Below are 57,671 nucleotides of genomic sequence, written 5' to 3' on the forward strand. Positions count from 1 at the left end.
AAAGAGAATAATATATTGTTCCCTATCTGCGCAGTGAATTTTACAGTCGAAGAATGGTATGGAATCTATGAAGATGCCAAAGACTATGCATTAGTGTATGGCATTGAGAATAGATGGGAAGAAGCAGAAAAATATGTGCAGGATAAAAAGAATCGTCATAAGGCGGCTATAAATGAAGGTGAAATAGTAATGGGAGGTGGACATATGAGTGTAGCACAGCTGGAAGCTATGCTTAATACATTGCCAATAGAGATTACATTTATCGATGATAATAATATAAATCGTTTCTTTAACGAAGGAGCGAAAGTGTTCAAACGACCTGGCATGGCAATTGACAGAGAAGTATTCTCTTGTCATCCGCCTAAGATAGAGCCAATGGTTCGTTCCATTATAGAAAGTTTTAAAAATCATACTAGGGATAGCGTTCCGGTCTGGATGGAAAAGCAAGGAAAACCATTTTTAGTAACTTATTATGCAGTGAGAGACAAAAAAGGTATTTATCTTGGAACTGTAGAAGTGGTACAGGATATGCAGTTTGCAAAAGAGCACTTTACAAGCATTTGAGGCTAAGTATATTATCAAAAATAATGTTATTCCAATGTATATATTGTATGTAGAGAAGACTAATATGATGTAACGCTTTCCTTGACCTTATATAGATTATTAGGTATAATTTATAAGTATATTTTAAAAAAGGGAAGGTTATGAAATGAACGAAAATCGTAATTCATTCAAGGGCTCTATAGGGTTCGTCCTTGCGGCAGCGGGTAGTGCTGTAGGACTTGGTAACATATGGAGATTTCCTTACTTGGCAGCTAAAGATGGAGGAGGATTATTCCTCGTTATTTACATTGTTTTAGCATTAACATTTGGTTTTACTCTACTCACAACAGAAATTGCTATTGGACGAAAGACAAAGCAGAGTCCGCTTACAGCTTACAGCAAGTTAAAGAGTAAGTGGAAGCCACTGGGTATTATTGCGTGTATTGTACCTATTATGATATTACCATACTATGTAACAATCGGTGGATGGGTACTTAAGTATCTTCTTGTTTATATTACAGGTAATGGACATGCAGCAGCACAGGACGGATACTTCTCAGGATTTATCGGTCAGACAGCAGAGCCAATCATAATGATGCTTGTGTTTACAATAATTGTTGCATTTATTATATTCCGTGGTGTTAACAGCGGTATTGAATCATCATCAAAGATAATCATGCCATTACTTATTGTGCTTGTTCTTGGTGTATCTGTATATTCACTTACAATTTCATATACAGACATTGATGGCACAACAAGAACAGGTTTACAGGGATTAGGTGCTTATGTAATTCCTAACATGAAAGGAATTACTGTTAAGCAGTTCTGTACAGTTCTTATGGATGCAATGGGACAGCTTTTCTACAGTTTAAGTGTTGCTATGGGTATTATGATTGCATATGGTTCATATGTAAGTGATGATGCTAATCTTGGAAAGTCAATTAACCAGATTGAGCTATTTGATACATTAGTTGCATTTCTTGCAGGTGTAATGATTATTCCTGCTGTATTTGTATTCATGGGAAGAGATGGAATGACAGCATCAGGTCCAAGTCTTATGTTTGTTTCGCTTCCTAAAGTATTTGATTCTATGGGATTTGCAGGAAATGTAATTGGTGCAATATTCTTTGCAATGGTATTCTTTGCAGCCCTTACAAGTGCAGTTTCAATTATGGAGCTATTGTTTCAAGCTTTATGGATGAATTTAAGTTAAACAGAAACAAGGCTACAGCAATAGAAACTGTAATTTGTATAGCTGTTGCAGTTATCGTATGCTTAGGATATAATAAGCTGCTCTTTGATATTAAGCTTCCTAACGGAGTACATGCACAGGTGCTTGATATTATGGATTATGTCAGCAATAATGTACTTATGCCAATAGTTTCTATAGGAACATGTATACTTATTGGATGGATACTTAAGCCAAAGACTGTTATAGATGAAGTTGAGAAAACAGGAATTAAGATGGGAAGAAAGGGCCTTTATACAGTTATGGTAAAGTGGGTTGCTCCAATTCTTTTATTCCTTCTTCTTCTTAAATCACTTGGAATTCTTACTATAATCTGATACAGGTAAGGTTTACAGATTACTAATGTTTCTGCAAGAGGTTAATAAATGATTAATAAAAAGTTTTGTATAACAATGTCTGGTTTTATGATTGCATCCTTAATGTTGACAGGGTGCAGTTCAATGTTTGGTAATCCAATGAAATATGTTATAAGTCAGGATGAGACAAGGCAGGAACAGACTGAATCACAGAATGATACAGGGAATAATGATACTTCTTCTGATGAACAGATTTCATCAGAAGAAGATAATGATAATCAGGGAATATATATACTTGGTACAGATAAGATGTCCGATTATTCAGTATCGGGTATGTTAAAGGCTGTTAAAGAAATTAATGAAAATATTGAGGATGATAAGACAAAAGGAATAATACTTATCGGAGAAGAACAGTATATTAATTATGTTTCATATTTTATATCATTGACTGTTGAGGATAAAAAGCCGTTGGTTATAATTAAGAATCTTAATGATGATACAAAGCAGGCAGCACTAATATCACAGGTTAAGTCATATATTAATGGAGAGGCAGAATCACTGCCACAGGATTGTATGGTTAACAAGAATGTATCTGATGTATTTGACATTTCTTCTGTAAAAACATTGCCTGATGTAGATATTTTCTATGATTATATAGGTGCTAACATGGATGAATTATCCAAGAAAATTTATATCAGCAATGGAATGGTAATAATACCATCAACAGCTGGTGCTGATATATCAAGTGAAACTTATGAAATTATATCACAGAAGAATATTGCGCCGGTGGTTATCACATGCAGTAAAGATGTTTTGGATACCAAGATTAAAGACAACTCAGCGGATAATATTTATTATACAGATTTAGAACCATATAAGGCACGTTTAATGCTTATGTTTTTACTGAATAAAAATAGCGATTCTGATTCTATAAAAAATGCTTTGATTAAGGCAGATTAAAACATCATTTATTGAAAGAATATCAATATTGTGGTATTCTGTCAGTATAAGATTTAGCTAGTAAAAGATTGGAGAATATAATGGACTCAACAAAGGCACAGGATATTACAAGACATATTTTTAAAGATGAGGATAAGGGCTGTGAATATATTAAGAACCTTGCTTTATCTGACAGTGTTGAAGTACTTACAAAAATTATTCCTGCATTAATTAATGAAGCGGAAGAAAAGAAGAATGTTAATGATGCTGGTTACTTTAGCTGGCTTAATGACATTTACCGTAAAATTGTTATTGAAAAGCTTATGAATGCAGAACATTTATGGACTATATACTGCGATAATACAGGCTATCCATATGTTGTAGATAATGATATTGTTGTACTTTATGATTATGCTAATCATCTTAAAGTTGAAGAAAGACTTAAAAAATATGGCTTCAATATTTCATTTGGCGTAGAAGATGGTCAGGGTATTATGTCTGAAGTTGGACATATGTACAGAAATGGCATTAAGAATATCAGATTTATAGATGGCAGGGACAATATGCTTACTATATCAAGAGAAGAAATTGCAACATATGATATGTTCTTTAAGGATGAATATGTTACTAACCCTGCATTACAGAATGCACTTATTTCTTTCTTTCAGGAATTCAGAAAAGATAAAGTTGATGATAATTCACCAGTTCTTGCATCTAAAGAGACAGATTTAAAGGTAGCACTCCGCAATGCAGATTTAATGGTTCCTTGTACTAAGGAAGAAAAAGATGATTATGTTTCGATTGCACATCCTTATGTGGATATAACTGATAAGGTAGAGCATAAAGAAGGCGAGCAGGTATTGGCGCTTCCTGTATTTACAGATGGTATAGAGCTTGATAAATGCTATTTTGATAAGCATGAGAATATGTTATATACATATATGGAGCTGTTAAAGTCAGTGAAGGAGATTGGTGCATCGGGAATAGTTATTAATCCATTAGGTGTGAGTTATTATGTTCCACTTGATATTATGAAAAAGATAATAGCTGATTAGATATATCAGGGCATGTGGCGAAAGAGGAAGTTCTATGGCAGATATGAATGTTAATTATATCAATCCATTTTTAGAGGCTGCGATTGCAATAGTAAGAGACGCCTGTCAGGTGGAATTAAAAACAGGAAGCCATATGCTAAAATGGTTTAACTGACAGAGGGTACGGTGGTAATCCTTATAGGTGTAACCGGAGAGATGAGAGGTCAGGTTGTATTATCCATAGATGAAAAGAAAGCGTGTGAGATTGCTTCGCGTATGATGATGGGCATGCCTGTTCCAGAATTAGACGATATGGCTATAAGTGCAATAAGCGAGCTTGGTAATATGATAATGGGTAATGCTGCAACAGTATTTTCAGTTAGAAATATAGGCATTGATATTACTCCTCCAACTGTTGGACGGGGAACTGGAAAGATAGATACGATGTATACCAAGAACATTGCAATACCATTACTTACAGATGATTCGGAAGTATTCATGGAAATGAATATTGCAATGAAAATTGGCTAGAATTATTATGAAACTACAAGACACACTAGTATATGCTGGTGTGTCTTTTTCTAGGATTAAGTATAGGAGGATGTAATGGAAAGAGTATATATTGCAATTGATCTAAAATCATTCTATGCAAGTGTTGAGTGTGTTGAACGAGAGTCAGACCCGCTTACCACTAATCTCGTTGTAGCTGATGAATCAAGAACAGCCAAAACAATATGTCTTGCAGTTACTCCTTCTCTTAAGAAATATGGACTTTCCGGACGAAGCAGGCTTTTTGAGGTAGAACAGAAGGCAAAAGAAATAGAGGAACGCACAGGAAAGAAGCTTGAATATATAGTAGCAGTTCCAAGAATGGCACTTTATATAGAATATTCGTCAAAGATATATTCTATATACCTTAAATATTTCAGTAAGGATGACATAACCGTATACAGTATTGATGAAGTATTTATTGATGCAACGGATTATATGAAGCTGTATAATATGACGGCAAGACAGCTTACCGCAAAAGTTATTGAGGATGTGTATGATACGACAGGAATAACGGCTACTGCAGGAATTGCACCGAATCTGTATCTATGCAAGATAGCAATGGATATAGTTGCAAAGCATATACAGGCAGACAGCAAGGGTGTGCGTATCGCAGAATTAAGTGTTAATGATTACAGAAAAATGTTATGGAGTCATACGCCTCTTACAGACTTCTGGAGAGTTGGACCAGGTATATCAAGACAGCTTGAAAAACACGGAATAAAGACTATGGGGGATATTGCGAGAATGTCCCTTGAAGATGAGGACTGGCTGTATAAGCAGTTTGGTGTAGATGCGGAGATTCTTATAGATCACGCATGGGGATATGAACCATGTACAATTGCAGATATTAAGAAATATAAGCCCAAGGCGAGCAGCCTGTGTTCAGGACAGGTGTTAAAAGAACCATACACATTTGAAGATGCAAGGATTGTAGTTGGAGAGATGGCAGATGAGCTTGCACTTGATTTAGTAGATAAAGGCTTTGTGACGGATTCAATTGTGTTAAATGTAACTTATGACAGGGTAAATGTTGATAAAGGAACCTACAAGGGTGAAATCCATGTAGACAGATATGGAAGAGAAGTTCCACAGGGACTTAACAAATCTGTTTCACTTACGACATGTACATCTTCATCAAAACAGTTAAGAGAAGCTTTTCTTGATATATATGATAAATACACTGACAGAAAGCTGTATATCAGAAAGTTAAATCTTACAGTTGCCAATCTTACTAATGAGGGCTTTCAGCAGTTTGACATGTTTACAGACCAGACTCAGCTTGAACGCGAAAAGAAGATGCAGCACGCAATGCTAGATATTAAGAAAAAATATGGTAAGAATGCGGTAATGAAAGCTAATAACCTGCAGAGCAAGGCAACCGCAATTGAAAGAAACGGTCAGATTGGAGGTCACAGGGCATAGCTTATGGGAAAATATGATGATATAATCAATATGAAATGGCCGGTACCGAGTAAAAGACCAAGAATGGATATGGAAAGCAGAGCTAAGATATTCCTGCCTTTCTCAGCATTGAAGGGGCTTGGCAATGCTATTGATGAGCAGAATAAAACCAAAGATAATATGAGAGAATACGAATATTTTGACGAGGAAAATAAGGGAGAAGAATTTTATGAGTAATACAATGAAAGAAAATAAAATGGGTACAATGCCTGTTAATAAATTGCTTATTAATATGGCTCTGCCAATGATGATATCAATGCTTGTACAGGCATTGTATAATATTGTTGACAGTATATTTGTTGCAAGAATAAGTGAGGAAGCACTTACAGCGGTTTCAATGGCATTTCCAATGCAGAATCTTATGATTGGTGTTGCAGGCGGCGTGGGTGTAGGTACTAATGCGCTGCTTTCAAGGGCATTAGGAGAAGGAAGGCATGAAGAAGCTGATAAGATGGCTGTACAGGGTATATTCATAACAGCCTGCAGCTATATAATATTTCTTGCTATAGGACTTTTCTTTGCCAGAGAGTTTTTTGTTATTCAGGGTGCAAATGAAGTGATAGCTGACTATGGTTATGATTATCTTTCGGTTATTCTCATAATCAGTTTTGGCTGTCTGTTCCAGATGATATTTGAGAGATTATTACAGGCTACAGGAAGAACATTTTACAGCATGATTACACAGGGTACAGGTGCAATAATTAATATTATTCTTGACCCGATACTTATATTTGGTCTGTTTGGTGCACCAAAGCTTGGTATTGTAGGTGCAGCAGTAGCTACGGTTGCGGGCCAGATTGTTGCAGCCGTTATGGCAGTGATATTTAATATTAAGGTTAATAAAGAGATACATATTACTTTTAAGGGATTCAGACCATCAGGAAAAAGAATTTGCAATATCTTATTCATAGGAATTCCATCAGTTATTATGATGGCAATTGGTTCTATTATGACATTCTGCATGAATAAGATTCTGGTTGTATTTACATCAACAGCGGTTGCTGTATTTGGTGTGTATTTTAAGTTGCAGAGCTTTGCATTTATGCCAATATTTGGTATGAACAGTGGAATGGTTCCTATAATAGCTTTTAATTATGGGGCCAAGAGAGAAGACAGAGTTATACAGACACTTAAGCTTGCAGTAATGTATGCAGAGATAATAATGATACTTTTTATGATTGCAGTTCAGATATTCCCGGTTCCAATGCTGTCAATATTTAGTGCATCGTCAGATATGATACGAATGGGAGTTCCTGCTTTAAGGACTATATCAATAAGTTTTATATTTGCAGGAATATGTATTATATGCAGTTCGTTCTTTCAGGCACTTGGAAGCAGCATATACAGCATGCTTGTATCATTTGTAAGACAGATTATATTCCTTGTGCCATGTGCTTATATTTTTTCGAAAACAGGGAATGTTAATCTTGTATGGTGGGCATGGCCTATTGCAGAGCTTGCTTCAGTCGCGTTAAGTGTATTCTTCTTTATCAGGGTAAGAAAGAAGAAGTTCGCATTTATGGAACAGTAACGGATATAATTCAGAAAGATGAGGATAAGATATGAACAGACATATAGAAAAAGCTAAAGAACTCCGTTCACCTGAAAAATGTTATAACTGTGCAGAAACTATTATGATGGCTTATGCTGATGATCTGGGATTGAGTGAGACACAGGCAGAATGTCTTGGATGTAATTTCGGCGGAGGTATGAAATGTGGTGGAACATGTGGTGCAATTACCGGAGGGCTTATGGTGCTTGGAGCATTGGGAGTAAGCAGTCCGGCTGTTGTTGGTGCATTTCAGAGAACTATCAGGGATAACCACGATGGAATGACTAACTGTGCGGACCTTTTAAGAGATAATGCTTTAAAGGGTGGCGAAAAAAAGGCGCATTGTGACAGTATGATTATGGAATCAATAAGGCTTATTGATGAGCTGGCTGATAAAGATAAATAAAACGCAGTTAAATTATTGATAATATTTATCAATAACAAATAGTGAATTATATAGTAAAATGTGATAAAGTAAGCATGGTTAGGGCATTCTAACCGATGCTTGCTTTTTTTGTGCCGTAAAACGATAAAATATCATATATTGACACAAAATTTTGAAGTGGTAATATAATGAATATATGAACGATTGTTCATATAATGATATGAGAGGGCGTGCCCGAAGGAGGTAAATATGTTTTTAGAGATTAATGGAATCAAAAAGCATTATGGAGAAGGCGAAAGCCGGGTGGAAGTACTGAATGGTATAGACATAGAGGTTAATAAGGGGGAAATAGTTGTACTGCTTGGTCCATCAGGTTCTGGTAAATCAACACTGCTTAATATTATCGGTGGTATTGATGATGCAGACGAGGGTTACATATCTATAGATGGTGAGAAAACAGCGGATATGAATGAGAAGTGTCTTACACAGTACAGAAGAAAGCATCTTGGATATGTTTTTCAGATGTATAATCTTATACCTAACCTTACTGTAAGGGAAAATATTGAGGTTGGTGCTTACTTAAGTGATAAGGCACTTGATACTGACGAGATACTTAACACACTTGGACTTTCAGACCATGCTGACAAGAAGCCTAACCAGTTATCAGGTGGTCAGCAGCAGAGAACTTCAATAGGAAGAGCACTTATCAAGAATCCTGATATCCTGTTGTGTGATGAACCTACAGGAGCGCTTGATTACAACACATCTAAGGATATATTAAAGCTTATTGAAGATGTTAATAAGAAGTACGGTAATACTATAATAATAGTTACACATAATGACGCTATCAAGAATATGGCAGACAGAGTTATTACATTAAGAGATGGCAGAATCCGTAAGAACTATGTTAATGATAACAAGATACCGGCAGCAGACCTTGAATGGTAGGAGGAAATGATTATGAGAAATCCTTTAAATAAGCGTCTGCCAAGAGAATTAAAGCATGATTTTGGTAAATATCTTGTGATATTCCTGTTTATGGTTATGATGATTTCGTTAGTCAGCGGATTCCTTGTTGCAGACAACAGCGTTAAGCACTCATATGATGAGGGCTTTGAAAATATAATCTTGAAGATGGACATTTTGCATTAGATAAAGAGCCTGACAGTTCGTTTATAAAAGATATTGAGAATAAGACTGACAGCAAGCTTTACGACTTAAGATATTTTGAGGAAGATGAGGCTGACAGCGGTGATACAATCAGAGTGTATAAAGACAGGACAAAGGTTAATCTTGAGTGTGTTATGGAAGGCGAAATGCCTGCTGCTGATAATGAAATAGCACTTGACCGTATGTATGCACAGAATGCAAAGATTAAGATTGGCGACACAATTAAGCTCGCAGGAAAAGAATTAAAGGTTACCGGTTTTGTTGCAGTTCCTGATTACAGCTGTCTTTTTGAGAATAATTCAGACATGATGTTTGACTCAACTAATTTTTCTATTGCTGTTATGACTGATAAGGGCTTTGAAAATGTTGCAAGCAATCATGTCAAATATAATTATGCATGGAAATATAACAAAGAGGTTTCAGGAGATAAAGCAGAAAAAGAGGCTTCTGAAGATTTTCTTGAAAATCTTGGCGATGTTATCAAAGACTATGATACAAAGCTCATGATGAGTGGTAATACGGATATTATCAGTGTTTCTGATTATCTGCCAAGATATACTAACAAGGCTGTTAATTTCACAGGAGATGATATGGGTTCAGATAAGGCAACAATTATGCTTTTTGACTATATTGTAGTGGTTGTAATTGCATTTGTATTCGCTGTTACAACATTTAACACAATCAGTCAGGAGGCTGGTGTTATCGGAACTCTCCGCGCATCAGGCTATAAGAGAGGTGAGATTGTAAGACATTACATGGTCCTTCCGGTTGCTGTAACACTGGTTGCTGCTGTTGCTGGTAATATACTTGGTTACACTCTTCTGGAGAAGTTTTTTGTAAATGTGTATTATAACAGCTACAGTCTGTGTACTTACACGACACTGCTTAATGCAGAAGCATTTGTTGATACAACAGTTGTTCCGATTATTATTATGTTTGTTGTTAATCTTATTGTGCTTGATAAGAAGCTCCGGCTTTCACCGCTTAAGTTCTTAAGGCATGAGCTTACCAACAGAAAGAAAAAGAAGCTTGTAAAGTTAAGCCACAAGCTTCCATTCATGACAAGATTCAGATTGAGGATAATGTTCCAGAATATACCTAATTATCTGACATTGTTCTTAGGAATACTGATTGCAGGTGCACTTGTTGTATTCAGTATCATGTTTGAACCGCTTATTAATGATTATGCTGATGTTGTTAAGAAGTCACAGATATGTGATTATCAGTATGTGTTAAAGAGTCAGGCAGAGACTGATATTTCCGGTGCAGAAAAGTACTGTGTGACATCGCTTGATACAACTGATGAAAAATACATGACAGATGATATTATGATATATGGTATTCAGGATAACAGCAGGTATGTTGATGTGGATATCAAGGATGATGAGATACTTGTATCTAATGGTGTAATGGTCAAATACGGACTTAAAAAGGGTGATACATTTAAACTGAAAGATCCGTATTCAGATAATGAGTATGAATTCACAATAGCAGGAAGTTATAAATATGATGCTGCACTTGCAGTATTCATGACAAGAAAAAACTTTATTGATACATTTGACAAGGCTGATGATTACTTTACAGGATATTTCACAGACAAGAAGCTGACAGATATTGATGATAAATATGTTGCTTCAATAGTTACATATGAAGACCTTATCAAAGTGTCTAACCAGATGAAGGTTTCAATGGGCGAGATGATGTATATACTGAAGTATTTTGGAATTATAATGTTCGTGCTTCTTATGTATCTGTTATCTAAACAGATTATTGAGAAAAATGCACAGTCAATATCTATGACTAAGATTCTTGGCTTCAAGAATGGAGAGATTGGAGGATTGTATATAATGGCAACTTCGATTATGGTCGTTATATCACTTGTTGTTTCAGTTCCTTTAATCAATGTCATGCTTAAGTGGGCATTCTCATCATATCTTTACACTATGATGACAGGATATATCCCATACATGATAAGAAAAAGCTGCTTTGTTGAGATGGTTATTCTTGGAATTGTATGCTATGCAGTTGTTGCTGTGCTTCAGCTTGTGAAGATTTCTAAGATTCCTAAGACGGATGCATTGAAAAATGTAGAGTAAGGGTTTTATGGTGTATTGCACTTTAGACACGCTCCCGCTCGTGGAAGTGCGCAGCGGTACTAAGTTCACTGCTCCCTTCGGGAGTGCGTTCACTAAGTGCCGGCGCACTTCCAACGGTCTGAAGCTGCAACACACCATAAAACAGGCCTGCCTGTGCGTGGACTCAAGCTTGTTTCCCTTTGGAAAACATCGCTTCCTTGTTGACCGGAAGGTTTTGTTGTGGGATGGGCTCGTTCCCCTTTGGGGAACATCGCTTCCTTGATGTGATACCTATAGGTAGTTGTATTATCGATGGATTTATAGGTGAAAATATGGAAAAATCTTGTATTATTATGTTTTTTCTGTAGAAACCTATAAGACAGTTAATAGTGGACCGTCTTATAGGTGTTTTTTGCTGGAAATTATTGGAATGAGTGAAAAAGTACCTATATGTGCTTATGAAAAATGATATTTATAGGAACGGTAATTCCTCATGAATAAATCTATACGAAAATAAAAATCACATAAAAGAATCCACATGAAAATAAAAGCAGCATAAACCAAGACGTTACTAGGAGATACAGAGACGGTTACATGAAAATGCAAATAGAGCTATATTGAAAGGAAAATAGAGGATTACAAGCAAAATCAAACCAGTTTCACAACGATAAGCAGGAATCTACATAGAAATCAGGTTGACACTACAGGAATATACATATATAATTACCTGCGATAATTAACAAGGGTAATTAAATCTATGACCATATAATTTAAGGAGTTGAATTTGTTATGAAACCAGACAAGATTAAGAGAATGCTGGATGCCTGCTATCTGGCTAAGAGGATTAGGGAATTGCTGCCGGAGCTGCCAGATGGGGTTGCGCCTGCTTATATCCAGTATATTGATGTGATTCATCATCTGTTAGAGACTAATGATTGTGTTAAGGTTTCGGATATCAGTGACTGGCTTAATCTGCCAAGACCAGGGGTTACCCGTACTGTCAAGGAGATGGAAGCTAAGGGATATCTTAAGAAGACTACTTCACAGGAAGATGCAAGGATAACTTATATTACGGTTACGGATAAGGGAGAAGAGTTGTCTAAGAAGTATGATGCGGATTATTACAGCCGTCTTAGCGGATATCTTACGGATATTAGTGATGAAGAGGCTGATTCTATGATTGAGACTATTAACAAATTCTACAAGGTGATGAGCGAAAGGAGAGTTGACATTGAATAATTCAGAATCAGATTTTACACAGGGAAGTATATTAGGAAAACTGATTCCTTTTATGATGCCTATACTTGGGGCGTTAATATTACAGGCAGCGTATGGTGCAGTTGACTTGCTTGTTGTTGGAAGATTCGGAACTACTGAAGGCCTTTCAGCCGTATCTACAGGAAGCCAGGTGCTTAATTTAGTTACATTTGTTATAACACAGTTTGCAATGGGTGTTACAGTGCTTATTGCAAGATATATTGGTGAGAAGAAGCCGGAACAGATAGGTGCTTTAATTGGTGGCGCAATTGTTGTTTTTGCAATGATTTCGGTTGCTCTTTTTATCGTTATGATTGTTTTTTCAAGACAGATTGCAGTTATAATGCAGGCACCGAAAGAAGCAGTAGGTCTTACATCTTTATATGTAAAAATTTGTGGCTCAGGAATATTCTTTATAGTTGCATATAATCTTCTTTCAGCAGTATTCAGGGGACTTGGAGACAGCAAATCACCTCTTATATTCGTGGCAGTTGCATGTGTTATTAATATTGTGGGTGACCTTGTCCTTGTTGCAGGGTTTAATATGAATGCTGCCGGAGCTGCTATTGCGACAGTTGCAGCACAGGCGGTAAGTGTTGTATTTGCACTTGTATTACTTTTTAAGAGAAAACTTCCGTTTAAGATAACTAAGAAGGATTTCTCAATTAACAGACATTGCAGGAGAGCGTTAAAAGTTGGGCTTCCTCTTGCATTACAGGAATTTCTTACACAGATTTCATTCCTTGCCTTATGTGCATTCGTTAACAGACTGGGATTACAGGCTTCGTCAGGATATGGCGTTGCATGTAAAATAGTTAATTTCGCAATGCTTATTCCAAGCTCTCTTATGCAGTCAATGGCGTCATTTGTTTCACAGAATGTCGGCGCAGGCAACGAAAAGAGAGCAAAGAAGACGATGTTTGTCGGTATTGGAGTCGGACTGGTTATAGGATGCATAGTATTCTTATTCGTGATGTTTAAGGGTGACCTTCTCACAGCAATATTTACAACCGATGAGGCAGTTATTCAGAATGGTTATGACTACCTTAAGGGATTTGCGTTAGAGACAATTGTTACAGCAATTTTATTCAGCATGATTGGTTACTTTAATGGACATGACAAGACGGTATGGGTAATGATTCAGGGGCTTGTACAGACGCTGCTTGTCCGTCTGCCATTTGCGTATTATATGAGTATACAGCCTGATGCGAGCCTTACTAAGATTGGTCTGGCCGCTCCGGTTGCAACTATTTTTGGAATTGTGTTAAATGTGGTATTCTATATCTTGTGTAACAGAAAAGATAAGAAATATATGTAATATTTGTAGAATATTTGCTACATTTCATCAGGCATGTTATAATAACTGACATTAATATAAAGGAATATTTCTGAAAAAGAAATAAGGTCAGATTATGTTGACATACTCGTTTGAAAACATTGGAAAAGAATCAATATATGAATATTTATACAAATGTATCAAAAAAGATATAATAGAAGGCAGACTTGTTAAGGGTGAGCATCTTCCTTCAAAGAGAACGCTTGCTGTCAATCTTGGAATAAGCACCATAACAGTAGAGAATTCATATGGACAGCTTATGAGTGAAGGATATATATATTCTGTTCCTAAGAAGGGCTATTATGTATCGGATATTTCAGGTGTTGCAAGGATAAAGCCGGTAAAATATGAAGTTCCTGAAATAACCGCAAAGAAGAAGACCGGATATAAATCAGATTTATCATCAAACAGGACAGATCCTGGAAGCTTTCCATTTGCAACATGGGCTAAGCTTATGAGACGTGTTATAACAGACAGGCAGGATGATCTTATGAAAATTTCTCCGGGAGAAGGAACATGGGAGTTAAGAAAAGCAATTGCTATGCATCTGGCTTCATTTCGTGATATGCAGGTAACACCCGGACAGATAATCATTGGCGCCGGAACGGAATATATGTATAGTCTTCTTATACAGCTTTTGGGAAGAGATAAAGTGTATTGTGTTGAAGATCCGGGATATTCTAAGATTGCCAGGATATATGCAAGTAATAATGTTAAATTCTGTTATGCAGGTATGGATGATGAAGGAATGAAACCGGAAGCGGTAAGAGAATGTATGGCAGATATTGTTCATATAAGTCCTACACATCATTATCCGACAGGTATAACAATGCCGGTAAGCCGGCGATTTGAACTGCTTGCATGGGCTAATGAAAAGCCGGACAGATATATAATAGAAGATGATTATGATTCAGAATTCCGTATGACAGGAAAGACAATTCCGACTATGAAAAGCATAGATATAAGCGAAAAGGTTATATATATGAATACATTTTCAAGAACACTGACACCGACAATCCGAATCAGTTATATGGTTCTGCCACCACACCTTGCAGCAACATATCAGGAAAAACTTGATTTTTATGCATGTACTGTATCTAATTTCGAGCAGTATGCACTTGCTGCATTTATAGAAGAAGGGTATTTTGAGAAACATTTAAACAGAATGAGACTGTATTATACGAAACAGAGAGAGGCTGTTCTTTCAGTACTTAAAGAGGAGCCGTTCAAATGTGTTGGAAGAGTAAGAGAGGCTGATTCAGGACTGCATTTTATTCTTGAACTTAATACATTACTTTCTGATAATGAGGTAAAAAGAAGACTTGAGAAAGATGGCATCCATATAAATGCGTTATCTGAGTACTATCATAATAATACAGATGAATACAGCCACAGCTTTGTAATCAGTTATTCTGATATGAAGATAGAAAACTTTAGGATTGCATGCAGTAAAATGTCAGAACTGACACCTTTATGATGATTATTTGTGATTAATTGTGAATGAATATAACAGTTGCAAAGAATGTAATAAAGCGGTAGAATTTTTAATGTTGTTTATAAATAATGTGAGAGGGTTTTGACGAAAATATGGTAGACTATAGCATTTTTCCACTTGAAGAAGAGATTAAAGATAAGCTTGTAAAGTTAGAAATAAGTTATGCATTTCAGCCTATTTTCTTTCCGGATGGTAAGGAGATATATGCACATGAAGCTTTAATGAGGCCAAAGAATATATCAGTAATTAATCTGATTGAAGAATTCCGCAAAAAAGGTGATTTGCATACACTTGAGGTTGCTACGATATTTGGTGCAGTCCAGTGTTATGAGAGAAGAGGTTATAATTCATATATTGCAATTAATTCATTTCCTGCGGAATCATTTACTGCAGAGGAGCAGGCTGTTTTTGATGAATTCTATGCAGATGTTCTGGGAGATAAGGGAATAATAGAGATTCTGGAATACACTGCGTTAGACATTGACAAATGGCAGTCTAAGAAGAATTCAATTAATAGAAGCAGATTCAATATTGCACTTGATGATTTTGGAACAGGCAATAATAATATGATGGCAGTGGATATATTTGCACCGCATATCGTAAAGCTGGACAGAAGTCTGATAACAGATATTGAGAATGATATTGATAAGCAGGAGTATTATTATTATTATAGAGACAGCTTCCATAAAAGAGGCATCAAGGTGCTTGCTGAGGGTGTTGAATCAAGAGAAGAGTATGAATTCTTAAGAGATAATGGTATTGATTTAGTGCAGGGATTTTATCTTGGACGACCGGAATAAGTTGAATGCCATTTTATACTTTTTTTAGAAATGCTTTATACAATATATATTAACATATCACAAAGTATGTTGTATTATGATGGAGTAAAGAAAACATTTTTTCTCCCTCATATTTTTTAAAAGGAGCGATGGCAGAGTTAATTTGCCGTCGCTCTTTTTTTGCGCGGACAGCGATGAGAATGTACAAGAAGAAGTGACAGCCATGCTTGCATGGGCTGGGGCTTGTTCTTGTATATTCGAGGAGCGTCGCGACAATGCCAGAATGCAGTTCTGGCATATGAGCTGTCCGTGCGGACAGCGATGAGAATGTACAAGAAGAAGTGACAGCGATGAGTATTTCAAATTATATATGGCAAACACTGCCATATTAGTGATATAATAATTAATATTTTCAGTATTTCAGGTTCAGTGATATCTAAGGCAATGATGCTGGAATAATATATAACACAGAATAGGGAGAAAATTATGGGAAAGAAAATTGCCAGAATTATAGGCAGGGTGTTACTGGTGGTACTTGTTACTATAGTAATGCTGGTAGGAACTTTATTCATTATGATTAAGAGAATATGTAGCGATTCAGCACCTGCTGCCAGAAATCTTTTTATATCAACAGTTCTTGAATCAGGTCAGATGAAGTTTCTTGCTTCGTGGTTCTGTACAGATGCGCAGATTAATGAGGTAATTAATGCTAATAAGATGGAGTCAATGGATTCAGATATTGATACTTCTCTTATTAATATATCAACAGACACAGATACACAGACGGTTGATAATAACGGAGAGGTAGAGCAGTTTGACGGGAATGGAATAAGAATGGTTGAGATTTCAGGAAGGTCATTCTTTGGAAAAATGCTGATTATAAAAGATCCGTCACAGGTTAAGGTTGGAACTACATATCCTTGGGGAGATTACGGTAAGGAGCTTCATGAGATTGTGAGCGGAGCAGGAGCTGTTGCAGGAGTTAACGGCGGTCTGTATGTTTCATCAGGAAACAGAGGCGGCTCACCACTTGGAATTGTAGTGCAGGACGGTAAGATTACATATAACAGTCCTTCAGCACTTTCAGGTCTTTACTTAATTGGACTTAATAAGGATAACCTTTTAGTTGTTAAAGATATAGATGGTATGTCGGCAGCAGATTTTGAGAGCTATGTTAATGAAGCTGGAATCAGGGATGCTGTTGCCTTTCAGGAGGAAAGCTCTGATTCTAATAATCATTTTGTTCCGCTTATTATTAACAATGAAGCAAGAGTATTAAAAGGTCAGGGAAGCGGGGCTAACCCTAGAACAGCAATCGGACAGAGAGCTGACGGAGCAATACTTCTTTTAGTTACAGATGGAAGAGGTGCTTCAGGACATCTTGGTGCAACTGCGTCAGACCTGATATCAGTCATGCAGGAATACGGAGCAGTCAATGCAGCCAACCTTGATGGCGGAAGTTCTTCAACAATGGTATATAACGGTGGCTATGAGATGACAAGCGTAACATTTTATTATCAGAATTCATCATGGAAGCTGCCAACAGCATTTGTTGTAATGCCTAAGTAATTGGAAGGAGAACTGTGTAGATATGAAAAATAATACTAAAAAGTCTATAAATATAGGCAAAATCAATATACCATTAAATTACTGGACAGGGCTTGCCGTATATGCAGTGATTCTTCTTATTCTTGCAATCTGTATGATTGCATATACAGGTTCATGCCTTAAGAAATATGAGAATTCACAGTCGGACAAGGTAATGAATGATTTCCTTAATGACTTTACAAAGATGGCTGCTGATAAGACATTGGCTGATAATATTGAGCTTCCAGCCAGCAGTGAATTTGAGGGAAAAGATACATTTGTCAATATGTACATGTCCGAATTAGATGGTACAACTGACTATACATATAAGAAATCAGAGGGCAGTTATAATACAGAAGAGCCTATGTATGACATATATGCTGATGACAAGAAGGTTGCCAGAATGACACTGGAGACCAAAGACCAGCATGTTGTTCTTGGAATACTTACAGTGTTTGACTGGAAGATTAAGTCAATTGAGCCTGTATTTTCAGCAAAGACCACCGATTATACTGTTTCAATTCCGGAAGGATATACATTTACAGTTAATGGAATTACTGTGTCAGATGATTACAAGACTGGCAAAGTTACAGAGAATCCTGATTTTGTGAATGTTTCTAAATATGTCACAATGCCAAAGTCGGTTGAATATAAGCTGACTGGATTTGTCAATAAGCCGGAAATCAAAGTATATAATGCATCAGGCAGTGAAGTTACTGCAAATGTAGATGCTAAGGGAAATGTATCTGTAGCTGCAAGTGGCAATTCTGCCGATATGCCATCAGAAAGAAAAGAAGAAGCTCTTAATATGGCAAAAATATGGGATAATTTCCTTACTAATGATTTAAGTGGTTCAGGTCATGGACTTGCAACAGTGCAGCAGTATCTTATTGAGGATTCTTATTACTGGAATCTTGCGAAAGATTATGCGTCAAGTGCAGATATTACATTTATCAGTGACCACACATTGTCGGGGAATCCGTATACAGGAGTAACAGTTGATAATTATATTGAATATAATGATGACTGTTATTCATGCCATATTGCATTTACAAAGAATATGACGCTTACCTCAGGCGGTGCGAGAAAAGATGTTATTGATTCGACATTCTATTTCGTGAAATATGATGGAAGATGGGCAATTGCGGATATGATTGCGACTACGAAGTAATGTATTCCATGTAGAAGAGAAGTTAAATATTAAGAAAAATGTGCAGGATGCCAATTAAGGGGTGTCCTGCACTTGTCATGTGTGCTACAATAATTATTGAGAAGAATTATCAATAATGATTTGGGCAGATTATTTAGAAAAGGAAAACACACATGAAGTTAAATGAACTTAAGATTGGACAATGTGCAAGAATTACCTCAGTTGGTGGTGAAGGCGCATTAAGACAGCATTTTCTTGATATGGGCGTAATTCCCGGGGCGGAAGTTACGCTTGTGAAACTGGCACCTATGGGTGACCCAATGGAATTACAGATACATGGCTATGAATTGACACTTCGAGTTGCCGATGCAGGAGAGATTACTATTGATCCTATAGATGAGCGTACAAGAAAACACGAAAGGCCAGACCGAATATATAAGTCTGACCATCCGGGACTTGGTGAGACTGGTAAATACCATGCTAAGGGAGATGGAGAAAAGCTTCCTGAAGGAACAAAGCTTACATTTGCACTGGTTGGTAACCAGAATTGTGGAAAGACAACTCTGTTTAATCAGCTTACCGGTTCTAACCAACATGTCGGAAACTTTCCGGGTGTTACAGTTGACTGCAAGAGCGGTATGATTAAGGGACATGAGAATACATCAGTAACGGATTTACCAGGAATATATTCTATGTCACCATACAGCAGCGAGGAGATTGTTTCGAGAAATTTCGTACTTAATGAGAAGCCAAAGGCTATTATTAATATAGTTGATGCAACTAATATTGAGAGAAACATGTATCTTACAATGCAGCTTTTAGAGATGGATGTGCCTATGGTTCTTGCACTTAATATGATGGATGAGGTAGTAGGCAATTCAGGTTCTGTTGATATTAATGGCATGGAAAATATGCTAGGAATTCCGGTTATTCCTATATCTGCTGCCAAGAATGAAGGTGTTGACGAGCTTATAAGGCATGCACTTCATATTGCAGAGTATCAGGAGAAGCCAGAAAGAACTGATTATTGCGATGAGAATGATTTTGGCGGAGCGGTACACAGATGTATTCATGCTGTTATTCATCTTATAGAGGATCATGCAAAGAGAGCCGATATTCCGGTAAGATTTGCAGCAAGTAAGATTATTGAAGGTGATCCTCTTATATTAAAGCTGCTGCAGCTTGATGAGAATGAAAAAGAGATGCTTGAGCATATTGTACTTCAGATGGAGACTGAGAGAGGTCTTGACAGAAGTGCGGCAATTGCAGATATGAGATTTACATTTATAGAGAAGATATGCGAAGCTAATGTTGTTAAGCCTAAGGCAAGTAAAGAAAGAATACGAAGCCAGAAGATTGATAAGATTCTTACTGGTAAATATACGGCAATTCCCTGCTTTGTGGCGATTATGCTAGCAATATTCTTCCTTACATTCAATGTGATAGGTGCATTTTTACAGAATGTTCTGCAGATGGGTATTGATGCACTTACTGGCGTTGTTGACAATGCACTTGCAGCGGCAGGCGTGAATAAGGTTATTCACAGTCTTGTAATAGATGGAATATTTGCAGGTGTCGGCTCAGTGCTTTCATTCCTGCCGATTATTGTTACACTGTTTTTCTTCTTATCACTTATGGAGGACAGTGGTTATATTGCAAGAGTAGCATTTTTTATGGATAAACTATTAAGAAAGATTGGTCTGTCAGGAAGAAGTATTGTTCCTATGTTGATTGGATTTGGATGTACTGTTCCTGCAGTTATGGCAACAAGAACGCTTCCAAGTGAGAGAGACAGGAAGATGACAATTCTTCTTACACCATTTATGAGCTGTTCAGCCAAGCTGCCAATATATTCATTCTTTGTCAGTGCATTTTTTCCGGGAAAGGGTGCATTTATAATGGGTGCATTATATTTCTTTGGAATTATTATGGGAATTCTTGTGGCATTGCTTTATAAAGGAACATTATTCAAGGGCGAAGCTGTTCCTTTTGTTATGGAGCTTCCTAATTACAGACTTCCAGGCATGAAAAATGTTTTGCAGTTATTATGGGAAAAGGCTAGGGATTTCCTGCAGAGAGCATTTACAGTTATATTTGTTGCAACTGTAATTGTCTGGTTTTTACAAAGCTTCAATCTGCACCTTAATCTTGTTACAGATTCAAAGGACAGCATACTTGCACTTATTGCGGGAATAATAGCCCCTGTATTTGCACCTTTAGGACTTGGTGACTGGAGAATATGTACATCTTTGCTGTGTGGTGTCATGGCAAAGGAAAGTGTCGTATCAACAATGCAGATACTTTTCGGGACAGGCATACAGGCAGCACTTTCAACAGCCGGTGCAGCCGCAATGCTTGTATTCAGTCTTCTGTACACACCTTGTATCGCAGCAATTGCTTCAGTAAAGCGTGAGCTTGGCGGGAAATGGGCTGTTATAATGGTTGTGTGGCAGTGTCTGATTGCGTGGGTGATGGCATTTGTTGTGCATGCTGTTGTGATGCTATTCTAGAAAGCATTTATTTCATGTGACATTACTGGTGAAAATGTGGTAAAATAACTTAAGATTATGCTGAAAGCAAGGAGCGACGGGTTATGAAATACATTTTTACTAATGGACATATCCTTGATGGAACTAAGGATATGAAAGTTTTAGATGGTCATTCTGTGCTTGTTGAAGATGATAAGATTACCTGTATTGTGAAGGGTAGCACTGTACCGGATGGGTTTAAGGAGATTAATCTTGAAGGCAGATACCTTATGCCGGGGCTTATTAATATGCATGTTCATCTTGCAGGCAATGGGAAGCCACAGAAGAAACAGAGAGATAATGAAAAGACTGTTAAGATGCTTATGGGAACAGCACTTTCAAGAGCTGTGACATACAAGGTCGTCAAAGATTTTGCAAAGACTGAACTTATGAGTGGTGTTACTACAATAAGAACTGTTGGTGGTCTTGCTGATTTTGATACAAGAGTAAGGGACGATATCAGAAATGGTAAGGCAGCCGGACCAAGAATTCTTGCAGCTAATGAAGGAATTTCTGTGCCGGGTGGACATATGGCTGGTTCTGTTGCAGTAGCTGCACATAATATAGATGAGGCGCTTGTGCAGGTTGATATTGCAAAGAGTCAGAATGTTGACCTTATCAAGCTTATGATTACAGGCGGGGTGCTTGATGCCAAGGCTAAGGGCGTGCCGGGTGAACTTAAGATGCAGCCTGAGATGGTAAAGGCAGTGTGTGATAAGGCACATGCGCTTGGATATAAGGTTGCAGCACATGTTGAGTCACCAGAGGGTGTAAGGGTTGCACTACAGAATGGCGTTGATTCAATAGAGCATGGAGCAAAGCCTGATGATGAGATAATACATTTGTTTAAGGAAAATAATGCGTTTCTTTGTACAACATTATCTCCGGCACTGCCATATGCGCTTTTTGACAGAAGCGTATCTAATGCGTCAGAGGTCGAGCAGTACAATGGCAATATTGTGTTTGAGGGAATCAAGGAATGTGCCAAAGCTGCAATTGCCAACGACATTCCAGTCGTACTTGGTAATGATGTTGGCTGTCCATGGATTACACAGTATGATTTCTGGAGAGAACTATATTATTTTCACAAATATGTCGGTGTAAGCAATGCATTTGCATTATATACAGCAACTCTTAACAGCGCTGTATTGGCTGGCATTGGGGATGTGACAGGTTCAGTTGAAGCCGGCAAATGTGCTGACCTGATTGTGACTAAGAATAACCCGCTTGATGACCTCAGGGCACTTCGTAACGTGGATTTAGTCATGGCACGAGGCAGATTATACAATAATCCGAAGTTCAAAACGAAAAATATTGTCACTAAAGAACTGGATAAATTTTGTGATTTATGTTAATTTTATTAAAGAATTTTACTTAAAGGAATAAGATTATGAAGATAGGATTTGATAACGACAAATATTTAAAAATGCAGTCTGAGCATATTAAGGAGAGAATTGCCAAGTTTGACAATAAGTTATATCTTGAGTTTGGAGGAAAGCTGTTCGATGATTATCATGCATCAAGGGTTCTTCCAGGATTTAAGCCGGATTCAAAGCTTCAGATGCTTTTGCAGTTAAAGGACCAGGCAGAGGTTGTTATTGCAATAAGTGCAGAAGATATTGCAAGCAACAAAATTCGTGGTGATTATGGAATTACTTATGATCAGGAAGTATTAAGACTTATAGATGCATTTACAGAATACGGACTTTTTGTTGGAAGCGTATGCATTACCAAGTATTTCCAGCAGCCTGATGTTGATAATTTTATTAAGGTTCTGGATGCACATGGAATCAAGAATTTCAAGCATTATAAGATAGCAGGCTATCCTAATGATGTTGCTAAGATTGTAAGTGATGAAGGCTACGGAAAGAATGAATTTATCGAGACAAGCAGACCACTTGTAGTTGTTACTGCACCGGGTCCGGGAAGTGGAAAGATGGCTACATGCCTTTCTCAGCTTTACCATGAATATAAGCATGGAGTTAAGGCTGGATATGCCAAGTTTGAGACATTCCCAATCTGGAATATTCCACTTAAGCACCCTGTTAATCTTGCTTATGAGGCAGCGACAGCAGACCTTAATGATGTTAATATGATTGATCCTTTCCATTTGGAAGCATATGGTAAAACAACTGTTAATTATAACAGAGATATCGAGATATTCCCTGTACTTAATGCTATGTTCGAGCTTATTGCCGGTGAGAGTCCATATAAGTCACCAACAGATATGGGCGTTAATATGGCGGGTAACTGTATTGTTGATGATGAGGCATGCCGTTATGCTTCTGATATGGAGATTATCAGAAGATATTACAAATGTTTATGCGACCAGAAGAGAACTGGTGTAAACAGTCAGGAAATATACAAGATTGAGCTTCTCATGAATCAGGCAGGAATCACACCATCTTCAAGACCTGTTGTTAATGCTGCGCTTGAAAAGTCAGCAAAAAGCGGTGACAAACCGGCGGTTGCAATTGAGTTGGAAGATGGAACTATTGTTACCGGAAAAACAGGTGATTTGTTAGGTGCTGCGTCATCAGCATTGCTTAATGCATTAAAGCAGCTTGCTGGAATAGATGATTCAGTTGACCTGTTATCACCTGAGTCAATCAGTCCAATCCAGACTTTAAAGACTAATTACCTTGGCAGCAGGAATCCAAGACTTCATACAGATGAGATACTTATTGCGCTTTCATCTTCAGTTGTAGCCAATCCTTTAGCTGATAAGGCTTTAAAGCAGATTCCTAAGCTTTATGGCTGTGATGTTCACTCAACAGTAATCCTTTCATCTGTTGATAAAGATACATTTAAGAGACTTGGAATGAACCTTACATGTGAGCCTGCATATGAGGAAGAGAAGAGATTTCATAAGAATTAGTTATTGACACACATGCACGCATTTGATATTATTTATCAAGTAATTAAATATTCCATGAGGGAGTAGTTAGCGCGGAAGTGTGATTTGTCAACATTCTGATTATAATAGAGAGTATAATCTGGCAAATCTTAAATAATGAGACTCATGTATATCAATTATTTTCAGTGTGTAATATCACTGAATCTGGTTGATATACATGAGTTTTTTTATACCCCCCGGAAAAGGAAAAAGCAGAAAAATAAGGAGATTTATATGGGTAATTTTATTAATAACGCGCCCTTTGCGCTTGTAGTTGTGTTCTTGATTATCGGATTTGTGCTGCTGATTAAAGGAGCAGATTTTTTCGTTGAGGGAAGCTCAAGTGTGGCAAAGAGACTGCATGTTCCTTCTATTATTATAGGACTTACGATTGTCGCGATGGGAACATCGCTTCCAGAGACAGCGGTAAGCGTATCTGCATCAATTACAGGCAACAATGAGCTTGCAGTAAGTAATGTAGTCGGATCTAATATATTTAACCTGATGGTTGTTATTGGCGTATGTGCAATGATTGCAACAGTAAATGTTGCAAAAGAAACAATAAAAAGAGATATCCCATTTTCACTTATCTGTGCTGGACTTTTATTGCTTTTAGGAATCCTCGGATTTGGTGATAAGTCAGGTATGACACTTGGACATTTTGATGGTGTAATATTTATTGGTGCATTTGCAGGATACATTTTATATATGATTAAGATTGCACTAAAGGCAAGCAAAGAAGGTAAAAAAGTTGAGGTTGAGGGCGGTTCAGATGAAGATATCAAGCTGGTATCTGTCCCACTCAGCATTCTTTTCATAATAGGTGGTGCAATTGCGATCGCGATTGGCGGAGATATGACAGTAGATGCTGCTTCAAGAATTGCAAGTGACCTTGGAATGAGCCAGACACTTATCGGACTTACAATCGTATCAATTGGAACATCACTTCCAGAGCTTGTAACTTCAATTGTGGCAGCCAGAAAGAATGAAGTCGATATGGCACTTGGTAATGCGATTGGTTCAAATGTATTTAACATACTTATGGTACTTGGTATTGCATCAGCAATCAGCCCAATCAGCATAATTACAGAAAATATTATAGATTTGTGCGTGCTTATTGTATTTACCGTGTGCGTATGGATATTTGCAGGAACTAAGAAAAAGATTGGAAGAATCGAAGGATTTTCAATGGTTGCGCTTTACGCAATATATGCAGTTTATATCATAATAAGATAAATGAGGTAACATACCAATGTTGTTGTTTTTAAAAGTATTTTTTACTGAATTCATAGCAGAGATGGGAGATAAAACCCAGCTTATGCTTATTGCCCTTACTTCTAAATATAAGTTAAGAGATATTATATTAGGAACTGCTGCAGCAATTCTTGTACTTAACGGACTTGCTGTTTTAGCAGGTGGGTTTGTCAGTGAATTTATTCCTGACTGGCTTATAAAGACTATTGCAGCACTTGCATTTCTTTATTTTGCTTCATCAACCATTGCCGGAGATGATGATGACGAAGAAGAAGGCAGCGGCAAATCAAAGATTAAGTTTGCACCACTTGCAGTTTTCTGTACATTTTTCATTGCAGAACTTGGTGATAAGACACAGCTTACAGCTATAACATTTGGTGCTAATGAAGGTATGAGTGCAGCTCTTGTTGTATGGATAGGATGTTCGCTCGGACTTTTTGCAGCTGACATTCTTGGTATGTTAGTCGGATATCTGTTAAAGAGCAAGACTCCGGACGGACTGCTTAATACACTTGCATTCGCAATATTCTCGATATTCGGTGTATACACACTTTATCAGGGACTTAAGCTTATAAAGGCATCTGTCTGTCCGATTCCGGTATGGCCAATTCTTATAGCTGCAACTGTTGTTTTTGTTGTTATATGTGTCTGTCTTTTTATAAGAAGAGAGAAGAAAAAGAATAATTAGAATGAAAGGCATGCAACATTTTTAAGAGTAATTTATTGCTTGCAAGGTAATCACTTCGTTAAACAGCAATTTAGCGAAGTGACTAAAATGTGTACTTTACTACTGTAACGAGCAATTTTTAAGTGAAAGAAGATGATTTCAAGGATTTCCCGGACGAAATTAAAGATCTATTTAGACATTTATTTGAGTAACTGTAAAACGCCGATAAATCCTGATTTATCGGCGTTATTTTATCTATTATTATCTATTATCGACCTTTTCTGGATACATATCATGGTTTGCCATTCTGTTAAATGCTATATCCTCCCATTTTGTTCCTGGTTTTCCATAATTACAGTAAGGATCTATTGATATTCCACCTCTAGGAGTAAATTTTCCCCATACCTCTATGTATTTTGGATCCATAAGTTTTATCAAATCTTTCATGATAATATTCATACAGTCTTCATGAAAATCACCATGATTTCTGAAACTGAATAAATATAATTTTAATGATTTACTTTCCACCATTTTAATGTTTGGCACATATGATATTGTAACAGTTGCAAAATCTGGCTGCCCTGTTATAGGACACAAACTTGTAAATTCTGGGCAATTAAATTTTACAAAATAATCATTACCCTGATGTTTATTCTCAAAAGTCTCTAACATCTCCGGTGCATAATCACTTGGATACTGTGTTTTCTGATTTCCCAATAATGTTATATCTGCTGTTTCTTCTTTACTTCTTCCAGTCATAATTTTCTCCTTTTTATTCCATAGCTGGATCATTAATTCCGTTTAACTCAAATGCTCTGGCTCTATCTATACATGTTCCACACTTTCCACAAGGTTTTTCGCTACCTTCATAGCAACTCCATGTGTACTTATAAGGTACATTTAGCTCAAGCCCCTTTTTTACAACCTGATCCTTTGTTGCATTGATAAATGGTGCTACAACCTTAATCTGCTTTCCACTTCCAAGATATATAGCCTCATTTATTGCATTATTAAAATCACTGCTGCAGTCAGGATATGCACTTCCAGCCGCATCATCCGCATGTGCCCCATAATATATCTCACTGCAGCCTTTTGAAATTGCTATACTTGCAGCACTTGATAAAAATAACCCATTTCTAAATGGAACATATGTTGAAACAGGAGAACCATTTGTGCTCTTAATCTGCTCATCATATGATTCTTTAGGTATTTCCTTATCAGAATGTGATAATAATGAACAATCACTATATTGAAATATTTTTGCAAGGTCAAGATAAATATGTTCTACATTATAGTATTTTACTATTTTATCTGACGCTTCTATCTCTTTTGTATGTTTCTGCCCATATGATATTGATAACGCAATAACATTTTCTGGACCATATTTTTCTACTGCCATACCAAGGCATGTTGTACTATCTATTCCACCACTGAACAAAACCATTGCTTTCATTGTTAAATCTCCCTCTTAATGTTTGTGTATATGTTTTTGTGTTAGCTTTTTTAATTCCTCTTGCGGTCATGCAGCTATGACATCCTTCAATAAATACTGCTATATCTTTGGCACCAGTAACCATCTGCATAATATCAGCAATATCACTTCCTATTCTTTCTTGAAGCTGCAGTCTTTTAGATACCATATCTGCTATTCTTGCTATCTTACTAAGACCTATTACTCTTCCATTTGGAATATAAGCAACTGTTACCTTCATATCATACATAAGAGCAAGATGATGCTCACAATAACTGAAAATATCTATATCTTTTACCACTACCATATTGGAAGTTCCGCTCTGACATTTACATTCTATTTGTTCAGACTCTTCTTCATCCATATCCAGTGCAAATGTTTTGTTAAACATATCCGCAATTTCTTCATTTGTATAATTCATTCCATCAAAAACTTCTTCATACATTTTTGCAACTCTTTTAGGTGTATCTTTTAAGCCCTCCCGTTCAGGTTATCACCCAGAGCCTTAAGAATACCAGCTATATGATATTCAATTGCCTTAGTGTCTATTTTCTTATGTTTTTCCATGTCAGACTCCTTTTTTGTCTGGTGACCATATAATTTTATGTAACTGAATCTGCATATTAACATCATTCATTACATTCTCTTTCATAAAATTAACAATTTCCTCAGGTTCTATCATTCCAAATACCGGACTTATATAAAGGTTACATTTTCCATACAGATTATATTTTTCTATAATTTGTTTTGCCTTTATAAGATCCTCTCGACAACCTGCTACAAATTTGACAGTATCATTGCTATTTAAAATATCAAAATTATCCAGATTCATGGCCGCTTCCATACCACTGCATGAAAGCTTATAATCCATTGTAAAAGTTACATTCTCTTTGTGAAGCTTACGGATTTTATCAAGATAGACACTGCCGTTAGTCTCTATTTCAATGTTCAGATTGTTTTCTGCAAGAACTGTTATAACATTTTCAATACCTTCTCTTAGCAGTGGTTCACCACCAGTAAGAGTGACATTTTTTACTCCTGTCGATAAAACATAATCAAGAATTTCTTTTTCTGTCATTGGTTGAGAAGGTGTCTCCTGCTCATTAGCCCATTTGGTATCGCAGTATTTACAGTTAAGATTACAGCCCTTAAAGCGTATAAAAACCGCTAGCTGCCCGGCTTTAGTTCCTTCACCATTAATACTTACAAATTTTTCAACTACTTCATATTTACTCATATATAAATCCTTTCAGATTAAAAATCATTCCATATAAGTTGCACTATTAGCAGGAGTTTCATATACAGTTACAGCTCTCATGTTGTATCCAAGTATTTTTATTTTTTCATAAAAATACTTGGCCATATTCTCCGCTGTCGGTCGGAAATCAAGTTCAATAATTTTGAAATTCTCGCTTTTTAAAGCTTCAAATGTAGTTTCCTTCAATGAATTTCTTTCTATAATTAATGCATGATCCATTGAATCTGCTATGTTTCTTAAATCTTTTTTCAGTTCTCCAAAATCAACATACATACCCTTATGCTGAACATCTTCCTTTAGTTCCTCAGTTTGAATTTCAAGAACAATCTTCCATCTATGTCCATGAAGATTGCTGCATTTTCCATTGTATTCTGCAAGAAAATGTGCCGAATCAAAACTAGCCTCTGTTTTTAAAATATACATAAATCTTTTCTCCATTTGCTTATATTGCATTAAAAAAACACGGATACATCTGTACCCGTGCCTTAATAGATTATTTCCCTAAAAATTTCCAATTATGAATTATAAAAATAATAGTCCTGGTTTTATTTAGAGACAGGATGGTACAAACGAACTGTCTTATTAATTTACCATGCAATGATATCAAATGATTCACAGCTTGTCAATTAAATACTCATGGTTATCTTCCCTAGTAAATTTTACACCTAAGTTTTCTCAAATTGCCTAATGAATTACTGATTTTTAAAATCGTTGTATTCCTTTTTTATCCATTTCATTATTACATCAACAAGATAATCCTGCTGAATCTGCGTTAGCTCTACACCAGCCTTCATCTTATGCCACTTTCTTATGCATTCCCTGCAGCAGGTAGCTGTTGCATGCTGTGCAATAAATACAGAATGCCCTTTCATCGGAGTCTGTTTCCCATCATTGGGTATTACCGCTGGGGCTTCCCTTTTCATTAGCCTTGATGATAATACCTTGCTCATCAATAAGTAGTCTGATGCTAAATACTCTAATTAATACCTACACTATACCACATAACCCCGATTCTATGATATAATATTCTAAGATATTTCTCCGAGGAGGATAATGTATGGAATACGATGTAATTATTATTGGAGCCGGACCGGGCGGAATCTTTTCTGCGTACGAGCTTATGAAGAAGTCACCTGAAACCAGAGTGGCTGTATTTGAGGAAGGCAACACATTAGAGAAGAGAAAATGTCCTATAGATGGCAAGAAGGTCAAAGCCTGTATTAAATGCCCAACATGTGCGATTATGAACGGATTTGGTGGCGCTGGTGCATTTTCAGATGGTAAATATAATATAACTAATGATTTCGGTGGAACTCTTTATGAGTATATCGGCAGGGATCAGGCAATCGACCTGATGAAGTATGTTGATACAATCAATACATCACATGGTGGTGAAGAGACTCACATGTATTCGACAGCAGGCACTAAGTTCAAGACTTTATGCATGCAGAACAAGTTAAAGCTTCTTGATGCGTCAGTTAGACATCTTGGAACAGACATTAACTATATTGTTCTTGAGAACATGTATAACGAGATGAAGAATCATATAGACTTCTATTTTAATACTCCTGTAAGCAATATTGAAGTGATTGATGGCGGCTACAGAGTATTCTATAAGGACGAGTACATGGATTGTAACAAATGTATTGTTTCTGTTGGTCGAAGCGGAAGCAAATGGATTGAAAATGTCTGTCAGAAGCTTGAGATTCCAACCAAGTCTAACCGTGTTGATATCGGTGTGCGAGTTGAGCTTCCTGCTGTTATATTTGCACATCTTACAGATGAACTGTACGAAAGCAAAATTGTATATAGAACAGAGAAATTCGAGGACCTTGTAAGAACCTTCTGTATGAATCCTAATGGAATCGTAGTTAATGAGAACACTAATGGAATTGTAACAGTTAACGGACACAGCTATGAAGGTGCTGAAAAGCAGACAGAGAACACAAACTTTGCGCTTCTTGTTGCAAAGCATTTTTCAGAGCCATTCAAGGACAGTAACGGATACGGTGAGAGTATTGCAAGACTTTCCAACATGCTTGGTGGAGGTGTTATTGTTCAGAGATTCGGTGACCTTATGAGAGGAAGAAGAAGTACAGAAAAGCGAATTGAGGAGGGGCTTGTAAAGCCTACCCTTGCTGCTACTCCGGGGGATTTAAGTCTTGTACTTCCTAAGAGAATTCTTGATGGAATTATTGAGATGATTTACGCACTTGATAAGATTGCACCGGGAACTGCCAATGATGATACACTTCTGTATGGTGTTGAGGTTAAGTTCTACAACATGGAAGTTGAGATTGACAACAATCTTGAGACAAGATATAAGGGCTTATACATAATTGGCGACGGAAGCGGCGTTACACATTCATTATCACATGCTTCTGCCAGTGGCGTATATGTTGCAAGAAAGATTATCGAAGAAATGTAGTCACATAATATTAATTAATAAGGGAGATTGTCATAAGACAGTCTCCCTTTAATAGTTTAATTAATATTTTTATTAAGCTTTATTATTTCAGCCCCTAACAGATTGGCATCATCAGTTCCATGAGTTGCAATAAGCAAAGTACGGTTATTACGCATTTTTAAGATATAGTCTATTACATTTAACTTAGTATCCTTATCTAAACCTGTGAATGGTTCATCAAGTATTATAAGTTTCCCAGGATATGATAATGCTCTTGCAAGTGCAACTCTTCTTTTCATTCCACCGGATAATGAACTTACAGGAATATCAAGACTATCATCTGGAAGAATTGATAACAGATGATTACGGATTTCATCCCTATTGTTTTTTCTACGAAGCACTATTCTGACATTATCTATTGCTGAAAGGTCAGGAATCAGCCTGTCCTCCTGAAACATACAAGATATGCTTTTGATATCTATACCGGATATACTGCCGGAATCAGCATGTTCGAGTCCCATTAGAATTCTTAAAAGCGTTGTTTTTCCAATGCCGGAAGTTCCCATAAGACAATATATAGAATTATCTTTAAGGGTTATATTGACATTTTTAAGAACTTCATTGTCATCAAAGGTTTTGCATAAATCAGTGATTATAATACTCACAATAATTCTCCTGACATTTTAAATTTATTGTATAGAAAGCAGGCTTGTAACACAGTAAAGTGTCTGACCGTTATATACAACCCTTGACCAGCCAACCTCTGTATTATAGCCGGTTCTGGTGAAAAGCTCGCCTTTTTTAGCAGTTGCAACAACAACAGAATCTGCATCTGTCACACTAGGTTTATTTCTCAGATTAACTTCGTCTTTAGGTGTTACTGTGTCGTTACAGTCCGTGAATTTCGTGTTAAATCCGGTTGTAGGACTTTCAGTTGTCTTAGGTGTAAGGTCTGTTGTTAAATAACTTGTAACAGCGTATACAGTCTGTCCGTTGTAGACAAGTCTTGACCAGCCGCTGCTGCTTGTACCTGTCCGGGTGACTGTTTCACCATTAACAAGTGTTGTAATTACTGTTGCGTCGGTATCCTGACTAGGCTTATCACGAAGCCTTACTTCATCTTTGGCAGTAACAGTATCATTAACAGATGTGAATACCATGCCTGCTTCTACATCAGGTGATGCGGCTGCTGCAGTTTCACCGCTAAGAGAACCGTTACTTTCAGAATAACCAAAATATGCAACGTTAATATCAACATTTGTACCAATTCCTGCTACCCTGCCCTGATTAGTATACTGCCACATGCTGCATGTTCCTGCATATGATGTGGATGGTGTCTCTGGATAAGGCGTTGACGGATATTGTGCAACCCATATCTTATATGAATTTTCTAAGCTTGCAGTGTTCCACTGGCTGTTATTGGAAAGCTCAGATGAAGCTGCATAGAACATAGGTGTATAGCCTTTATCATATATCTCCTGTAAAAATGAAGTGGCAGCGGCAGTTCTTTCAGCCTTAGTCATGCTCTTCTGTCTGCTTTCAGATGTATTAAAGCCCTCACAGTCAAATGCAACAGGATAAGTTATGCTGTAATCTGAGATGAAATCTGCAACCCAGTCTGCTTCTTCAACTGCTTCAGCCTCATTAACAGCTGATGAGAAGAAGTATGCTCCGACTTTGATTCCGTTAGCGGCAGCCTGCTGCATGTTATACTTTGCATTGGTGTCAGCATAGATAACGCCTGTTTTCTGCGCTCTGTAGCCAACTCTTATCATTGCAAAATCAACACCTGATGAAGCAACCTGTGCCCAGTCTATAGTTCCCTGAAATTTTGACACATCTATACCGATTGTGATATCCGATGTCTCGTTAGTGCTGTTGGAAAGGATTACAGAAGCACCATTACCGGCTGACTGATTCATGGCACCGTCAGAATCAGAGTACTGTGGATCCTGCTCTTTCTCGTCTTTATCGCTTAAAGTATAATTGCCGTCGGCATCTGTTCCATTGACAGATGAAGTCTCTTCGGTTGAAGATACATTTGAAGGAGTTTTTCTGCCTTTATGACCGAAAGAAACAATAAGTACAATTATTAATGCAATTACTGCTACTGCAGCAATTATGATTGCCGGCAGAAATCTTTTCCAGTTAATATGCACAGTATCATCAAGATACCCAAGATCATCGTCATTAGAATTAAACAGCTTAGACATGTACATCGCCTCCTAATTGAAGTAATCGCTGCACAGATAGTTAAGTAGCATGGCTGCACCATTACTATCCATTGCAGTGCCGTTAAGGGCCATATAGCTTAGAGCCCAGTAATCATCAGAATCATTATATACGAATTGAATCTTCAAAGAAGAATTCATATTATTATATACTACATTACCATTGAATTCTACAACTTTCTTTTTATCGCTAGAACTGAATATAGTCCATTCTGGGTCAGTACATTTGTTATCAAGGCATTCCCCATATGTTACGGTATAATCCTTGAATATCTGCTGTGACTTTACAACATCAATACGCGAATCCTGCATAGGATTAGCTTTAGTTCCTATACCTGCACTGCTTACACCAACAAAGCTTATGATTACCGTAAGCATAATTGCGATTATCGTTGATACAGTGCTTTCAAATGCATCATTAAGATAGTCATGATACAGAATGAATATAAGAATTCCACCTGCAATACCGCCGCCTAAGTGACCGAGAATATCAACATTAGCACCATTGGATATAAGTGCATATACAACAATTAACGCGATAGATACGATAACGGTTGTTTTGTTAGAATCGGTTTTGGAACTGAAGTTGGTAAACAGTGTTGCACACATTACACCGAATATTGCACCTGATGCTCCGGCTGCGAAACGGATAACATCTGGATTGATAAGATGTGATACATATACAGATACAAGACCTGATGCAATTCCTGAGCCAAAGTATATAATTGCAGTACGAAGCGAACCGACACGTGGCTCAAGTCTTGAACCGAATATGTAAAGTGCAATCATATTATTAATAAAATGTGGTAAATTGGCATGCAGGAACATATAAGTAAGAAGTCTTATATACTCTTTGTTGTTGTGGATGTACTGGTAATTAAGGCCACCTGTTTCAAAATGGTCATTGCCTGCTATTATGCACATAATGCCTGCAAGCAGATTAGCAAGGATTATAATAAGCACAACAGGCATGTTCCTAAGACTGACTTCTGAATATCTTTTCTTTCGACCGTGTTGATAAAAATCCTCAGGATTAATTCTGTCAGACTTAATCTCGTATATTTCATCATCAAGATGAAGGTCATCAAATTCATTGGGCTTAAAACCGCTTTGAAAGCTGTTCTGATAGTTGTTATTGTAATCTGGTTCCATATAATATTTCTCCCCTCATGTTAATTTTCCACTCTACAAAAAAAGAATTCAGCATTACACTAAATTCTTTTTCATTATAACATATTGGGTCAATATGTGTTATTTAATATGAAGCTGTGCTTTAATAATAATTCTGTGAGAACCATCCATTTTAGCTTTAATACTTCCGTTATGCTCGGAAACAATAGCCTTTGCAATCGAAAGACCAAGGCCATATCCGGTTATCTTAGCGGATGTTGAATCAGCCCTGTAGAATCTGTCAAACATTCTGTCAGTCAGATGTTTATCAACATTATCAACATCATTGCTTACGATTAAAACAATATAGTTTCCTGAGGAAGATAATTTAAAGTCTATGTTACCTTTAACTGATGAATATTTAAATGCGTTATCAAGAAGAATTGTAAATAACTGCCGTACTGATGATGCGTCACCACAGCATGTAAGATCAGGTGTAATATCATGGGTAAAATGTTTACCTGAATCAAGTGCAAGTGCATTGTAAGAGTGCACAGCTTCTTCTGCAAGGTCAGAAACAGGAAAAGCAATACGTTTTATATGACCGTTGCACTCATCCATTCTTGCTAGTGATACAAGACTGTTTGTCATAGCCGTAAGATTCTCTGCCTGTTTCTTTATATCTTCAATCCATTCATTATCAGGATTATCCATCTGTAATATATCAGCATCAGCTCTTATTACTGTAATCGGAGTCTTAAGCTCATGACTTGCAGAGGTTATGAATTCTTTCTGCTTGCGGTGTGCTTTTGCAATAGGCATGACGATAAGCTTTGAAGTAAATATAAGAATCATGAGCATAACTGCAATACCTGCACATGATGATTCTATAAGAGAAACAGCTGTTTTCTTAACATCATCTATCATATTACTTCGAAGTACGAATACAGCAATTGTACGTTTCTCTTTTTCGTATATGCAATATCTGTAATCATTGTAAAATCCATCAAGTACTCCGGTTTCATATGCTTCATTATATATTGTCAAAGCCTCATCTTCAGAAATATCAGATATGCTATCGACATTAATGGTTTTGGGGCGGTTATTTTTATCAAATATAATATAGAAAAACCTGGCATCTGCTTTAATCGGTTTTTTGTCTAGAATATTAATGTATATAGATGAAACGAGATGGTCGGATTTAGCGACCATTTTATTGTATGTGTTTCTGACACTTGTATACACAATAAATCCTTGCATAATTATTACAACTGCCATTGAAAGAACTATAAATTGTATTCTTAAGCGGGTAAGCATTTTCTCATTATAATTAGATGCTTTATTGTTTTTTGACATTATATACCTTCTTTATATTAGTTATTATTTTTTAAATAATATCCCATATTTCTTCTTGTAGCAATAGAATAATCAGACTTTAAAGCTTCAAGTTTTCTCCTGAGATAAGATATATAAGTCCATACGGTGCTGATATCTGAATCAGATTCACTGCCCCAGATTTTCTCCATAAAATGTTCTGCCGAAATAACCTGGGTTTTATTATTCATGAACATTAGCATCATCTGATATTCCTTATTAGTAAGAAGAAATGAACCTGAAGGAGAAGATAATTCACATGTAGTTGTGTTCAGCGAAATATTTCCAAGTGTAATAACATTATCCTGTTGTTTTTCAGAGCGTGTAAGTACACGGATTCTTGCAAGCAGTTCTCTTGTGTCAAATGGTTTGGTAAGATAATCGTTAGCACCATTATCAAGCCCTTCTACTTTATCATCAATCTCTGTCTTGGCTGTGAGCATAAGAACAGGAATGTTGCTGCCACGTTTTCTTAGATTCTTTAAAGCTGTAATTCCATCCATTACCGGCATCATGATATCCATTATTACCATGTCATATATATCCTGGTCAAGATAGTCAAGTGCAAGCTGCCCATTGTCAACGCAGTCAACAGTGTAATTATTCTTCTGTAATATAGTTGATACAGCCCTTGATAATGAGCGGTCATCTTCAACTAATAATATTCTCATATATAATCCTCCAGTCGAATAATATTAATTCCAGTAGCCAAGTTCTATACCTTTTAAGTATATAGCTTTGGCTTTGGAATAATATCCATAAGAGTTAAAATGTGTGAAATCAGCACGAATCTGTTCAGGAAGATTGCCTGTCTGTATATCAATTATATCATTCTCGGTTGGTGTAAGTCCACAGTCAGATAGTGCATTTTCCATAAGATAAAGTCTGGTGTTAAGGAAATGTTCTCCAAATGCATAATACAGAGCTTGTTCCCATAATGTTGCATGAAGTCCTGCATAATTACCATTACTATCGTATACATCCTGATATATGTCAGCTGATTCTCCCGGATTATCAGTATCGCCAACAATTATATAATCAGCATAATAGCTGTTATCAATTATATTCTGATATTGTCTTATAAGTTCATCATAATCATTCTCCCAGCCACCATTACTTCCCATCTCAAGAATAAGAATATCATTGCGGTGATCATAAGCTGCCTTAGGAATAACCCTTGTCCATGCGTTAATATACATTTCAGTTACAGAATCGTAGTCTGCATCAGAACATATAGAGATATATAAGCCATCATCGGCTCTTTCGACATAACATAAAACATCATTAATATATACAGTGTCCGGATATGCGTTATCTTCATATCCATATCCACTGTAATCATCCATTTCGATTGTTTCTTCATTTTCATCAACGAATTTTGTATAAGCTGATGAGTGGTCGGTTATATAGATATCACGGTCAGTGTATATAGGAATTCCGCCAGCACGTAAAGCAATCTGATATGAATCTTCACCGCCTACACCAAAGTTGTAGGTATTGATTGAAGTAAAATATTGCAGAGCAGATGGAGTTGTGTAGTACGAAATATCAAGAATTTCATCATCTGAATATATATATGCTTCATTACTTCCCGCTCCCTGCATCATGCTATCACCCCAGCATGCTATGCTGCGTTCTGGGATTTCATCATAGAAGACTTCTTCATTAGTATTATATTCAAGAATAATATTATCATTATTAGATACTATGTATGTGGACTGAGTGTTGTTTAATGTTAGCTTAGAATTTTTTCCGGAACATCCTGTTAAGAATAGGCTTAACAATATAGTACTTATATTTAATAAAGCAAAAAGTTTCTTTTTCATACGAACTCCTCCAATCTTATGACTTTATTCTGGCATTACTATAAAATGTCAACCTAAAATTAAATTAAAAAATATTCACTATTTATCAATTAAATGGTAAAATATCAAAGTATGTTTAGATAATGGAGGCAGATTATTATGGATTCAACATTAAGAAGAACATGGGCTGAAATAGATATGGATGCACTTGCACACAATTATGAAACATTAAGAAAGAGAATTGGAGAAAATGTTAAGTTCTTAGGAGTTGTGAAAGCAGACGCTTATGGTCATGGTTCTGTTCAGGTGAGCAGACTTTTACAGGAATTAGGAGCAGATTATCTTGCTGTCAGCAGTATAGATGAGGCAATAGAATTAAGACATAATTCAATTACAATGCCAATTCTTATACTAGGTCATACACCTAAGGAAGAGGTTGGGCAGCTTATTAAGAACAATATAACACAGGCTGTCACATGTAAGGCCAAGGCACTTGAATACAGTGAAGAAGCTGTCAGATGTGGTGGTACATTAAAGATTCACATCAAGGTTGATACAGGTATGTCACGACTTGGTTACCTTTGTGATGGTGATTATTTTGACAGTGGTGTTGAAGGAATATGTGAAGGCTGTTCACTTCCCGGCCTTGACGCAGAGGGAATATTTACACATTTTGCTGTATCTGATGAATTCGGGGAAGAATGTGAGGCATATACTAAGCATCAGTTTGAATTGTTTACAAGCGTAATTGATGCAGTAGAAAAAAAACTAGGGAAAAAATTTAAAATAAGACATTGTGCCAATACTGGTGCTGTTGCCAGATATCCAGAGACCTGGCTTGATATGGTAAGACCAGGACTTCTGCTCTATGGCTATGGAGATTTTGCACAGGAGCTTGGACTTAAGCCTGTTATGTCACTTAAGACAACAGTTAGCACAATTAAGACTTACCCTGCTGGAACAGCTATAAGCTATGGTGGAATATATAAGACTGACAGGAAAACAAGAATGGGAGTCGTTCCTTATGGATATGCAGATGGATATTTCAGATGCCTTTCTAACAGATATGAGCTTATGACTGAGGAAGGTCCTGTTCCACAGAGAGGCAAGATATGTATGGATATGTGCATGATTGATCTTACTGATAAGATGAACGTCGATGTTGGAAGCGAAGTTGAAATATTTGGTAAGGCTAATCCTATTGAGCATATGGCACAGCTGGCAGGAACTATTCCGTATGAACTTACTTGTGCAGTAAGTAAGCGAGTTCCAAGATTGTACATAAAGAATGGTAAGGTTTACGAGAAAGAATTATTATTACGAGGATAAATACAAATATTAATACGAGGACGAATGAATGAAGAAAATATTATGTGTATTAATGTCATGTATGCTGCTTGTGATTACAGGCTGCAGCGGGCATAGCAAGAACCTGAAATTTGGTGCAGCAGATATTGGTGGTATGTATTATTCATTTGCAAGCACATTTACACAGCTTGCTGATAAAGAAATAGATGGATATGCATTTGAAACAAGGACTACTGCTGGTTCGGTTGCTAATTTAAGACTTATATCTGATGGGTATATCGACCTTGCTATTGTTCAGGCAGATTTGTTAAGTGATGCTTATAATGCAACAGGAGCCTTCACTGATAAGAAGTATCAGAAAGGTTATAAGGCAGTTGCGTCTCTTTATACAGAAGCCTGTCAGATTGTTGTAAGAAATGATTCAGGAATCACAAGTGTTGATGATCTGATTAACAAGACTGTAAGTGTTGGTGCTTCTGAGTCAGGAACCGAAAAGAATGCAGAGCAGATATTAAAGATGAGCGGTATTGCAGATGAACTTATTAATAAGGTTAATATGGATTATACTGAAGCCGCTGCAAAGCTTAAAAATGGCGACATTGATGCATTTTTCTGTACTGCAGGAACAAGAACCGGAGTTATAGAGCAGTTGTCAAAGGAATGTGATATCAGTCTTATAAGTCTTGATGACAAATGTATTGATAAGATGTTATCAGCATATTCCCTCTGCGAAAAGTACACTATTCCGGCGGGAACTTATCAGGGCCAGGATGCAGCTGTTACTACTATTGGTATTAAGGCAGTTCTGATTGCAAGACAGTCGCTGTCAGATGATGTTATTAAGAATGTGACTAAGACTTTATATGAGCATGCAGATGACTTCAAGTATGCTACTTCTCTTGACATTACATTCAACGTTAAAGAAGCTGCTAACGGAGTGGATATTCCATTCCATTCAGGTGCGGCAGATTATTATACAGAGAAAGGCATCAAAGTTTTGACAGAATAATTAAATCTGTATATCAGGTTAATGTAATAAAGAATGGAGAAATTTAATGAAAGTTCAGTTAGATATGTATCAGACGCTTGCTATTGCGGTACTTGTACTGCTTCTGGGAAGTTTTTTACGAAAGAAAATAAGATTTCTTGAAAGATTCTGTATACCGGCTCCAGTTGTTGGAGGTCTGTTATTTGCTATATTTACATGTGTGTGTTATGTAACACATATATTAGAGTTCTCATTTGATGATACACTTAAAGAAGTATGCATGGTATTTTTCTTTACATCTGTTGGATTTCAGGCAAATCTTAAGGTACTTAAGAAGGGTGGAAAATCAATGGTCATATTTTTAGGATTAGTCATTGTTCTTATATTCATACAGAACTGTGTTGCAGTTGGTTTATCAAAGCTGCTTGGACTTGATTCACTTATTGGCATGTGTACAGGTTCTATTCCTATGGTTGGTGGACATGGTACAGCAGGTGCATTTGGACCGGTCCTTGAAGATTTCAATGTTCAGGGTGCAACAACAATATGTACTGCTGCTGCTACATTTGGACTTATATTCGGAAGTCTGGTCGGTGGTCCGTTAGGCAAGAGACTGATTGAGAAGAAAGATCTCTTATCTACAGCTATTCCTGAGGATGACAGCCTTCTTGTTGAAGATGAGAAGAAGCATGAGAGACATTCAAGAATGTATGCCTCAGCGGTATTCCAGCTTATTCTTGCTATTGGTTTAGGAACAATCTTTTCATGGGCACTTACCAAGACGGGTCTTACTTTCCCTATATATATAGGTGCTATGATTGCAGCAGCTCTTATGCGTAATATTGCAGAATATGCAGGACATGGGAAGCTTATTATTCATATGGGTGAAATCAATGACCTTGGTGGTATCTGCTTATCGTTGTTCCTGGGTATGGCGATGATTACACTTAAGTTGTGGCAGCTTGCTTCACTTGCTCTTCCACTTGTTATTCTTCTTGGAGCACAGGTCATTGTTATTGTTTTATTTACTTATTTTGTTGTATTCAATGTTATGGGAAGAGATTATGATTCAGCAGTACTTGTTGCAGGAACATGTGGATTCGGTATGGGAGCTACTCCTAACGCTATGGCTAACATGCAAGCTGTATGTGACAAATACGTTCCATCGGTTAAGGCTTATCTTCTTATACCACTTATAGGAAGTCTTTTTGCTGATTTTCTTAACAGTCTTGTTATTACATTCTTTATTAATATATTATAAATATCGAGGAGGGAATGCTATGTTTAATATATTTAAAAAAGTTAAGAATAAAGGTAACACTCCTAAACAAGATTATAATCTGTCATATGATAATCTTGCTATTCCAGAGATACATAAGGGAGATTCTGATGATGAAGATGTTGATATATCTTCTGATATGATTACAGATGGTAACAATGATAAGACACATGTGACATATGATAGTGTTGCTGTTCCAGAAGTACATTTTAAGAAAAAGAAATAACTTAACTAATAAAAAATCTGATTATTATAATTCAAAATGGGGACTGATGATCATTGATGATATCAGCCCCCTTTTGTGATGTAAATATATTATACCGGAAAGGATATATATGGCAAATTACTGTAAAGCCTTAAATGCTTCATCAAGATCTTCAATGATATCATCAATATTCTCTGTACCAATTGAAAGTCTGATTGTGTTAGGCTTGATTCCCTGATCAAGAAGCTCAGCTTCGTTGCACTCTGAATGAGTTGTGCTTGCAGGGTGTATTGCTAATGATTTAACATCGGCAACATTAGCAAGAAGTGAGAATAACTCAAGGTTATCAATGAACTTCTGTGCTTGGGCAGCACCGCCCTTGATTTCAAATGTAAAGATTGAACCACCGCCGTTAGGGAAGTACTTCTTATAAAGAGCCTGTTGTTCTTCATTAGTAGAGATTGAAGGATGATTTACCTTCTCAACTAATGGCTGATCCTTTAAGTACTGAACAACCTTTAATGCGTTCTCTACATGTCTCTCAACTCTGAGTGATAATGTTTCAAGTCCCTGAAGGAAGATGAATGAATGAACTGGAGAAATTGTAGCTCCTGTATCACGAAGAAGGATAGCTCTGATATATGTAACGAATGCAGCAGGTGCTGTATCCTTTGCAAAGCTAACACCGTGGTATGATACATTTGGTTCAACAAGCCATGGGAACTTATCAGCAGCCCCTACCCAGTCAAATTTACCACTATCAACGATTACACCGCCAAGTGTTGTACCGTGTCCACCGATGAACTTAGTAGCTGAATGGATAACGATATCTGCACCGTATTCAATAGGTCTTACAAGGTAAGGTGTTGCAAATGTGTTATCAACAACAAGTGGAATGTTATGTGCATGTGCAATCTTAGCAATTCTTTCAATATCAACAACTTCTGAATTAGGATTTCCGAGTGTTTCAATCTGAACAGCCTTAGTATTAGGCTTGATTGCTGCTTCAATAGCATCATAATCAAAAGGATCTACGAATGTAGCTTCAATTCCGTAATCTGGAAGTGTATGTGCAAGAAGGTTATATGTTCCGCCGTAGATATTCTTAGCTGCTACGATATGGTCTCCTGCATGAGCAAGTGCCTGGAAAGTATAAGCTAAAGCTGCTGCACCAGAACCAACAGCAAGTGCTGCTACACCACCTTCAAGTGCGGCGATTCTTTTTTCAAATACATCCTCTGTTGGATTAGTAAGACGTCCGTAGATGTTACCTGCATCCTTAAGACCAAATCTGTCAGCAGCATGCTGGCTGTTATGGAATACATATGATGATGTAAGGTAAATAGGTACTGCTCTAGCATCTGTTACCGGATCAGGCTGTTCCTGTCCTACATGAAGCTGTAATGTTTCAAACTTTAAATTTCTTTCTGAGTAAGATTTCTTTGCCATAATTAATTACCATCCTTTTTAATTTATTTCAAAAATGTATTGCTTTCTTGATGTTGATGATAATATAAACCCTTATCCCTACTATGTCAATAGGTATATATGATTTTTTTGAAATTATTTTTTAATGCGTGTCGGTTGTGCTTTGGGATGTGTATTGGAATTGATTGTTAATACTTATTGGGGAGGTGTATTGTATGAATTTTGGTAGAAGCCTACTAAAGTCTGATTAGACAATAAAATAGTGGGTTTTTATTGCATGAATTAATCTTTGATTATTGGCAGAAACCTACTAGAATGGATGTTAATACATATTTCGTAGGTTATTTTGATGAAAAAGTGTTGCAAATGTGTTGATAAAACAGCTTGGAGAGCAAAAAAGACCTACTAAGATATATAAATAAATTGTGTGAGTAGGTCTTTATGCTACCCGACAGGAACAACAGCTGTAATAAAGACCTACCAAATTAAGAATTTATAGTTGGTTAGTAGGTATTCCAAATTATTAATGCTAACTAAGTTGTTATCCATTATCCTTGAAGTTTACCTAGGCAGTTTATCTGCGTAGTTTATCCACGCAGCCTCGCAACAGCAGCTTTCAATGCATCTATTGCATAGTCAGCATCTTCCCTGGTTAAATCCTTATCTATGCTTAATCTTAAAGCTCCTTTAGCTTCATCGCTGTTTCGTCCGATAGCAAGAAGTACATGTGAAGGGTCTATTGAGCCTGCAGCACATGCTGAACCGCTGGATGCACATATGCCGTTCATGTCAAGCATAATAAGTAAAGAATCACCCGAAACATCTTTAAAGCAGAAATGCATATTAGACGGAAGACGTTTAAGGCTGCCCGCGGGCGAACAACAACATGCCGAAACAGCATTAGCATCAATACAAGGTCCATCAAAAGTAACGTCAGGAATCTCACCAAGAATCCTGTCAACAATATAATTACGCATATTAATAATTGTATGTGTATCTTTATCAAGTGTACCTAAGGCAAGCTTTACAGCCTGACCCATGCCGACAATGCCTGGAACATTGCTTGTTCCAGCGCGTCTTGCACGCTCTTGTGCCCCGCCATGGATGAAAGGCTCTAACTTAGCGGTATTCTTCATGTACATGAAACCGACGCCTTTAGGACCATGGAACTTGTGTCCGCTTGCACTTAATAGGTCAATATTCATCTCTGTGACATTAATTGGGACATGACACATAGCCTGAACTGCATCAGTGTGAAAAAGAATGCCATGCTTATGTGCAATCTCACCTATTTCACAGACAGGTTCAATTGTTCCGATTTCATTGTTGGCAAACATAACACTTATAAGAATTGTTTTGTCAGTGATTGCATTCTCGACATCTTCTAATGAAACAAATCCTTCACTGTCAACATCAAGGTAAGTTACCTCGAATCCATTCTTTTCAAGATATGCACATGTATTAAGAATTGCATGATGCTCTATCTTAGTTGTTATTATGTGGTTTCCTTTATCTCTAAGGCCGAATGCAGCAGACTTTAAAGCCCAGTTATCAGACTCGCTTCCACCGCCTGTAAAATATATTTCATTGCTTTTTGCAGCTCCAATACTGTCAGCTATAATTTCCCTTGCATCTTCAATAGCCATCTTGCTTTTCTGGGCAAAATTATATACAGAAGAAGGATTGCCGTAATATTCAGTAAAGAATGGAAGCATTGCAGACACAACCTCTGGTACGGTTGATGTAGTTGCTGCGTTATCCATATATATAAGTTTTTCCATAATATTGTCCTTATTAATTAAATAATAGTTCCACCGCCAAGTACATTGTCCCCGTCATATAATACAAGCGCCTGACCTGGTGTTACGGCACGAACAGGCTCGTCAAATGTACACTCAAGAGTATTTTCATCAAACATTCTTATAGTACACATAGCACCCTCATGGCTGTAACGGATTTTACCTTTGGCACGCATTTCACCTTCAAGTGAAGGTATCGACATGAAATTAAGGTTGTTGGCGTAAAGCTTAGGTGAGAACACATCTGAATTATCACCGATTACAACCTCGTTGGTTTCAGGGCGTATAGCAACAACAAATGCCGGCTTTCCAAGAGCAAGTCCAAGACCTTTTCTCTGACCAACTGTGTAGTGTATGATACCTTGATGTCTTCCAATTACATTGCCATTGATGTCAATGAAATTACCGGGAACAGAAGTATAGTCTGTTTCACGTGTTATAAAGCCTGCATAGTCATTATCAGGAATAAAGCATATTTCCATACTGTCAGGCTTCTTGGCAACAGTAATACCAATCTTAGATGCAATTTCACGGACCTGATCCTTAGTATAATCACCAATAGGAAGAAGTGTGTGTGATAACTGTTCCTGTGTAAGATTATAAAGTGCGTAAGTCTGGTCTTTCCTGGCAGTTACTGAATTGCATATAGTGTATCTGCCATTAGGAAGCTGGTGGATTCTTGCATAGTGTCCTGTTGCAATGTAATCTGCTCCTATTTCAAGACTTCTCTTAAGAAGAGATTCCCACTTTACATAACGGTTGCAGGCGATACATGGATTAGGTGTACGGCCTTTTTTATATTCGTCAACAAAATAGTCGATTACATTACATTTGAACTCATTCTTAAAATTCATTACATAATATGGGATGTCAAGCTGACCTGCAACACGCCTTGCATCATCAACAGCACTGATACCGCAACAGCCGTTCTCAGCGGCTTCTATTGCATCGTCCTGCCATATCTGCATAGTCACACCTATTACATCATAGCCCTGTTCCTTTAATAGATAAGCGGCAACAGAGGAATCAACGCCCCCTGACATGCCGACAACAACTTTTTTCTTCATTACTAATCCTCAATCATTTCTTATATCTCTTATTTCGTCTGCAAGTGCGCAGATTTCGTTCCAATGCTTCTTAGAATCCTCATCATATACAGCACATATCTTAAATCCACCCTGTCTTGCAGATTCAATGCCGTGAAGAACATCTTCATATACCCATGTATCTTCCGGTTTAAAATGCATTTTTCAGCGATAAGCTTATAGCTTTCCGGATTCTTCTTGTTATATGGAATGTCATATACTGTAAAAATGTTGTTAAAACAGTCAGCTATTCCAAGACGGTTAAGTGCAGCGTCAACGCAGCCTCTGTCAGAGCTTGTAAATATGCACATGCAAGAACCGGCTTCATGCTCACGTCTGATTAATTCAAGCATTCCGTCTTTAGCCGGAATATCTGTGCTGTAGTGTCTTGTCATAATATCCACAGCAGTCTGTCGCATAGTTGCTGCATCAGTGTTTATGCCTAATTCATCACGGAAATAAGCAGAACATTCATCAAGGTCCATTACATAAGTACGCTCGTCAAAGTCATCAGGTAACTTATCAACATACTGCATGGCGTATTCCTTGGAAACATTTCTCCAGTAAGGCATAGAATCAAGAATAGTTCCGTCCATGTCAAATATGAAATCCCTGTGATAATTAAATACACGGCCAGTCTTTAAGTAAAGCTCTTTCGTAGCAAGTCCAGGATCATCAGCGGCAAATATAGCTGAAACAACAGCAATCCCGTCAACACCAGTGCCTGCAAGCTCACCGCAGTTGTTATAATCAATACCGCCGATTGCAACGACAGGTATATTAACCGAACCGGCAACCTCAATCAGTCGTTCACGAGGCATGTATACAGCGTCCTTCTTGGTACTTGAACCAAATACAGCACCGGTTCCGATATAATCTGCACCAAGTCTTTCCGCTTCTTTAGCCTGTTCAACTGTCTTGGCGGTCATGCCGATAATCTTATTATCTCCAAGAATACTTCTTGCAGTCATATAGTCAGTGTCACTCTGTCCGATATGTACTCCATCAGCGTCAGCTCAAGTGCCGCCTGCACATCATCATCAATAACGAATGGAACACCATATTTTCGCGCAATTGGCTTAATTGCTTTTGCTTTTGCAACAATTTCATCATGTGTCGCATTCTTTTCTCTTAATTGTAAAAATGTAGCTCCATTTTTTAATACATTTTCAACAACATTAATGAGACTGGCTCCGTTAAGCCAGCTTGTATCTGTGATTGCGTATAGACGCAGCTGTTCTTTCCTAATCATAATTAATTCTCCTGAATCAGATTCAATATGTATAATAACACATCTGCCTGTACCTTTGGCATACATTTTTTGACACATTTTAAAAAATTCTATAAAATATTCTGAAAATGTTGTAACGAAAATCCATTTCGTGCGTCTAACCTATGTAAGACGGAAGGAGGTGACCAGTTCTGAATTACGAGAAATTGTACAATTCCTATTATATGCAGGTGTATTCTTATGTGGTTACTATAGTAAAGAATCAGTCTCTTGCTGAAGAAATCACACAAAATACTTTTTACAAAGCCATGACTGCCAAACGTCCGTATGAGGGCAAGGCGGGTGAGCTCACATGGCTTTGCAGTATTGCTAAGAATCTCGCAATTGATGAATGCAGGAAAAATAAGAAGTTTTATGAGCTTGATGAGACTTTACCGCAGCAGACGGCTGATTTGGCGGATAAAGTTTCGGATACAGATTCTGCTTTGCAGATTCATATGGTTCTTCACGAACTACCGGAGCCGTATAAAGAGGTATTTCAGTTGAGAGTTTTTGGAGAACTCACATTTGCACAGATTGGAATTGTATTTGGAAAAACTGAGAATTGGGCCAGAGTAACTTATCATAGGGCCAGATTGAAAATAAAAGAAAGGATTGATTAGATATGAGTAATAAAGAATGTGATATCGTGCAGGATTTACTGCCACTTTATTATGACAATGCATGCAGCGAAGAGAGCCGCAGATTTGTTGAAAAGCATCTGCCAGGCTGTAATGACTGCCAGAAAATGTATAATGAATTAAAAGAAAATAACGTTGATGAAGTACTTGCAAAGGAATCGAAGGGAGTACTCGAAAGACATGCAAAAATAGAGCGTAATGCAGCATACAAGGCAGGAGTTGTGATTGCCGCAATACTTCTACTGCCAATTGTCATTACATTTATAGTGCAGCTTGCTACCGGCATGGGATTAGGTGTATTCTCGGTTGTTACTGCTTCTATGCTGCTTGTCGCAGCACTTACGGTAGTTCCGCTTATGTCCACTAATAATCGTCTGTTAAAATGTATTCTTGCAGGAGTTACTTCGCTGATGCTTATACTGTTCTTCGTTGACCGTATGAATGGTGGAGGAAACTTCCTGTTATGGGCTATACCTACAGTATTTGGTATATCAATAGTATTGTTCCCGATAGTGATATGTCTGGTTAAACTTCCACCGGTACTTAGTGATAAGAAGGCACTTATAACAATGACATGGGATACTTTGTGGCTGTTTCTTACAATGTTTATAGTGTATTATCATTCCGGGATGGCAGGAATCAGGGAAGGATATACTGTTGCCATTGTACTTATGACTGGCGTGTGGGCAGTATTCCTTGTAATCAGATATCTTCCGGTTCATGGACTGATGAGAGCCGGAATTAGTACGATAATTTCTGTAATATGGGTTGTTTTTGCTAATGATTTTCTTGAATACATTCTTTATAAAAAGAAGGTTCTTACATTAAGTCATATGAATTTATCTGACTGGAGTACGAATCTTAGCACTAATGGAAATGTATTTTTTATTACACTGGTGTCTGGTTGTGTAATAGGCGTGGTGCTTATATGTATTGGTGCATTGTTAATGAGAAAGAAAAATGTTTAGAATATGAGAAAAGAAAAATCCATGCACAAAGTTATAATCTCTTTGTGCATGGATTTTAATTTATACTTTTGATATATGCTCTGTAATTCTTAACAAGCAGAGGTATTTCTGCAATAAGCATGCCAATCCAGCCAGCAAGATAAGAGAAAGGAAGTGCTTCTATTCCCATGCCTAACGCAAATACAAGTGGTATGGCGGCAAGCACGCGGACACCCATATTGATAAAGCTTGAAAGCAGTGTAATCTTTAAGTCGCCGATTCCTCTGAAATATCCCTGAATACCATTAGTGATGGCTGGAAGTATGTACATTATAGAGATAAGCTTAAGGTAGATTACACCGTGTCTTATAACCTCAGTATCTGAAGTGAACAGTTTCATAAGTGGTCTTGCAAATACAAAACATACAAAGAATATGAAGATTCCATATATTATCTCAAGAATAATACCGGCTTTAAAGCCTTTGATTACTCTGTCGTCTCTTCCGGCACCTTTGTTCTGTGCCATCATAGCTGTCATTCCATGTGCAATGTTCTGCTCGGGTGTATATGCATAGTCATCAATTCTGTTTACTACTGCAAATGCGGCTGAAACCGAAACACCCATTGTGTTAATAATAGCCTGTATACCAATCTTACCAAGCTGTACAGTAGCCTGCTGCATAGCAGATGCCCAGCCGTAGCTTATAGTTTTCTTAAGCAGTGAGGGGTCAAATACAAGCCACTTCTTGCCAAGACACAGAATCGGTACTTTGAATTTAATATATATCATGCAGAATACACAGCAGAGAGTCTCGCTCACTACAGTTGCAACTGCACATCCATTGCTGCCGGCTTTCAGGACAACAACAAAAAAAAGGTCACCAAATACATTTAAAACTGCACTTATGATAAGGAAATACAGTGGTGTTGCACTATCTCCCAATGCCCTTAAAGTGCTTGAGAAAAAGTTATAAAGGAATGTGAAGATGAGTCCTAACATGATTATTCTTAAATACTGTGTTGTAAGTGTCATAATTGACCTGTCAACCTGAACAAGCATAAGAATTGGTCTTGTAAATACTATTGCAATCAGTGTAAGTGCAAGTGAGAATATCATACCTGATATCATAGTTGTACTTATCTGGCGGGAAAGTGTGTCCATTTTCTTACCGCCGAAATAATTACCCATAAGAATACTTGCACCCATACATAAACCGTTAAGGAAAAGAATAATGAGTGTAGTTATTGGATTGCATATTCCAACAGCAGCCAGTGCTTCTTTTCCAACAAATCTTCCGACAATAATAGAGTCAACCGCATTATAAGTAAGCTGAAATATATTTCCCAGTATAAGTGGAATTGTGAATTTAATTAACATAGGCATAATTCTGCCCTGAGTTAAATCTTTTGCCATAATTGATGAAACCTCTTGTGTGAATTTCGTAAATGATACTGTCCTAAGTGCATGATTTTAATGCTTATTTTAAAATATGTCAAGAAATATGTTATTTACAATTACAAGCCGCAAATTAAGATAAAAAATTAATAACCTGTAATAACAGTACTTAGTCTGCACTTACGTTCATGATCAAGAGATGTCTCTTGTCTGTGACCAGGGAATATTTTGTAATCGCCAATTAAAGTGTTCATCATTTTTTCTATTGATGAAATAAGTAATTTCTCATTTCCACCAGGTAAAGAAGTTTTTCCATGTTTTTCAAACATAATGGTGTCACCAGAGAAAATATTATCATTAACAATGATTACCATTGATCCGTCTGTATGTCCTGGCATACCTAAGAAAGAAAATGATAATTCATCAAGATTAATAATATCGTCTTCGCAAATTAATATATCGGCTTTTACAGCTTTATAAGGTATTTTAACATAAGGTCTTTCATTAATAAGTTCTTCGTCTTCAAGTCGTCCGGCATCAATTTTAGATATAATAACAGGTACATTAAAATATTCTTTCACTTCTTTTAATGCTAAAATATGATCTGTATGACCATGTGTTATAAAAATGTATTTAAGACATAATCCATTTTCTTCTATTGTTTTAATAATTTCAGCAGCATTATCTGCTGGGTCAATCAGAATTGCATTTTTCTTATTTGAAGAAACAATATATACATTTGTGCTGCATGCACCCAATACTAGTTTTGTAATATTCATAATTCTTTACACACCCCATTTTTATTAGAATATATTTATATTGATTATATCAATTCTGTGTATATATAAATACGAAAAAAACACATGATGATATTTAAATCACATATTTCTATTCAAGAATTTCCTGCTAAAACTTTGATTATCAAATCACTATTGACAACCACATCATCTCATGATACTATCACATAAAGAAACTTTGAATATCAAAGTATATCGAAATCTTTAAAGGAGTATGATTATGTTAAGAATTATTGCTGACAGCACATGTGATATATCTAAAGAAGATGCAAGAAAGATGGGGATTCAGATTGTTCCTATATCTGTAAGGTTTGGGGATGAAGAATTCTTAGATGGAGTTGAGATAACACACGAGGAATTCTATACAAGACTTGCTGAATGTGATGAATTACCTAAGACTTCACAGCCAAGCCCTGATACTTTTATGAAAGTATTTAATGAAGCTGTTGCTGATGGGGATGATGTGTTAGGAATATTTATATCTTCTGATTTGTCAGGAACATATCAGAGTGCCTGTCTTGCTGCTTCTGATGTTGAAGATGAAACAGGAAAGAAATTATACATGGTAGATTCAAGAAGTGCATCAATTGGAACTGCCCTTCTAATCAGAGAAGCCGTCAAGTTAAGAGATGCCGGTGTAAATGTATCTGATATCGCTGCTGCATGTACAGAGATGTCAAAATATATCAAGCTTACAGCCGTTGTCGGCTCGCTTAAATATCTTAAAATGGGAGGCAGACTTTCAGGAGCAGCTGCATTTGCAGGAACAATGCTTCATATAACACCGGTTGTAAGTATTGAAGATGGAAAAGTTGTTGTGATTGGAAAAACAAGAGGAAAAAAAGCAGCTGAAAAACTTATGCATGATAAGCTCACAGAAGACGGATTAAGTCTTACAAGAGATTTCATGTTTGGTCATATCAACTGCTCTGAATCTTTAGAAACATTTATTAATAAGAGTCTTACTTACATATCGGATGTTAATGGAAATGTTGGTGTAAGCTCTATAGGTTGTTCTGTTGGAACTCATGTAGGTCCGGGAACATACGGAATTGCTTATGTAGAAGCTGCTGAATCAGGAATGAATCGTGAAAGCATCGTAAAGACGGCCTGATTCTTATAGCGTCGCTGTTCTGATGGAACGAATCTGTCAGAATTAACAAGTTCATCAAATTCCTTATACGGAACATACATGTAGTCCATGGTTTCTCCTTCCTGAAGGGTAACATGGACTTCTTTTTCTATTAAATTAAGGTAACTGTGATATATGGCATGCTTAGGTTTATCCACATAGCTGTAGAGCACAATGAGGTCATCAGTAGAAACCTTAATACCAGTCTCTTCAAATAACTCACGAACTGCACCTTCAGCCGCTGTTTCACCTTTAAGTATAGAACCACCTGTAACTTCCCACTTAAGAGGGTATGTTTTATTTCTTGAACGTTCTGTCGTAAGAAGCTTACCATCTTTAGTCATAGTATATACATTGACAATGACATGATATACCCCATCAGGTAAAGACTTTGCCTGGCTTCTTTTTAAATCGAAGCCTAACAGTTTTTCATTCTCATCATAGGCATCCCATAATTCCTCGTCAACTATTTCAACAAAACTATCGTAATACTGCTCTTCGAAATATATCATTTCTTCAATCTGCTGGATTGTGTAAGATATATTTTCAGGTGCAATTATCCAGACAGTTTCAGGATCATCACGGCGTCTTGCAATAGCAATAAGCTCTCCAATATATTCATCAACGGCAACATCTACACCTAACAGATAAACTCTCTGTTTATCAAGCTCAGAAAATCCGGCAGTTCTTTCGACATCTACATAGCCGCAATTAATAGGATAGACCACCGAGGGGTTATCTTCATCAGTGCTTCCTAAAGGGTGGTCGATTTTCACGGTTACAGTTTCTTCTCTCATTATATCTCCTTGTTAAATGTTTATTAACTTGATATTTGTTATTGCGTGTGTGAGTCATTATTGTAGTCATTTTGTCTGTGTCTGGCATATGTGTTTGAACACGTTAAAAATTGCTAATTTATCGGTATTATTTTCGGCTCTTTCGATTGTTTATGTTCATTCGACAGCTGTACACTTTCGCCGTAGTTGTTCGTCTGAGACACACTCTCGATTTATTGTGAGCTGTGTGGGAGTTAATGCCGCTATATACATAAGGGCGGTGCGGGAAAGCACGTTCAAGCAAAGCGCGTTTGATTTACCGCACCGTAATAAACTTTGTAGATAGCGGCATTTACTCCCACTAAGCGAAACACTCATGAGAGAGTGTGCCTCAGACGTACATCTAGGTAAAAGTGTTCATCTGTCGAATGTACACAAACGTATGAGCCGAAAATAACACCTGATAAATTAACGCAATTCTAACGAATCATTCAAACATATATGCCAGACACAGACAAAACAATTAAAAACTGAATCTCACACACGCAATAACAAATATGAATATACACCAATTAGAACAAAGGCGCAACCAGTCTTAATATACATTGTCCGATTCTCAAGATTCTCGGCTTATTGATGTACTTGTCGGTTACTTCCTCACTTCTTCTGAAAATGTTGTAGAAATCATTAAGTATGTCGGCAGCAGTTTCCCTGCCATATACATATGCAGCATTTTCAAAGTGAAGGTAAAGACTTCTGAAGTCCATGTTGATTGTGCCGACAACAGATACTTCTCCATCGCTTACCCACTGTTTTGCATGAATAAAGCCCGGTGTGTATTCGTATATTCTTACGCCGTATCTTACGAGATCTGCATAATATGATCTTGTGAGGCTGTAAGTAAGCTTCTTATCAGGAATACCAGGTGTTACAATTCTTACATCAACACCTCTCATTGCTGCCATTGCAAGCTCTCTGGACATCTCTTCTGTAATAAGCAGATATGGTGTTGTAATGTAAAGATAATGCTTGGCACCCTTAATAATATTAAGATAAACATTTTCAGCGACCCTGTTGTTATTAAGCGGACTGTCAGCGTAAGGAACAACATACTGATTATTATTAACAGCCTTATATCCGTAATCAGATGTCTTTATATATTTAATATAATCATCCTGTGGCTCGTCTGTTTTCTTAATAGAGTTCCACATAGAAAGAAACAGCATTGTAAGAGTCTTAACGGCATCGCCGGTCAGCTTAAGACCGGTATCTTTCCACTCACCATATGGATGTGTTATGTTAAAGTATTCGTCAGCAAGATTATAACCGCCTGTGAATCCGACCTTACCATCAATTACGGTAATTTTTCTGTGATCACGATTATTCATGAACATATTAAATGCAAGTTTAATAGGATTGAATACGCGGCAGTCAATACCATTGGCACGCATTTCTTTGATGAAATCCTTGTTAAGGAAGAAGATACTTCCTACATCATCATAGAATAATCTGACTTCAACGCCTGCGGCAGCTTTTCTTATAAGTACATCTTTAATTCTGTCAAAGCTTGAAGCTTCTTCAATAGCATGATATTCCATAAATATGAACTTTTCAGCTTTTTCAAGTTCTTTAAGCTGTGCTTCAAGACCTTCCTCACCTATGGAATAGAATTCAATATCCGTATTCTTATATACAGGATATCCTTCATGATTACTCAGATAATGGAACTGGTTATATATATAGATATCCTTATCTTTAACCTCATTAAGAATGTTTTCATCCTGAGAAAGAGATTTTTTATAGGATTCTTCTATTGAATTAAATCTTTTCTTTACATTTCTGGTAACAATGGAACGTCCAAAAAGCAGATAAATAAGTATACCAAGTATAGGAAATGCAAGAATCACAATTATCCATGGCATTTTCATGGCTGAATTAGTAGATGTTCCGTATATCTTAAGCACAAGAATAATTGCAATAAATGTACTTAATAATGAAATCCATGCATAGTCCCTGTAAAAATATAATAAAAGATAAGCCAGCCATGCAACCTGGATAAGTACAAATATACCTGTAGCCAGAAGCCGCCCAAAACTGTTTTTTACTGCTGTTTTCTTTTCGGTTCTCATATGCTTGCGATTACCCATAATTATCCTTATCTCCTTGTCTTAATAATCAGATTGTTTTTCCAGCAAACTGTGTCATATACAGCTCATAATATCTGCCTTTAGCAGCAAGAAGAGTCTCATGATTACCTGTCTCGACAACTCTTCCATTATCCATAACAACTATGACATCAGCGTCCTGAATAGTTGACAGCCGGTGTGCAATAATAAGACTTGTTCTGTTTTTCATAAGATTAGTCATTGCATCCTGAATCCTTTTTTCTGTTCGTGTATCAACACTTGAGGTTGCTTCATCAAGTATAAGTATCTTAGGACTGGCAACAAATGCTCTAGCAATTGATAGTAACTGGCGTTGTCCCTGTGACAGATTCTGTCCGTCTTTAGCAAGCACAGAATCATATCCGCCAGGAAGATGCATAATCATATTATGGCAGTTAGCCTTTTTCGCAGCAGTGATTATTTCAGTATCTGTTGCATCCTGTCTTGAATATAAAAGGTTATTCTTTACAGTATCAGCAAAAAGAACAGTATCCTGTAATACAATGGCAGTATTCTTCCTGAGATTCTCACAGTCTATATCTTTAATATTAACACCGTCAATAGTTATACTGCCATTGTCAATATCGTAGAATCTCATAAGAAGATTGACAACGGTAGTCTTACCGCTTCCCGTGCTTCCTACAAGTGCAACCTTCTGTCCGGCTTTAACCTTAAGGTTGAAATCATATAATACCTGTTTCCCCGGTATATAGGAGAAATCAACATGATTAAATTCAATGTTGCCGGTAGAATTATCCATTGTAAATTCACCTGATTTATCCTCGGAAGGTTCATCAAGAACAGCAAATACTCTTTCAGCTCCGGCTATGGCAGTCTGAATCTGCCCCCATATATTGGCAAGCTCATCAATAGGTCTGCCAAACTGCTTGGCATATACGATAAATGCTGATATTACACCGATGGATACATATCCTTTAATAGCAAAATATCCTCCAGCCCCTGCAATAATGACGAAGCCGATATTGTTAATGACATTCATTACAGGCCCCATAGAACCACCAAGAATCTCGGCTTTAATACCAACCTTAGTCAGTTCATCAGATGTATTATTAAAATCACTGCATACATTTTCTTGTCTGTCAAATGCTGTAACAGTCTTGATACCAGTGACCATCTCCTCAACAGTACCATTAAGCTGTCCCAAAAGAACCTGCCGTTTGGAATAGAATTTCCTCATGGCTTTAGATAAATTCTTAGTTGCAAATATAGTAAGAATCACTGTTGTGCAGGAACATAATGCAAGCTGCGGAGACAAAACAACCATCATAACGACAGTTCCAATAATAGTAAGAATGCCTGAGAATAACGAACTCATAGATTGCGATACAGTGTTAGAAATATTCTCAACATCATTAGTCATACGGCTCATAATGTCACCATGTGAATGCTGGTCAAGATACTTAACTGACATACTTACAATCTTATTAAAAAGATCCTGTCTCATGTGCTTAACAATTCTCTGACTTAATATGGCACTTAATCTTGTCTGTATAAATGTGCATATACTGTATATTATGTATACCACTAACATGAAGATAAGTATATGATTTAAATTATTAAATTTTCTTAAAGAAATATAATCAATTGCCTGACTCTGAAGCTTTGGAGCATAGACAGAGCATACAACCATTATAACTACGGCAATAAAAAGAGCAGTAATTACAGGTATTTCTTTAGCAAAATACTGCATAAGGCGCATAAATGTTTCTTTACTGTTGACAGGCTTTTCAACAACGGCACCTCTGTTTCTGGGTCCTCCCTTCATGCCGGGAATCCTCATATTAATCTGTGAAGTATTCTTATCCTCAGCCATAATATCTCTGTCTCCTTGCTATTTCTTATTCAACTGTGAATTATATATATCCTGATATATTGCACTGTTTTTGAGCAGTTCGTCATGAGTGCCGACAGCACTTATATGTCCGTCATCAAGAATTACAATTCTGTCTGCATCTTTAACAGAGGCAATTCTCTGTGCAATAATAATCTTGGTAGTGTCCGGATATGTATTTTTAAGCATTGAATACAGGCTGGCTTCCGTCTTTAAATCAAGTGCACTGGTTGCATCATCAAATATAATAATTTCAGATTGTTTAAGAATTGTACGGCTTATGGCAACTCTCTGCTTCTGACCGCCGGAAAGACTCGTTCCCTGTTGTGTTACAAGAGTGTCAAATCCATCTGCTGAAGTGCTGATAAATTCCATAGCCTGTGCGATAGAAGCTGCATTTGCAATGTCATTGTCAGTTGCGTTTTCACGACCCCACTGGATGTTCTCTTTAATAGTGCTCTGGAATATTTCACTTTTCTGCAGAGCTACAGATATACGCTCACGCAGATTCTTAAGGTTATATTCCCTTACATCAATATCATCAACAAGCACGCTTCCTTCGCATACATCATAGAATCTTGGAATCAGGTTAATAAGACTTGTTTTACCGCAACCGGTTTCACCAAGAATACCGATAGTTTCGCCGGGATTGATAACAAGATTAATATTATCAAGAATCTTCTTATCGCCAGTTAATGGATATGCAAATGTTACATTTTTAAATTCAATTTTACCTTTAATT

At 37.0% G+C, this 57,671-nt stretch carries 53 protein-coding genes and 2 pseudogenes (2 of these 55 cut by a window edge); 32 read left to right on the plus strand and 23 right to left on the minus strand.

Annotated features, from left to right (window positions below; translation table 11 throughout):
- The 24 genes from DW963_RS06975 to DW963_RS07085 form a co-directional block, all read left to right on the plus strand.
- A protein-coding gene (locus DW963_RS06975; RefSeq protein ID WP_117914576.1) for a PAS domain-containing protein crosses the window boundary here: on the plus strand, positions 1–564 show its 3' portion. It extends 507 nt beyond the left edge of the window; the window shows 564 of its 1,071 coding nt (coding positions 508–1,071); the start codon falls outside the window, past its left edge; the stop codon is at positions 562–564.
- 145 nt (positions 565–709) lie between these two features.
- The gene (locus DW963_RS06980) at positions 710–1,756 is read left to right on the plus strand and encodes a sodium-dependent transporter (RefSeq protein ID WP_330419571.1); all 1,047 of its coding nucleotides are present in this window, start codon (positions 710–712) and stop codon (positions 1,754–1,756) included.
- A complete protein-coding gene (locus DW963_RS13975) occupies positions 1,738–2,109 on the plus strand; it encodes an SLC5/6 family protein (RefSeq protein ID WP_353652787.1) in 372 nt (123 codons plus the stop codon). The genes DW963_RS06980 and DW963_RS13975 overlap by 19 nt, the downstream gene beginning before the upstream one ends.
- A gap of 48 nt (positions 2,110–2,157) precedes the next feature.
- A complete protein-coding gene (locus tag DW963_RS06985; RefSeq protein WP_117914578.1) occupies positions 2,158–3,048 on the plus strand; it encodes an L-asparaginase family protein in 891 nt (296 codons plus the stop codon).
- Positions 3,049–3,128: 80 nt separating this feature from the next.
- Positions 3,129–4,082 (plus strand): SseB family protein, encoded by a 954-nt coding sequence (locus DW963_RS06990; protein ID WP_117914580.1) that lies wholly within the window; start codon positions 3,129–3,131, stop codon positions 4,080–4,082.
- Positions 4,083–4,247: 165 nt separating this feature from the next.
- A complete protein-coding gene (locus tag DW963_RS06995; RefSeq protein WP_286169140.1) occupies positions 4,248–4,592 on the plus strand; it encodes a chemotaxis protein CheX in 345 nt (114 codons plus the stop codon).
- 75 nt (positions 4,593–4,667) lie between these two features.
- Complete coding sequence (locus tag DW963_RS07000) at positions 4,668–6,035, plus strand: Y-family DNA polymerase (RefSeq protein WP_117914582.1); 1,368 nt, start codon at positions 4,668–4,670, stop codon at positions 6,033–6,035.
- Positions 6,036–6,038: 3 nt separating this feature from the next.
- Positions 6,039–6,251, plus strand: coding sequence for a hypothetical protein (locus DW963_RS07005; protein ID WP_022098117.1), 213 nt, complete (start codon positions 6,039–6,041; stop codon positions 6,249–6,251).
- Positions 6,244–7,605 carry an MATE family efflux transporter gene (locus DW963_RS07010; RefSeq protein WP_117914584.1) on the plus strand — a complete coding sequence of 454 codons (1,362 nt, stop codon included), beginning with the start codon at positions 6,244–6,246 and terminating at the stop codon, positions 7,603–7,605. The genes DW963_RS07005 and DW963_RS07010 overlap by 8 nt, the downstream gene beginning before the upstream one ends.
- Before the next feature lie 31 nt (positions 7,606–7,636).
- Positions 7,637–8,032 carry a C-GCAxxG-C-C family protein gene (locus tag DW963_RS07015; protein ID WP_117914586.1) on the plus strand — a complete coding sequence of 132 codons (396 nt, stop codon included), beginning with the start codon at positions 7,637–7,639 and terminating at the stop codon, positions 8,030–8,032.
- A 228-nt stretch (positions 8,033–8,260) separates the two neighbouring features.
- Positions 8,261–8,959, plus strand: coding sequence for an ABC transporter ATP-binding protein (locus tag DW963_RS07020; RefSeq protein WP_117914588.1), 699 nt, complete (start codon positions 8,261–8,263; stop codon positions 8,957–8,959).
- Between the two features lie 12 nt (positions 8,960–8,971).
- Entirely contained in the window at positions 8,972–9,163 is a 192-nt protein-coding gene (locus DW963_RS13630; protein WP_243085064.1) for a hypothetical protein, read from the plus strand.
- A gap of 113 nt (positions 9,164–9,276) precedes the next feature.
- Positions 9,277–11,277 (plus strand): ABC transporter permease, encoded by a 2,001-nt coding sequence (locus tag DW963_RS07025; protein WP_286169142.1) that lies wholly within the window; start codon positions 9,277–9,279, stop codon positions 11,275–11,277.
- A 768-nt stretch (positions 11,278–12,045) separates the two neighbouring features.
- On the plus strand, positions 12,046–12,495 hold the full coding sequence (locus tag DW963_RS07035; protein ID WP_117914589.1) for a MarR family winged helix-turn-helix transcriptional regulator: 450 nt from the start codon (positions 12,046–12,048) through the stop codon (positions 12,493–12,495).
- On the plus strand, positions 12,488–13,831 hold the full coding sequence (locus DW963_RS07040) for an MATE family efflux transporter (protein ID WP_117914591.1): 1,344 nt from the start codon (positions 12,488–12,490) through the stop codon (positions 13,829–13,831). Before DW963_RS07035 ends, DW963_RS07040 begins: the two co-directional genes overlap by 8 nt.
- Before the next feature lie 94 nt (positions 13,832–13,925).
- The gene (gene pdxR / locus DW963_RS07045) at positions 13,926–15,326 is read left to right on the plus strand and encodes a MocR-like pyridoxine biosynthesis transcription factor PdxR (RefSeq protein WP_117914593.1); all 1,401 of its coding nucleotides are present in this window, start codon (positions 13,926–13,928) and stop codon (positions 15,324–15,326) included.
- Between the two features lie 110 nt (positions 15,327–15,436).
- Positions 15,437–16,144 carry an EAL domain-containing protein gene (locus DW963_RS07050; protein ID WP_117914595.1) on the plus strand — a complete coding sequence of 236 codons (708 nt, stop codon included), beginning with the start codon at positions 15,437–15,439 and terminating at the stop codon, positions 16,142–16,144.
- Positions 16,145–16,609: 465 nt separating this feature from the next.
- The gene (locus tag DW963_RS07055) at positions 16,610–17,692 is read left to right on the plus strand and encodes a phosphodiester glycosidase family protein (RefSeq protein WP_117914597.1); all 1,083 of its coding nucleotides are present in this window, start codon (positions 16,610–16,612) and stop codon (positions 17,690–17,692) included.
- A gap of 22 nt (positions 17,693–17,714) precedes the next feature.
- Positions 17,715–18,881, plus strand: coding sequence for a hypothetical protein (locus DW963_RS07060; protein WP_117914599.1), 1,167 nt, complete (start codon positions 17,715–17,717; stop codon positions 18,879–18,881).
- Between the two features lie 152 nt (positions 18,882–19,033).
- The gene (feoB, locus tag DW963_RS07065; protein WP_117914601.1) at positions 19,034–21,370 is read left to right on the plus strand and encodes a ferrous iron transport protein B; all 2,337 of its coding nucleotides are present in this window, start codon (positions 19,034–19,036) and stop codon (positions 21,368–21,370) included.
- Positions 21,371–21,453: 83 nt separating this feature from the next.
- Positions 21,454–22,743: an amidohydrolase family protein gene (locus DW963_RS07070; protein WP_117914603.1), complete on the plus strand. Its 1,290-nt coding sequence runs from the start codon at positions 21,454–21,456 to the stop codon at positions 22,741–22,743.
- A gap of 35 nt (positions 22,744–22,778) precedes the next feature.
- On the plus strand, positions 22,779–24,266 hold the full coding sequence (locus DW963_RS07075; RefSeq protein ID WP_117914605.1) for a DUF1846 domain-containing protein: 1,488 nt from the start codon (positions 22,779–22,781) through the stop codon (positions 24,264–24,266).
- Between the two features lie 252 nt (positions 24,267–24,518).
- Positions 24,519–25,520 carry a calcium/sodium antiporter gene (locus DW963_RS07080; RefSeq protein WP_117914607.1) on the plus strand — a complete coding sequence of 334 codons (1,002 nt, stop codon included), beginning with the start codon at positions 24,519–24,521 and terminating at the stop codon, positions 25,518–25,520.
- Positions 25,521–25,536: 16 nt separating this feature from the next.
- Complete coding sequence (locus DW963_RS07085) at positions 25,537–26,226, plus strand: TMEM165/GDT1 family protein (RefSeq protein ID WP_117914609.1); 690 nt, start codon at positions 25,537–25,539, stop codon at positions 26,224–26,226.
- Between the two features lie 240 nt (positions 26,227–26,466).
- Here the strand turns inward: DW963_RS07085 and queF are convergent, their stop codons facing one another.
- The 6 genes and pseudogenes from queF to DW963_RS07115 all read right to left on the minus strand — a co-directional run bounded on the left by queF (position 26,467) and on the right by DW963_RS07115 (position 29,884).
- On the minus strand, positions 26,467–26,964 hold the full coding sequence (queF, locus tag DW963_RS07090; protein ID WP_117914610.1) for a preQ(1) synthase: 498 nt from the start codon (positions 26,962–26,964) through the stop codon (positions 26,467–26,469).
- Positions 26,965–26,977: 13 nt separating this feature from the next.
- The gene (queC, locus tag DW963_RS07095; RefSeq protein ID WP_022098095.1) at positions 26,978–27,658 is read right to left on the minus strand and encodes a 7-cyano-7-deazaguanine synthase QueC; all 681 of its coding nucleotides are present in this window, start codon (positions 27,656–27,658) and stop codon (positions 26,978–26,980) included.
- Positions 27,621–28,243 (minus strand): annotated as a pseudogene (gene folE, locus DW963_RS07100) (GTP cyclohydrolase I). The gene queC and the pseudogene folE overlap by 38 nt, the downstream one beginning before the upstream one ends.
- A 1-nt stretch (position 28,244) precedes the next feature.
- Entirely contained in the window at positions 28,245–28,913 is a 669-nt protein-coding gene (queE, locus tag DW963_RS07105; RefSeq protein ID WP_117914612.1) for a putative 7-carboxy-7-deazaguanine synthase QueE, read from the minus strand.
- Between the two features lie 24 nt (positions 28,914–28,937).
- The gene (gene queD / locus DW963_RS07110; RefSeq protein ID WP_117914614.1) at positions 28,938–29,357 is read right to left on the minus strand and encodes a 6-carboxytetrahydropterin synthase QueD; all 420 of its coding nucleotides are present in this window, start codon (positions 29,355–29,357) and stop codon (positions 28,938–28,940) included.
- 269 nt (positions 29,358–29,626) lie between these two features.
- Positions 29,627–29,884, minus strand: a complete 258-nt coding sequence (locus DW963_RS07115) for a DUF4186 family protein (RefSeq protein ID WP_117914616.1) — start codon at positions 29,882–29,884, stop codon at positions 29,627–29,629.
- 107 nt (positions 29,885–29,991) lie between these two features.
- Here DW963_RS07115 and DW963_RS07120 point away from each other — a divergent pair, with 107 nt between their 5' ends.
- Positions 29,992–31,362, plus strand: a complete 1,371-nt coding sequence (locus DW963_RS07120; protein ID WP_117914618.1) for an NAD(P)/FAD-dependent oxidoreductase — start codon at positions 29,992–29,994, stop codon at positions 31,360–31,362.
- 56 nt (positions 31,363–31,418) lie between these two features.
- On the opposite strand, the gene DW963_RS07125 is transcribed toward DW963_RS07120, so the two are convergent.
- The 6 genes from DW963_RS07125 to DW963_RS13635 all read right to left on the minus strand — a co-directional run bounded on the left by DW963_RS07125 (position 31,419) and on the right by DW963_RS13635 (position 37,882).
- Complete coding sequence (locus tag DW963_RS07125; RefSeq protein ID WP_117914620.1) at positions 31,419–32,006, minus strand: ATP-binding cassette domain-containing protein; 588 nt, start codon at positions 32,004–32,006, stop codon at positions 31,419–31,421.
- A 24-nt stretch (positions 32,007–32,030) separates the two neighbouring features.
- Positions 32,031–33,554 carry a GH25 family lysozyme gene (locus tag DW963_RS07130; RefSeq protein WP_117914622.1) on the minus strand — a complete coding sequence of 508 codons (1,524 nt, stop codon included), beginning with the start codon at positions 33,552–33,554 and terminating at the stop codon, positions 32,031–32,033.
- Positions 33,555–33,566: 12 nt separating this feature from the next.
- Complete coding sequence (locus tag DW963_RS07135; RefSeq protein ID WP_117914623.1) at positions 33,567–34,724, minus strand: rhomboid family intramembrane serine protease; 1,158 nt, start codon at positions 34,722–34,724, stop codon at positions 33,567–33,569.
- 99 nt (positions 34,725–34,823) lie between these two features.
- Positions 34,824–36,038, minus strand: coding sequence for a sensor histidine kinase (locus DW963_RS07140; RefSeq protein ID WP_117914625.1), 1,215 nt, complete (start codon positions 36,036–36,038; stop codon positions 34,824–34,826).
- 17 nt (positions 36,039–36,055) lie between these two features.
- A complete protein-coding gene (locus DW963_RS07145; protein WP_117914627.1) occupies positions 36,056–36,727 on the minus strand; it encodes a response regulator transcription factor in 672 nt (223 codons plus the stop codon).
- Between the two features lie 24 nt (positions 36,728–36,751).
- Positions 36,752–37,882, minus strand: a complete 1,131-nt coding sequence (locus tag DW963_RS13635; RefSeq protein WP_286169149.1) for a hypothetical protein — start codon at positions 37,880–37,882, stop codon at positions 36,752–36,754.
- A 138-nt stretch (positions 37,883–38,020) separates the two neighbouring features.
- Here DW963_RS13635 and alr point away from each other — a divergent pair, with 138 nt between their 5' ends.
- From alr to DW963_RS07170, 4 genes are read left to right on the plus strand one after another with little or no spacing between them, the layout of a single operon-like run.
- Positions 38,021–39,190, plus strand: coding sequence for an alanine racemase (alr, locus tag DW963_RS07155; protein ID WP_117914631.1), 1,170 nt, complete (start codon positions 38,021–38,023; stop codon positions 39,188–39,190).
- A gap of 28 nt (positions 39,191–39,218) precedes the next feature.
- Entirely contained in the window at positions 39,219–40,178 is a 960-nt protein-coding gene (locus DW963_RS07160; RefSeq protein ID WP_117914632.1) for a TAXI family TRAP transporter solute-binding subunit, read from the plus strand.
- Positions 40,179–40,224: 46 nt separating this feature from the next.
- Entirely contained in the window at positions 40,225–41,418 is a 1,194-nt protein-coding gene (gltS, locus tag DW963_RS07165; RefSeq protein ID WP_117914634.1) for a sodium/glutamate symporter, read from the plus strand.
- Between the two features lie 19 nt (positions 41,419–41,437).
- Positions 41,438–41,662, plus strand: a complete 225-nt coding sequence (locus tag DW963_RS07170; RefSeq protein WP_117914636.1) for a hypothetical protein — start codon at positions 41,438–41,440, stop codon at positions 41,660–41,662.
- 117 nt (positions 41,663–41,779) lie between these two features.
- On the opposite strand, the gene DW963_RS07175 is transcribed toward DW963_RS07170, so the two are convergent.
- From DW963_RS07175 to thiE, 5 genes and pseudogenes are all read right to left on the minus strand, one after another.
- Positions 41,780–43,090: an O-acetylhomoserine aminocarboxypropyltransferase/cysteine synthase family protein gene (locus tag DW963_RS07175; protein WP_117914638.1), complete on the minus strand. Its 1,311-nt coding sequence runs from the start codon at positions 43,088–43,090 to the stop codon at positions 41,780–41,782.
- A gap of 566 nt (positions 43,091–43,656) precedes the next feature.
- Positions 43,657–44,850 carry a cysteine desulfurase family protein gene (locus tag DW963_RS07180; RefSeq protein ID WP_117914640.1) on the minus strand — a complete coding sequence of 398 codons (1,194 nt, stop codon included), beginning with the start codon at positions 44,848–44,850 and terminating at the stop codon, positions 43,657–43,659.
- Between the two features lie 17 nt (positions 44,851–44,867).
- Positions 44,868–45,935 carry a tRNA 2-thiouridine(34) synthase MnmA gene (gene mnmA, locus DW963_RS07185; protein WP_117914641.1) on the minus strand — a complete coding sequence of 356 codons (1,068 nt, stop codon included), beginning with the start codon at positions 45,933–45,935 and terminating at the stop codon, positions 44,868–44,870.
- Between the two features lie 29 nt (positions 45,936–45,964).
- On the minus strand, positions 45,965–46,549 hold the full coding sequence (locus DW963_RS13640) for an HAD family hydrolase (protein WP_353652789.1): 585 nt from the start codon (positions 46,547–46,549) through the stop codon (positions 45,965–45,967).
- Between the two features lie 150 nt (positions 46,550–46,699).
- Positions 46,700–47,283 (minus strand): annotated as a pseudogene (gene thiE / locus DW963_RS13645) (thiamine phosphate synthase); the annotation flags it as partial.
- Between the two features lie 125 nt (positions 47,284–47,408).
- Between thiE and DW963_RS07200 the strand changes: the two are divergent.
- Positions 47,409–47,846 (plus strand): RNA polymerase sigma factor, encoded by a 438-nt coding sequence (locus DW963_RS07200; RefSeq protein ID WP_286169150.1) that lies wholly within the window; start codon positions 47,409–47,411, stop codon positions 47,844–47,846.
- A gap of 2 nt (positions 47,847–47,848) precedes the next feature.
- Positions 47,849–48,832: a zf-HC2 domain-containing protein gene (locus tag DW963_RS07205; protein ID WP_117914649.1), complete on the plus strand. Its 984-nt coding sequence runs from the start codon at positions 47,849–47,851 to the stop codon at positions 48,830–48,832.
- Between the two features lie 55 nt (positions 48,833–48,887).
- On the opposite strand, the gene DW963_RS07210 is transcribed toward DW963_RS07205, so the two are convergent.
- Together DW963_RS07210 and DW963_RS07215 are read right to left on the minus strand one after the other, a co-directional pair.
- Positions 48,888–50,225, minus strand: a complete 1,338-nt coding sequence (locus DW963_RS07210; RefSeq protein ID WP_117914651.1) for an MATE family efflux transporter — start codon at positions 50,223–50,225, stop codon at positions 48,888–48,890.
- Positions 50,226–50,353: 128 nt separating this feature from the next.
- A complete protein-coding gene (locus tag DW963_RS07215) occupies positions 50,354–50,986 on the minus strand; it encodes an MBL fold metallo-hydrolase (protein ID WP_117914653.1) in 633 nt (210 codons plus the stop codon).
- Between the two features lie 238 nt (positions 50,987–51,224).
- Here DW963_RS07215 and DW963_RS07220 point away from each other — a divergent pair, with 238 nt between their 5' ends.
- Positions 51,225–52,118 carry a DegV family protein gene (locus tag DW963_RS07220; protein WP_286169151.1) on the plus strand — a complete coding sequence of 298 codons (894 nt, stop codon included), beginning with the start codon at positions 51,225–51,227 and terminating at the stop codon, positions 52,116–52,118.
- Here the strand turns inward: DW963_RS07220 and DW963_RS07225 are convergent.
- From DW963_RS07225 to DW963_RS07240, 4 genes are all read right to left on the minus strand, one after another.
- Entirely contained in the window at positions 52,061–52,933 is an 873-nt protein-coding gene (locus tag DW963_RS07225) for an NUDIX hydrolase (RefSeq protein ID WP_117914656.1), read from the minus strand. The two genes, DW963_RS07220 and DW963_RS07225, sit on opposite strands and share 58 nt — an antisense overlap.
- A gap of 551 nt (positions 52,934–53,484) precedes the next feature.
- Entirely contained in the window at positions 53,485–55,059 is a 1,575-nt protein-coding gene (gene cls, locus DW963_RS07230; RefSeq protein ID WP_117914658.1) for a cardiolipin synthase, read from the minus strand.
- Between the two features lie 28 nt (positions 55,060–55,087).
- Positions 55,088–56,911 carry an ABC transporter ATP-binding protein gene (locus DW963_RS07235; RefSeq protein ID WP_117914660.1) on the minus strand — a complete coding sequence of 608 codons (1,824 nt, stop codon included), beginning with the start codon at positions 56,909–56,911 and terminating at the stop codon, positions 55,088–55,090.
- 18 nt (positions 56,912–56,929) lie between these two features.
- Positions 56,930–57,671, minus strand: the 3' end of a protein-coding gene (locus DW963_RS07240; protein ID WP_117914661.1) for an ABC transporter ATP-binding protein. Its footprint extends 986 nt past the window's final position; 742 of the gene's 1,728 nt are visible here — the last part of the coding sequence; its start codon lies beyond the right edge, outside the window — the gene reads right to left on this strand; its stop codon occupies positions 56,930–56,932.

The organism is Eubacterium sp. AM46-8, from assembly GCF_003466705.1.
GTDB lineage: Bacteria > Bacillota > Clostridia > Lachnospirales > Lachnospiraceae > Lachnospira.

What these genes read in the sequence shown, in the direction of transcription:
- gltS (WP_117914634.1), top strand. Translation starts at nt 40,225, where the DNA reads ATGAAAGTTCAGTTAGATATGTATCAGACGCTTGCTATTGCGGTACTT.
- DW963_RS07020 (WP_117914588.1), top strand. Translation starts at nt 8,261, where the DNA reads ATGTTTTTAGAGATTAATGGAATCAAAAAGCATTATGGAGAAGGCGAA.
- DW963_RS07175 (WP_117914638.1), bottom strand. Translation starts at nt 43,090, where the DNA reads ATGGCAAAGAAATCTTACTCAGAAAGAAATTTAAAGTTTGAAACATTA.
- DW963_RS07200 (WP_286169150.1), top strand. Translation starts at nt 47,409, where the DNA reads ATGCAGGTGTATTCTTATGTGGTTACTATAGTAAAGAATCAGTCTCTT.
- DW963_RS07120 (WP_117914618.1), top strand. Translation starts at nt 29,992, where the DNA reads ATGGAATACGATGTAATTATTATTGGAGCCGGACCGGGCGGAATCTTT.
- DW963_RS07210 (WP_117914651.1), bottom strand. Translation starts at nt 50,225, where the DNA reads ATGGCAAAAGATTTAACTCAGGGCAGAATTATGCCTATGTTAATTAAA.
- queF (WP_117914610.1), bottom strand. Translation starts at nt 26,964, where the DNA reads ATGACTGGAAGAAGTAAAGAAGAAACAGCAGATATAACATTATTGGGA.
- DW963_RS13640 (WP_353652789.1), bottom strand. Translation starts at nt 46,549, where the DNA reads ATGGACGGAACTATTCTTGATTCTATGCCTTACTGGAGAAATGTTTCC.
- DW963_RS06990 (WP_117914580.1), top strand. Translation starts at nt 3,129, where the DNA reads ATGGACTCAACAAAGGCACAGGATATTACAAGACATATTTTTAAAGAT.
- DW963_RS07015 (WP_117914586.1), top strand. Translation starts at nt 7,637, where the DNA reads ATGAACAGACATATAGAAAAAGCTAAAGAACTCCGTTCACCTGAAAAA.
- DW963_RS06980 (WP_330419571.1), top strand. Translation starts at nt 710, where the DNA reads ATGAACGAAAATCGTAATTCATTCAAGGGCTCTATAGGGTTCGTCCTT.
- DW963_RS07130 (WP_117914622.1), bottom strand. Translation starts at nt 33,554, where the DNA reads ATGTCTAAGCTGTTTAATTCTAATGACGATGATCTTGGGTATCTTGAT.
- DW963_RS06985 (WP_117914578.1), top strand. Translation starts at nt 2,158, where the DNA reads ATGATTAATAAAAAGTTTTGTATAACAATGTCTGGTTTTATGATTGCA.
- DW963_RS07205 (WP_117914649.1), top strand. Translation starts at nt 47,849, where the DNA reads ATGAGTAATAAAGAATGTGATATCGTGCAGGATTTACTGCCACTTTAT.
- DW963_RS07235 (WP_117914660.1), bottom strand. Translation starts at nt 56,911, where the DNA reads ATGGCTGAGGATAAGAATACTTCACAGATTAATATGAGGATTCCCGGC.
- DW963_RS13635 (WP_286169149.1), bottom strand. Translation starts at nt 37,882, where the DNA reads ATGAAAAAGAAACTTTTTGCTTTATTAAATATAAGTACTATATTGTTA.
- DW963_RS07220 (WP_286169151.1), top strand. Translation starts at nt 51,225, where the DNA reads ATGTTAAGAATTATTGCTGACAGCACATGTGATATATCTAAAGAAGAT.
- DW963_RS07115 (WP_117914616.1), bottom strand. Translation starts at nt 29,884, where the DNA reads ATGAGCAAGGTATTATCATCAAGGCTAATGAAAAGGGAAGCCCCAGCG.
- DW963_RS07215 (WP_117914653.1), bottom strand. Translation starts at nt 50,986, where the DNA reads ATGAATATTACAAAACTAGTATTGGGTGCATGCAGCACAAATGTATAT.
- DW963_RS07035 (WP_117914589.1), top strand. Translation starts at nt 12,046, where the DNA reads ATGAAACCAGACAAGATTAAGAGAATGCTGGATGCCTGCTATCTGGCT.
- DW963_RS07060 (WP_117914599.1), top strand. Translation starts at nt 17,715, where the DNA reads ATGAAAAATAATACTAAAAAGTCTATAAATATAGGCAAAATCAATATA.
- DW963_RS07000 (WP_117914582.1), top strand. Translation starts at nt 4,668, where the DNA reads ATGGAAAGAGTATATATTGCAATTGATCTAAAATCATTCTATGCAAGT.
- DW963_RS07005 (WP_022098117.1), top strand. Translation starts at nt 6,039, where the DNA reads ATGGGAAAATATGATGATATAATCAATATGAAATGGCCGGTACCGAGT.
- DW963_RS07075 (WP_117914605.1), top strand. Translation starts at nt 22,779, where the DNA reads ATGAAGATAGGATTTGATAACGACAAATATTTAAAAATGCAGTCTGAG.
- DW963_RS07170 (WP_117914636.1), top strand. Translation starts at nt 41,438, where the DNA reads ATGTTTAATATATTTAAAAAAGTTAAGAATAAAGGTAACACTCCTAAA.
- DW963_RS07135 (WP_117914623.1), bottom strand. Translation starts at nt 34,724, where the DNA reads ATGGAACCAGATTACAATAACAACTATCAGAACAGCTTTCAAAGCGGT.
- DW963_RS07010 (WP_117914584.1), top strand. Translation starts at nt 6,244, where the DNA reads ATGAGTAATACAATGAAAGAAAATAAAATGGGTACAATGCCTGTTAAT.
- queE (WP_117914612.1), bottom strand. Translation starts at nt 28,913, where the DNA reads ATGAGTAAATATGAAGTAGTTGAAAAATTTGTAAGTATTAATGGTGAA.
- mnmA (WP_117914641.1), bottom strand. Translation starts at nt 45,935, where the DNA reads ATGAAGAAAAAAGTTGTTGTCGGCATGTCAGGGGGCGTTGATTCCTCT.
- DW963_RS07050 (WP_117914595.1), top strand. Translation starts at nt 15,437, where the DNA reads ATGGTAGACTATAGCATTTTTCCACTTGAAGAAGAGATTAAAGATAAG.
- pdxR (WP_117914593.1), top strand. Translation starts at nt 13,926, where the DNA reads ATGTTGACATACTCGTTTGAAAACATTGGAAAAGAATCAATATATGAA.
- DW963_RS13630 (WP_243085064.1), top strand. Translation starts at nt 8,972, where the DNA reads ATGAGAAATCCTTTAAATAAGCGTCTGCCAAGAGAATTAAAGCATGAT.
- DW963_RS13975 (WP_353652787.1), top strand. Translation starts at nt 1,738, where the DNA reads ATGGATGAATTTAAGTTAAACAGAAACAAGGCTACAGCAATAGAAACT.
- feoB (WP_117914601.1), top strand. Translation starts at nt 19,034, where the DNA reads ATGAAGTTAAATGAACTTAAGATTGGACAATGTGCAAGAATTACCTCA.
- DW963_RS07140 (WP_117914625.1), bottom strand. Translation starts at nt 36,038, where the DNA reads ATGTCAAAAAACAATAAAGCATCTAATTATAATGAGAAAATGCTTACC.
- DW963_RS07070 (WP_117914603.1), top strand. Translation starts at nt 21,454, where the DNA reads ATGAAATACATTTTTACTAATGGACATATCCTTGATGGAACTAAGGAT.
- DW963_RS07180 (WP_117914640.1), bottom strand. Translation starts at nt 44,850, where the DNA reads ATGGAAAAACTTATATATATGGATAACGCAGCAACTACATCAACCGTA.
- DW963_RS07160 (WP_117914632.1), top strand. Translation starts at nt 39,219, where the DNA reads ATGAAGAAAATATTATGTGTATTAATGTCATGTATGCTGCTTGTGATT.
- DW963_RS07080 (WP_117914607.1), top strand. Translation starts at nt 24,519, where the DNA reads ATGGGTAATTTTATTAATAACGCGCCCTTTGCGCTTGTAGTTGTGTTC.
- cls (WP_117914658.1), bottom strand. Translation starts at nt 55,059, where the DNA reads ATGGGTAATCGCAAGCATATGAGAACCGAAAAGAAAACAGCAGTAAAA.
- DW963_RS07145 (WP_117914627.1), bottom strand. Translation starts at nt 36,727, where the DNA reads ATGAGAATATTATTAGTTGAAGATGACCGCTCATTATCAAGGGCTGTA.
- DW963_RS07225 (WP_117914656.1), bottom strand. Translation starts at nt 52,933, where the DNA reads ATGAGAGAAGAAACTGTAACCGTGAAAATCGACCACCCTTTAGGAAGC.
- alr (WP_117914631.1), top strand. Translation starts at nt 38,021, where the DNA reads ATGGATTCAACATTAAGAAGAACATGGGCTGAAATAGATATGGATGCA.
- DW963_RS07085 (WP_117914609.1), top strand. Translation starts at nt 25,537, where the DNA reads ATGTTGTTGTTTTTAAAAGTATTTTTTACTGAATTCATAGCAGAGATG.
- queC (WP_022098095.1), bottom strand. Translation starts at nt 27,658, where the DNA reads ATGAAAGCAATGGTTTTGTTCAGTGGTGGAATAGATAGTACAACATGC.
- queD (WP_117914614.1), bottom strand. Translation starts at nt 29,357, where the DNA reads ATGTATATTTTAAAAACAGAGGCTAGTTTTGATTCGGCACATTTTCTT.
- DW963_RS07055 (WP_117914597.1), top strand. Translation starts at nt 16,610, where the DNA reads ATGGGAAAGAAAATTGCCAGAATTATAGGCAGGGTGTTACTGGTGGTA.